The 57,671-nt window shown below is 42.3% G+C and carries 45 protein-coding genes and 1 riboswitch (1 of these 46 running past the window's edge); of the genes, 18 read left to right on the forward strand and 27 right to left on the reverse strand.

From position 1 onward, the window contains the following. Positions 1-177: 177 nt before the first annotated feature. Positions 178-1,191, forward strand: a complete 1,014-nt coding sequence (locus ABWP91_RS17750; RefSeq protein WP_353244359.1) for a sulfate ABC transporter substrate-binding protein — start codon at positions 178-180, stop codon at positions 1,189-1,191. Positions 1,192-1,734: 543 nt separating this feature from the next. Here the strand turns inward: ABWP91_RS17750 and ABWP91_RS17755 are convergent. The 5 genes from ABWP91_RS17755 to ABWP91_RS17775 all read right to left on the reverse strand — a co-directional run bounded on the left by ABWP91_RS17755 (position 1,735) and on the right by ABWP91_RS17775 (position 7,935). Beyond that, positions 1,735-2,691, reverse strand: a complete 957-nt coding sequence (locus ABWP91_RS17755; RefSeq protein ID WP_353244360.1) for an OmpG family monomeric porin — start codon at positions 2,689-2,691, stop codon at positions 1,735-1,737. Positions 2,692-2,805: 114 nt separating this feature from the next. After that, a complete protein-coding gene (locus tag ABWP91_RS17760; protein WP_353244361.1) occupies positions 2,806-4,686 on the reverse strand; it encodes a glycoside hydrolase family 3 protein in 1,881 nt (626 codons plus the stop codon). Positions 4,687-5,111: 425 nt separating this feature from the next. After that, positions 5,112-6,062, reverse strand: a complete 951-nt coding sequence (locus ABWP91_RS17765; protein WP_353244362.1) for an autotransporter outer membrane beta-barrel domain-containing protein — start codon at positions 6,060-6,062, stop codon at positions 5,112-5,114. 309 nt (positions 6,063-6,371) lie between these two features. After that, entirely contained in the window at positions 6,372-7,142 is a 771-nt protein-coding gene (gene tpiA / locus ABWP91_RS17770) for a triose-phosphate isomerase (RefSeq protein WP_219245045.1), read from the reverse strand. 178 nt (positions 7,143-7,320) lie between these two features. Continuing rightward, a complete protein-coding gene (locus ABWP91_RS17775) occupies positions 7,321-7,935 on the reverse strand; it encodes a DUF1454 family protein (RefSeq protein WP_353244363.1) in 615 nt (204 codons plus the stop codon). A gap of 51 nt (positions 7,936-7,986) precedes the next feature. Here ABWP91_RS17775 and ABWP91_RS17780 point away from each other — a divergent pair, with 51 nt between their 5' ends. After that, positions 7,987-8,406 carry a DUF805 domain-containing protein gene (locus ABWP91_RS17780; protein WP_353244364.1) on the forward strand — a complete coding sequence of 140 codons (420 nt, stop codon included), beginning with the start codon at positions 7,987-7,989 and terminating at the stop codon, positions 8,404-8,406. Between the two features lie 45 nt (positions 8,407-8,451). Here ABWP91_RS17780 and fpr read toward each other — a convergent pair whose 3' ends face one another. Beyond that, positions 8,452-9,198, reverse strand: coding sequence for a ferredoxin--NADP(+) reductase (fpr, locus tag ABWP91_RS17785; protein ID WP_219245042.1), 747 nt, complete (start codon positions 9,196-9,198; stop codon positions 8,452-8,454). A gap of 438 nt (positions 9,199-9,636) precedes the next feature. Here fpr and emrD point away from each other — a divergent pair, with 438 nt between their 5' ends. Next, the gene (emrD, locus tag ABWP91_RS17790; RefSeq protein ID WP_353244365.1) at positions 9,637-10,821 is read left to right on the forward strand and encodes a multidrug efflux MFS transporter EmrD; all 1,185 of its coding nucleotides are present in this window, start codon (positions 9,637-9,639) and stop codon (positions 10,819-10,821) included. A gap of 36 nt (positions 10,822-10,857) precedes the next feature. Here emrD and ABWP91_RS17795 read toward each other — a convergent pair whose 3' ends face one another. The 3 genes from ABWP91_RS17795 to ABWP91_RS17805 all read right to left on the reverse strand — a co-directional run bounded on the left by ABWP91_RS17795 (position 10,858) and on the right by ABWP91_RS17805 (position 17,150). After that, a complete protein-coding gene (locus tag ABWP91_RS17795) occupies positions 10,858-14,562 on the reverse strand; it encodes a hypothetical protein (protein ID WP_353244366.1) in 3,705 nt (1,234 codons plus the stop codon). A gap of 197 nt (positions 14,563-14,759) precedes the next feature. After that, a complete protein-coding gene (gene glpK, locus ABWP91_RS17800; RefSeq protein WP_353244367.1) occupies positions 14,760-16,286 on the reverse strand; it encodes a glycerol kinase GlpK in 1,527 nt (508 codons plus the stop codon). Positions 16,287-16,289: 3 nt separating this feature from the next. Beyond that, positions 16,290-17,150 (reverse strand): MIP/aquaporin family protein, encoded by an 861-nt coding sequence (locus tag ABWP91_RS17805; RefSeq protein ID WP_206085966.1) that lies wholly within the window; start codon positions 17,148-17,150, stop codon positions 16,290-16,292. A gap of 310 nt (positions 17,151-17,460) precedes the next feature. Here ABWP91_RS17805 and zapB point away from each other — a divergent pair, with 310 nt between their 5' ends. Next, a complete protein-coding gene (gene zapB / locus ABWP91_RS17810; RefSeq protein ID WP_004265299.1) occupies positions 17,461-17,700 on the forward strand; it encodes a cell division protein ZapB in 240 nt (79 codons plus the stop codon). 359 nt (positions 17,701-18,059) lie between these two features. Here the strand turns inward: zapB and rraA are convergent, their stop codons facing one another. The 7 genes from rraA to priA form a co-directional block, all read right to left on the reverse strand. Continuing rightward, positions 18,060-18,581 (reverse strand): ribonuclease E activity regulator RraA, encoded by a 522-nt coding sequence (rraA, locus tag ABWP91_RS17815; RefSeq protein ID WP_273804800.1) that lies wholly within the window; start codon positions 18,579-18,581, stop codon positions 18,060-18,062. A 120-nt stretch (positions 18,582-18,701) separates the two neighbouring features. Continuing rightward, positions 18,702-19,625 (reverse strand): 1,4-dihydroxy-2-naphthoate polyprenyltransferase, encoded by a 924-nt coding sequence (locus ABWP91_RS17820; RefSeq protein ID WP_353244368.1) that lies wholly within the window; start codon positions 19,623-19,625, stop codon positions 18,702-18,704. A gap of 186 nt (positions 19,626-19,811) precedes the next feature. Further along, positions 19,812-21,146: an ATP-dependent protease ATPase subunit HslU gene (gene hslU, locus ABWP91_RS17825; RefSeq protein ID WP_353244369.1), complete on the reverse strand. Its 1,335-nt coding sequence runs from the start codon at positions 21,144-21,146 to the stop codon at positions 19,812-19,814. Between the two features lie 11 nt (positions 21,147-21,157). Next, a complete protein-coding gene (hslV, locus tag ABWP91_RS17830) occupies positions 21,158-21,688 on the reverse strand; it encodes an ATP-dependent protease subunit HslV (RefSeq protein WP_004265304.1) in 531 nt (176 codons plus the stop codon). A 166-nt stretch (positions 21,689-21,854) separates the two neighbouring features. Next, positions 21,855-22,670: a cell division protein FtsN gene (gene ftsN, locus ABWP91_RS17835; protein WP_353244370.1), complete on the reverse strand. Its 816-nt coding sequence runs from the start codon at positions 22,668-22,670 to the stop codon at positions 21,855-21,857. Between the two features lie 73 nt (positions 22,671-22,743). Continuing rightward, positions 22,744-23,772, reverse strand: a complete 1,029-nt coding sequence (gene cytR, locus ABWP91_RS17840; RefSeq protein ID WP_219245034.1) for a DNA-binding transcriptional regulator CytR — start codon at positions 23,770-23,772, stop codon at positions 22,744-22,746. Between the two features lie 350 nt (positions 23,773-24,122). Further along, a complete protein-coding gene (priA, locus tag ABWP91_RS17845; protein WP_353244371.1) occupies positions 24,123-26,321 on the reverse strand; it encodes a primosomal protein N' in 2,199 nt (732 codons plus the stop codon). A 218-nt stretch (positions 26,322-26,539) separates the two neighbouring features. Here priA and rpmE point away from each other — a divergent pair, with 218 nt between their 5' ends. Then, positions 26,540-26,755: a 50S ribosomal protein L31 gene (gene rpmE, locus ABWP91_RS17850; RefSeq protein ID WP_004265313.1), complete on the forward strand. Its 216-nt coding sequence runs from the start codon at positions 26,540-26,542 to the stop codon at positions 26,753-26,755. An 88-nt stretch (positions 26,756-26,843) separates the two neighbouring features. Here rpmE and ABWP91_RS17855 read toward each other — a convergent pair whose 3' ends face one another. The 3 genes from ABWP91_RS17855 to metJ all read right to left on the reverse strand — a co-directional run bounded on the left by ABWP91_RS17855 (position 26,844) and on the right by metJ (position 29,088). Next, entirely contained in the window at positions 26,844-27,566 is a 723-nt protein-coding gene (locus ABWP91_RS17855; protein WP_353244372.1) for an outer membrane protein, read from the reverse strand. Positions 27,567-27,816: 250 nt separating this feature from the next. After that, complete coding sequence (locus ABWP91_RS17860; protein WP_353244373.1) at positions 27,817-28,560, reverse strand: hypothetical protein; 744 nt, start codon at positions 28,558-28,560, stop codon at positions 27,817-27,819. A gap of 210 nt (positions 28,561-28,770) precedes the next feature. Continuing rightward, positions 28,771-29,088, reverse strand: coding sequence for a met regulon transcriptional regulator MetJ (gene metJ, locus ABWP91_RS17865; protein WP_004265315.1), 318 nt, complete (start codon positions 29,086-29,088; stop codon positions 28,771-28,773). A gap of 315 nt (positions 29,089-29,403) precedes the next feature. Here metJ and metB point away from each other — a divergent pair, with 315 nt between their 5' ends. The 3 genes from metB to ppc all read left to right on the forward strand — a co-directional run bounded on the left by metB (position 29,404) and on the right by ppc (position 36,060). Beyond that, on the forward strand, positions 29,404-30,564 hold the full coding sequence (gene metB / locus ABWP91_RS17870; RefSeq protein WP_353244374.1) for a cystathionine gamma-synthase: 1,161 nt from the start codon (positions 29,404-29,406) through the stop codon (positions 30,562-30,564). Between the two features lie 11 nt (positions 30,565-30,575). Next, positions 30,576-33,017 carry a bifunctional aspartate kinase/homoserine dehydrogenase II gene (locus ABWP91_RS17875; RefSeq protein ID WP_353244375.1) on the forward strand — a complete coding sequence of 814 codons (2,442 nt, stop codon included), beginning with the start codon at positions 30,576-30,578 and terminating at the stop codon, positions 33,015-33,017. 403 nt (positions 33,018-33,420) lie between these two features. Beyond that, positions 33,421-36,060: a phosphoenolpyruvate carboxylase gene (gene ppc / locus ABWP91_RS17880; protein WP_353244376.1), complete on the forward strand. Its 2,640-nt coding sequence runs from the start codon at positions 33,421-33,423 to the stop codon at positions 36,058-36,060. Between the two features lie 86 nt (positions 36,061-36,146). Here ppc and gadC read toward each other — a convergent pair whose 3' ends face one another. Together gadC and gad are read right to left on the reverse strand one after the other, a co-directional pair. Beyond that, entirely contained in the window at positions 36,147-37,694 is a 1,548-nt protein-coding gene (gadC, locus tag ABWP91_RS17885) for a glutamate/gamma-aminobutyrate antiporter (protein WP_353244377.1), read from the reverse strand. Between the two features lie 101 nt (positions 37,695-37,795). Beyond that, the gene (gene gad / locus ABWP91_RS17890) at positions 37,796-39,196 is read right to left on the reverse strand and encodes a glutamate decarboxylase (RefSeq protein ID WP_353244378.1); all 1,401 of its coding nucleotides are present in this window, start codon (positions 39,194-39,196) and stop codon (positions 37,796-37,798) included. A 669-nt stretch (positions 39,197-39,865) separates the two neighbouring features. On the opposite strand from gad, the gene ABWP91_RS17895 reads away from it, so the two are divergent. After that, entirely contained in the window at positions 39,866-40,930 is a 1,065-nt protein-coding gene (locus tag ABWP91_RS17895; protein ID WP_353244379.1) for a linear amide C-N hydrolase, read from the forward strand. 67 nt (positions 40,931-40,997) lie between these two features. Here the strand turns inward: ABWP91_RS17895 and metF are convergent, their stop codons facing one another. After that, positions 40,998-41,882: a methylenetetrahydrofolate reductase gene (gene metF, locus ABWP91_RS17900; RefSeq protein ID WP_353244380.1), complete on the reverse strand. Its 885-nt coding sequence runs from the start codon at positions 41,880-41,882 to the stop codon at positions 40,998-41,000. Positions 41,883-42,112: 230 nt separating this feature from the next. Further along, positions 42,113-43,267: an acetylornithine deacetylase gene (argE, locus tag ABWP91_RS17905; protein WP_353244381.1), complete on the reverse strand. Its 1,155-nt coding sequence runs from the start codon at positions 43,265-43,267 to the stop codon at positions 42,113-42,115. A 102-nt stretch (positions 43,268-43,369) separates the two neighbouring features. Here argE and argC point away from each other — a divergent pair, with 102 nt between their 5' ends. The 4 genes from argC to argH all read left to right on the forward strand — a co-directional run bounded on the left by argC (position 43,370) and on the right by argH (position 47,883). Further along, positions 43,370-44,374 carry an N-acetyl-gamma-glutamyl-phosphate reductase gene (gene argC, locus ABWP91_RS17910; RefSeq protein ID WP_353244382.1) on the forward strand — a complete coding sequence of 335 codons (1,005 nt, stop codon included), beginning with the start codon at positions 43,370-43,372 and terminating at the stop codon, positions 44,372-44,374. 12 nt (positions 44,375-44,386) lie between these two features. After that, complete coding sequence (argB, locus tag ABWP91_RS17915) at positions 44,387-45,163, forward strand: acetylglutamate kinase (RefSeq protein WP_353244383.1); 777 nt, start codon at positions 44,387-44,389, stop codon at positions 45,161-45,163. A 44-nt stretch (positions 45,164-45,207) separates the two neighbouring features. After that, on the forward strand, positions 45,208-46,428 hold the full coding sequence (locus ABWP91_RS17920; protein ID WP_353244384.1) for an argininosuccinate synthase: 1,221 nt from the start codon (positions 45,208-45,210) through the stop codon (positions 46,426-46,428). Between the two features lie 78 nt (positions 46,429-46,506). Continuing rightward, positions 46,507-47,883, forward strand: coding sequence for an argininosuccinate lyase (argH, locus tag ABWP91_RS17925; protein ID WP_353244385.1), 1,377 nt, complete (start codon positions 46,507-46,509; stop codon positions 47,881-47,883). Positions 47,884-47,949: 66 nt separating this feature from the next. Here argH and ABWP91_RS17930 read toward each other — a convergent pair whose 3' ends face one another. Then, on the reverse strand, positions 47,950-48,288 hold the full coding sequence (locus ABWP91_RS17930) for a YmdA family protein (protein WP_353244386.1): 339 nt from the start codon (positions 48,286-48,288) through the stop codon (positions 47,950-47,952). Positions 48,289-48,368: 80 nt separating this feature from the next. Next, positions 48,369-48,701 carry a YmdA family protein gene (locus ABWP91_RS17935; RefSeq protein ID WP_353244387.1) on the reverse strand — a complete coding sequence of 111 codons (333 nt, stop codon included), beginning with the start codon at positions 48,699-48,701 and terminating at the stop codon, positions 48,369-48,371. Positions 48,702-49,978: 1,277 nt separating this feature from the next. On the opposite strand from ABWP91_RS17935, the gene oxyR reads away from it, so the two are divergent. Then, on the forward strand, positions 49,979-50,884 hold the full coding sequence (gene oxyR, locus ABWP91_RS17940; protein WP_353244388.1) for a DNA-binding transcriptional regulator OxyR: 906 nt from the start codon (positions 49,979-49,981) through the stop codon (positions 50,882-50,884). Positions 50,885-50,960: 76 nt separating this feature from the next. Here oxyR and sthA read toward each other — a convergent pair whose 3' ends face one another. Then, the gene (gene sthA, locus ABWP91_RS17945; protein WP_206085988.1) at positions 50,961-52,358 is read right to left on the reverse strand and encodes a Si-specific NAD(P)(+) transhydrogenase; all 1,398 of its coding nucleotides are present in this window, start codon (positions 52,356-52,358) and stop codon (positions 50,961-50,963) included. Positions 52,359-52,781: 423 nt separating this feature from the next. Between sthA and fabR the strand changes: the two genes are divergently transcribed. Together fabR and ABWP91_RS17955 are read left to right on the forward strand one after the other, a co-directional pair. Further along, positions 52,782-53,438, forward strand: a complete 657-nt coding sequence (fabR, locus tag ABWP91_RS17950) for an HTH-type transcriptional repressor FabR (protein ID WP_353244389.1) — start codon at positions 52,782-52,784, stop codon at positions 53,436-53,438. Positions 53,439-53,450: 12 nt separating this feature from the next. Then, positions 53,451-53,840 (forward strand): YijD family membrane protein, encoded by a 390-nt coding sequence (locus ABWP91_RS17955; protein WP_353244390.1) that lies wholly within the window; start codon positions 53,451-53,453, stop codon positions 53,838-53,840. A 76-nt stretch (positions 53,841-53,916) separates the two neighbouring features. On the opposite strand, the gene trmA is transcribed toward ABWP91_RS17955, so the two are convergent. Beyond that, positions 53,917-55,014 (reverse strand): tRNA (uridine(54)-C5)-methyltransferase TrmA, encoded by a 1,098-nt coding sequence (gene trmA / locus ABWP91_RS17960; protein ID WP_353244391.1) that lies wholly within the window; start codon positions 55,012-55,014, stop codon positions 53,917-53,919. 112 nt (positions 55,015-55,126) lie between these two features. Next, a riboswitch (cobalamin riboswitch) is annotated at positions 55,127-55,408 on the forward strand. A gap of 74 nt (positions 55,409-55,482) precedes the next feature. Here trmA and btuB point away from each other — a divergent pair. Both btuB and murI read left to right on the forward strand, forming a co-directional pair. Beyond that, positions 55,483-57,372 carry a TonB-dependent vitamin B12 receptor BtuB gene (btuB, locus tag ABWP91_RS17965; protein ID WP_353244392.1) on the forward strand — a complete coding sequence of 630 codons (1,890 nt, stop codon included), beginning with the start codon at positions 55,483-55,485 and terminating at the stop codon, positions 57,370-57,372. Beyond that, positions 57,317-57,671 carry the 5' end (the start) of a glutamate racemase gene (gene murI, locus ABWP91_RS17970; RefSeq protein WP_353244393.1) on the forward strand. It continues 509 nt past the right edge of the window, so 355 of the gene's 864 nt are visible here — the first part of the coding sequence; it begins with the start codon at positions 57,317-57,319; its stop codon lies off the right edge, out of view. The genes btuB and murI overlap by 56 nt, the downstream gene beginning before the upstream one ends.

Raw genomic sequence — 57,671 nt, forward strand, 5'->3', positions numbered from 1 at the left:
TCACATACTTATGTATGCTCCCCGAGCTATCCTCGTTTGCCGCCTAGTCACAACTTAAATTTCCTCCTTTCCTGTTCACATATTCCCCATAAGCATAAGTTTTTCTTTTTAATTATTTCCAGTTATTGATGCTATCTGTCAGCCTCGTCCTATCAACAATTTGGTGAGGAATCAAAAATGGCACGTTCATGGCAGGTAACAAAATCACAATTAACGACCGCATTGTTATTGGTGTTGACAACAGGGGCTTGGGCGAAAAACATTCAACTGTTGAATGTGTCTTATGATCCTACGCGTGAGTTCTATCAGCAATATAATCAGGAGTTCAGTGATTATTGGCAAAAGAAAACGGGTGATACTGTTACTGTGCGTCAATCCCACGGTGGATCGGGTAAGCAAGCTATCTCCGTCATCAATGGGTTAGAGGCAGATGTTGTTACATTAGCCTTAGCATATGACGTAGATGCGATAGCGCAAAGCGGTCGTATAGATAAAAACTGGATAGAAAAATTGCCTGATAATTCTGCACCTTATACGTCCACCATTGTTTTTTTAGTGCGTAAAGATAATCCGAAGAATATTCGAGACTGGGATGATTTAATTCGTAAAGATGTCTCTGTGGTGACACCTAATCCGAAAACATCAGGTGGCGCACGCTGGAATTATTTAGCTGCGTGGGGTTATGCATTAAATAAAAATCAGCAAGACCCTGAAAAAGCGAAGCAATTTGTGAAGCAACTTTATCAAAATGTGGAAGTGTTAGACTCGGGCGCGCGGGGAGCAACAAATAGCTTTGTTGAACGCGGCATTGGTGACGTATTGATTGCGTGGGAAAATGAAGCGCTACTTGCTATCAATGAGCTAGGGGGAAATGGCCAATTTGAAGTGGTGACGCCCAGTATTTCCATATTAGCGGAACCTACGGTGGCAGTTGTCGACAAAACCGTCGATAAACGTGATCGCAGAGAGGTTGCTGAAGCTTATCTTACTCACCTTTATTCGCCAGAAGGACAAGAAATTGCCGCTAAGAATTATTATCGACCACGAGATAGTGAAGTCGCAAAAAAATATCAGCAACAGTTTCCTGAGCTGAAGTTGCTGACAGTTGATAAAGATTTTGGGGGGTGGCAGGCCGCGCAAAAAACGCATTTTGCGAATGGGGGGGTGTTTGACGAGATAATTCAACGCTGATACTCGTCATATTTCAATTTTTAGGGGTGTTGGCTTCACTCACTCACCCTAGTCACATACTGGTGTATGCTCCTAGGAATTCGCTTAGCTCGCCGCCTACCTACAATTTGAACTATTTAGAGTATTAATATTCGCCATATTTCAATTTGTAGGGGTGTTGGCTTCACTCACTCACCCTAGTCACATACTGGTGTATGCTCTTAGGGATTCGCTTAGCTCGCCGCCTACCTACAATTTGAACTATTTAGAGTATTAATATTCGCCATATTTCGCGCCGTGGCGTTGTTGCTTGCGCTCAGCTACTCGGGTCACATACTGGAGTATGCTCCCCGAGTATCTTCCCTTAGCGCCTAGCCACAACACGAACTATCTAGAGTATTTGCATTGTGATACTTCAAGTGATGGCGTTGTTGCTTGCGTTCAGCGATTTGGGTCACATACTGGAGTAGGCTCCTAGGGGCGTTTTGTAGAGGCCTATTAACTTGAGCGAGCAGATAACCCCCTAACCAGTTAGAGGTAGGCTAGGGGGAGTGTTTTATCAGTTTACTGCCATTGGTATTTAACACCTAGTTGGCCGAGATAGAAGGTTTGACGGTTGTTGCTACCGGAAGTAATACCTGCATTTTTTTCATTTTCCCATGTACTTGGTTCAACGGCAAAGCCTCCCCATAAGGTCAGTTTCGGTGTTAAGTTATAGAAAACTTGAGTTCCAACTCGATAACCCTCTTTCACTTTTTGAGTCGTACGTTTGTTGCTGTCATAGTTATGTTCGTTTAAATAGTAACGAAAATAAGGCATGACACTCCAATCTTGATTAAGCGTAATTGGGAAATAGCCACGAATTTGGTTTTGTTCCCATGTTTTGTTGAAATCTTTATCCCATGTCCAGTCGGTATACATATAAACTTTTGCTGTCGCTGAATCATTGATTTTATAAACTAAACCGTGCTCAGATTCCCACTCGTAGCTATTTGGTGCGTGAAAATTATCATAGTGATACACCGCATCCCAGAAGTTAAAGGCCCATTTATCTGTAATATTGTAAGTACCACTCGGCATCAACCAGAACATGGTATTGGATGGTCGGGCTTGGGTTCCTGGGGCCGAGTCATTAGATTCTTTTCGATAAGTGACATTCAGATTGAATTGGCCAATATCACTGGCATACATTTTTCGAGTAGCACCAATTTGTGTACGGTTACGAATAAATGAGTCTTTAGACGTCGAAAAGTCGTGGTTATAGCTTCTTAATGATTCCTTGTGCTCAAGGAAGAAGCTCCACTTTGATTCAGGATTAACTAAAAAGAGTTGCCCCACCATGGTTGTTTTGTCATAAACTTTGCGACCACTGGTGTTATGGTGCCCTTCAAATTTCTCTAATTCCATATAAACGTTAGATGATATGCGCCAGTAATCATTTGTGGCGGGTTCTGCGGCGAAAGCGGTGACACTTAGTCCAGATAGCGTAACAAGAAGTAAACCATTCAGTGAAGTTTTCATTTTAACCCTTTAATTTTTATCTATTTTTGTTTTTTTAATGCCTTTATTAAGGCGTAAGTATCTCGCCTTTATTCCGTGGTGACATAAAGGCTAATTAATTGATTATTAAAGTCATTAATGTGCAGTGTGGTAAGTTTCACCGTAGCCATAAGGGAAGATAATTTTGTTCCCTTGTGGATTTTTGATATTGACGGGTAACAAACCTTTAGGTGGATTTAGTGGCTGAGCGTGGCTATCGGCAAACAAGGTACGCAGTCCACTACGAATGTTGGTTTCCAATGAGTTACGGTTATTATTGGTAATATCAAACCCAGTGATCCCGTAAATCGCGATATTTGCTTTGACGCCGTTTAAATACGCGATGTCGTAAGGGTTACGAGAGGAAATCACGACCAACGGTGTCTTGGTTTTATTTGCAGCATCAATGATGAGCTGGGCGTTTGTGGGGGTATCTTTTAGATTATAGGTTGTGAGTAAAATTAAATCTTGATTGGCAATGAGTTGCTCGGCATCACTTTTTGACAGTGTATTTTCATTCAGCTTCACAACGTGCTCATTACTTTTTATGCTAACGCCAGTTTCAACGGCGATATCATGTAAGTGTTTTTCGATAAGCGTATTACGCGGTTTTTCGTCAGAAATGACTAAAATACGGTTTTGGGGTTTCAATATGTAAGGCAGTACGTTGTCATTTTTGATCAATGTGATAGCTTGCTCTGAAACCATATTTTCAAGGTCTTTATGACTTTTAGACGCAACAATTTGCTCGGCTACACTGATATCAACTGGCTGTGCGGTAATTTGTTGCTGAAGTTTTTTTAAAATAACGCGCCTTGCTGACTCATCAATTCTTTTTTGCAGCTCTGGATTTTTCACAGCTTGTACCTCTAAATAACGGTACATGTTATCAAGACGTGTGACTGCTTCTGTGTCCCACATTTTGATCGGCATTAGCACAATATCGGAGCCCGCAAGCAGCGAGGTTTCTACTGCCCAATTAATATCGAAATTATCCGCAATGGCACCCATGTCCATCGCATCCGTCACTATCAGCCCCTCAAATTTGAGTTCATCACGTAAGATGCCATGTAAAATGGGTTTTGATAATGTTGCTGGTATTCCTACTTTTTTGCCTGTTAGCGTGGTGATTTTATTATCATCGAGGGCAGGAACAATAATGTGCGCGGTCATCACCGCATCAGAACCATGGGCAAGAGCATATTTAAACGGCGCTAATTCGGTAGAACGCCAAGTTTTGGCATCAGAGTTTACAATAGGTAAATCAACATGAGAATCAGAGGAAACATTACCATGACCGAGGAAATGTTTCAGCGAAGTCAATAGGTTATATTTATGGATCCCTTTGATGTAGTTAGTGGATAAGGTTTCAACTAATTCTTTGTTGTCAGAGTATGAGCGAACACCGATCACTGGATTATTTTGGTTATTATTGACATCGACAACAGGGCCAAAGTTGATATTGAACCCAAGGCTGGCGAGCTCATATCCATGGATCATTCCCGTCAGTTCAGCGAGTGCTGGGTTGCGAGTTGCGCCCAGCGCCATGTTTCCTGGCATCTCAGTACCAACTCGTAGGCGGGTGACATATCCGCCTTCTTGGTCGGTACCGATGAAAAGAGGTAAGTTGCTACGTGATGACTGCAACTGATTGATTAATTTAATGGTTTGTGGTGTATCGATAAGGTTTTCACGAAATAGAATGACAGACCCGAGGTGATATTGGGAAATAACTTTAGCAACTTCATCATTCATGGCAAGAAATGCAGCTGGTTCTCCATTGCTGTCCTTGTTCCAATATCTAAAGTCCAGCATAAATAACTGACCAATTTTTTCTGCTTCTGACATCTTATTAACGATTTCATCAGCAGATTTTTGTTTGTCTTTCCATAGCTCATTGAGCTGAGCTTGAGTTATTGGGTCAGCCACGGATAACGCGCTAAAAAGGCAAGCGGTGAGTAGGGTAAGCTTTTTCATATTATTCTCTCTAAGTTATTTTTCGAGGGATAATAAGTACCCAGATTTATTTATGATGTGAGTAGAATCACAGTTGGTGGTATTCTTGATTTGTGAGTAATAAGAATACAAGATAAATACGGGCTTATAACTACCTGATTTATTCGCATGATATTAAAGGATAATTAAAACGGAATGGTTTATTTTGAACTGGAATAATTTCACTTTGGTATTATTTGGTTATGTGATCGATTACTTAAATACAGCTAAACAATATTTTTTCTTTAAATTAATATTTTTTCTTTAATTTAATTTCACTTAATTTCATTATTGTCATATTTGATGTTGCTAAAATATAAAACGATAGCACAAAACAAAAAAATCCACACCTTTCTGAGTGTGGCTTATTTTTTTTGGAAAAATAACTAAGGCTAATCAATTAACACTTACCAAAGATATTTTACACCAATTTTTCCAATATAAAGCGTCTGCTTATTACTATTGCCAGATGTCGCACCGTTCTCTTTTGGGTTTTTCCATGTTGAAGGTTCATAGGCGACACCCCCCCATAGTGTTAATGATGGAGTCGCTTGGTATTCGATATTTGTCCCAAGACGAAAACCGTTATTAATTTTTTGAACAAGATAGAAATGTTTATCATAGGTATCTTCTTGTATCGCGTAGCGAATATAAGGCGTGATATGCCAATTGGACTTTAAGGTAAAAGGTAAATAAGCACGAATTTGTGATTGTAGGAATCGAGTACTGAAATTTTTATCCCATGCTTTGTCGTAATAAAACGTCAGCTTTGCTTTTAAATTATCTGAATGTTGATAGGTGGCGCCAAATTCTGTTTCTGCTTCATGGCTATTATTATTAAAATAATTGCTGTAATAATAATAAGAAAGCCAAAAATTAAAGGACCATTGATCATTAAAATGATAGTTACCCGCTGGTGTTAGCGCATATAAGCTACTGGAGGAGCGAACTTTTGTTTCCGGTGGAGAGTCATTGGATTCTTTTCGGTACCGCGCACCAATTTCGAGGTCAGTTTTCGGCGTTTTAATAAATTGTTTTGTGATATCTAGCTGAGTACGGCTACGAAGGTAAGAATCCCGGGAAGTACCGAAATTGCGCCCATGGTTTCTCAGTGATTCGCGGTGTTCTAAATTAAATCGCCATAGAGACTCTGGATTTGTTAGGGCTAATTTGCCCACGGTACTTAGCTTATCATAGACTTTATTTTTATATGCATCTCGCTGCCCTTGGTATTCTTCTATTTCCATATAGACATTGGTTGTAATACGCCAAAAATCATTATTTCTTTCAGAAAAGCAAATGGCCGGAAATATAATTATAATACTATATATTAAATTAATTATATATTTCATCTTCATCCTTTAGAGTGAGCTTTATTAATTTTTACTGATTTGTTAAGTAGAATGAATCTGTATTAAACCTTCCGCAGTGTCTATTGTTATTATTTGATAGGGATGCGTTAAAGATATGAGGTGCATGCACATCTAATTGAATTTAAATGTTTTTATTTCGCTTGGTTTTTTGTTTGGTTATAAGGTCTGTCAATCGTTTGATTTTATATTTAATATTAATTCTAATTACTTTAAATTCTAATTATAAAATTATCTCGCTAGGCGAAATAAAAAACCGCCAATAATTGGCGGCTAATCATTGAATGGCAAAATAAATTATTTTGCTTTTTTCGCTTCAGCTGCGGCTTTTACAATCACAGCAAATGCATCAGCTTTCAAAGATGCACCACCAACCAACGCGCCGTCGATGTCCGGCTGAGTAAACAGTTCAGCAGCGTTGCTTGCATTCACTGAACCGCCGTATTGGATGATCACTTGTTCAGCAATCGCTGCATCTTTCTTCGCAATATGGGTACGAATGAATTTATGGATAGCTTGTGCTTGTGCTGGTGTTGCAGATTTACCTGTACCGATAGCCCAAATTGGTTCGTATGCGATGACTGCACCTTGGAATGCTTGCGCACCTTGGGAATTTAACACTGCATCAATTTGACGAGCACAAACTTCTTCGGTTTTACCCGCTTCGTTTTCAGCTTCAGTTTCACCAATACACAGAACAGGAATTAAGCCTTGTTCTTTAAGTACAGCAAATTTTTGAGCAACAAATTCATCACTTTCTTTGTGATAAGTACGGCGCTCAGAGTGGCCAATAATGATGTATTTTGCACCCACATCTTTTAGCATTTCAGCTGAGGTTTCGCCGGTGAATGCGCCAGACAGATTGACGTCAACGTTTTGTGCACCTAATGCAATACGGCTGCCCGCGAGAGCATGTTTTGCTTGAGTCAGATAGATTGCTGGTGGCGCGATAGCTACATCACAGCCATCAACACTGCTCAGTTCATTACGCAGACCAGCGATCAGGTCATTGACCATATGGGTGCTGCCGTTTAATTTCCAGTTACCCATTACCAATGGATGTCGCATGTTATTTCCTCCAACCAGAGAGTTTGAATGATTAATCAATAAGTTATTCATTGCGCATTAATGTTGCAGGCGCAACGTGACAGTTTTGTCGCCATTCACCTTAAGTATTATAAGAACATTAGGGCATAATAGCTTTGCTTTTCATCATGCTTGTTCTTAGAGCGTGATCACAGTCTGTTTAGGGTGTTTGTTGCTCTAGCTTAATCGGTTCAACAGCAAAAGTAAGCACATTATTGTCACTTTTTACTAAAATATATCGCAGGCCGCCTAATCGAGCTTCTTCCGCATGAGTTGGGTTTTGATCCGCCATAAATTTATTTAAGGCAGTGGTCAGCTCAGGGGCTTTATCTAAAGAAACATCTGGAGCGAATTGATGGATAATCGCAAGGGTATAGCGCTCCATTAATTGACGATTTTCTTGGGCTTCTTGTGCGTTATCTGTTGGGAGCAAGGTGATTTGTAAGCTTTTTATTTTTTCGCTACCGCGCTCAAGCACCGCAGAAGAATAGATTTGTTGGTTGATACGTGATGCCGCACGAATATAAGGTGCGGCAATATCTTGGCTCGCAATCACTTTATACTCATGAAGATATAAATCTTTATAGTCTTGGTTAAACTGATTGCGTAATTCAGGGATGGTGAGATCAAAAGACGCCGCGTCAGGGGCTAAGTAAGCCACTTCAAAGTCAGTATCAGGCAAGGTCGGCACTTTTTGCGCGATTGCCAAAGGTGGCGCACTGAGTACAAAAATGGTTATGATGGCGGATATCGAACGAATTAAGGTTTGAGTCATTTTTTTGCCACTCATTCTTTGGGTTTTCACATTGTATCAGGATTATAGGTAATGACATTACAACAATGGGCTTTTTCCTTCAAAGGTCGAATAGGTCGTCGGCCATTTTGGGCGGGTATTGCCGCCAGCTTTATTTTAGTGACCGTGATTGTCTTGCTACAGAATACATTTTTATTACCTGAAATGGTTACCCTCTTTCTTTTTGTCCTCCTGCTTTATCCTTTAGCGGCTATCTTTTCAAAGCGCTTACACGATAGAGGAAAATCAGGTGGGTGGTTCGCATTAATTGTTTTGGCTTTTGCACTGTATTCTATGGATGTCAGTCAGTTTGATCCGGTTTGGCAATGGGGGATTGGGCGGTTTTTACCCTTATTTATTTCGATGATTATGCTGCTGGATTGTGGCGTTTTTGTCGGAATGGATAGCGCAAATAAATACGGTGAAAAAACAGAGTCTGTGAATTATTTATAAGAGTGCAAACTACCCTGAAATGACTCAGGGTAGTGTTTATCGCTATTACCAGTATTGTTCACTGGAAATATGGCCTGGTTTACGGCGTAAATGTTTAATCATGCCGTGGCTGTTTTTGAGCATATCACGTGTGTCACGTACCATTTCAGGGTTACCACATAGCATCACATGGCATGTTTCTGGTGAAAGGGATAAGCCAACGGCATTTTCGAGTGCATGGCTTTCAATGAGGGCGGGAACTCGGCCATGTAAAGATGTTTGCGTGTGTTCTCGGCTGACCACCGTGACAATTTTTACTTTCCCTTGGTATTGTTGCTCAAGTTTTTGCATTAATGGCAGGTAGCTCAAGTCTTTTTCATATCGAACAGCATGTAATAAAACGATTTTTTCAAAGCGTTCGAGGTCTTTGCCTTCTTGTAGGATAGATAAAAATGGGCCAATCGCGGTCCCAGTTGAAAGCATCCATAAATTTTTGCACTCTGGAATTTCATCTAAGACAAAGAATCCAGCGGCTTCATCGGTTATTTGCAATGTATCGTTAGGTTTCAGTTGTGCTAATTTAGGGCTAAGCTTGCCCTCTGGAACAATTACAAAATAAAACTCAAGTCGGTTATCGCTGGGGGCATTCACATAAGAATAGGCGCGTTGAACTCGTTCTCCCTCGATTTCAAGGCCAAGTTTTGCGTACTGTCCTGCGGTAAAAGGCTTAATGGGGGCGTCGATGACAAGGCTAAACAATGTATCCGTCCAAAACTTGGCTTCAATCACTTTCCCAGTTACCCAATTTGCCATAAATCCACCTCTTATTATTTCAAAATCAATCCTACTAAGTGGGTGATGTTTCACCTTAATTAGTTAGGGCATCGCTCATTAGGATTTAATACTAAATCAGTTCACTATTTATGCTTATCGATAACGTGTTTCAGTGATTTATTCTTAATAATAGTTATTTATTAATTTTAATGTACAGTTATGTTGACAGATGTGGCGAATATGGCTGCCATTGATATATAAACTAAAATGTCACGCTACTTAGAAAAAATCGTAAATTTTGTTATCTTAATCACATTAGAGCAAAACGTGCTATTTGCTGTTTATCTGAGTTAGCGCTAATACGTAAAACAACATTTAAATATTCGTCATTAAATTCCAATATTCGGTTTGTATTATTTATCTTTAATAATACAAGGTTGCTGTGCGTCTGGAATTTTTGCTGTATCCGAGAGAAAAATGAGAAAGCTGGAACATTTCAATCTGTTAATAATGCTTATTGCATTGGCGGCTGTCGGCCAAATGACACAAACTATTTATGTCCCTGTGATTGCTGAAATTGCAGTCTACTTTAATGAGCCTTCTGGAGCGGTTCAGAAGGTGATGGCGGCCTACTTATTTTCATATGGTTTTTCGCAATTATTATATGGCCCGTTATCAGACCAAATTGGTCGTAGACCCGTTATTTTAGCAGGGCTAACCATTTTCTTATTTTCGACAATAGTGGCGATTTTTGCGCCGACTTTAAATACGCTGACTATTGCTAGTGGTATGCAAGGTTTGGGTACAGGGGTTGCGGGTGTGATGGCAAGAACCATGCCCCGAGATTTATATAAAGGCACCGCATTACGTTATGCAAATAGTTTATTAAATATGGGGGTGTTAGTTAGCCCATTATTAGCGCCGATGTTCGGTGGAATATTGGCTCACTTTTTTGGCTGGCATGCTTGTTATATTTTCCTGTTTATCCTAGGTGGGAGTGTGTTATTTAGCATGTATCGCTGGCTACCAGAAACACGCCCAGTATCACCAGAAAAACGTAAGATGCTGGCGTCATACCGTGAATTACTCTCTAATGGGGCTTTTTTATCATACTTAGCTATGTTAATTGGTGCGCTGGCGGGGATTGCCGTTTTTGAAGCGAGTAGCGGTGTTTTAATGGGCGGCGTATTAGGCCTCAGTAGTATTACCGTCAGTATCTTATTTATATTACCAATTCCTGCGGCTTTTTTCGGGGCGTGGTATGCAGGGCGTGAAGGAAAAACGTTTTACAACTTGATGTGGCAATCTGTATTAATTTGTTTGCTGGCAGGTTTAATGATGTGGATGCCGAGTTGGTTTGGCATCATGAATACGTGGACGCTATTAGTCCCTGCGGCAGTGTTTTTCTTTGGCGCAGGCATGCTATTTCCCCTTGCCACCACAGGGGCAATGGAGCCATTCCCGTATTTAGCGGGTGCGGCTGGCGCGTTGGTGGGGGGCTTACAAAATGTGGGTTCTGGTGTGGCTACATGGGTTTCCTCATTAATGCCACAGCATGGGCAATTTAGTCTTGGTTTGCTGATGTTTTTGATGTCGGCCCTAGTGCTTTTATGTTGGCTGCCGTTGGCTCGCCGTATGGGGCACTCAGAAAGAACGGTTTGATATTGAAAAATTAGGCGGAATTCTCCGCCTAATGGGTTATCGAATAGGCGCACTGATTAAGCGTGATTCGGGTGTGGAGATATAGGATGGTGAAACTGCCATATGTGTTTCTTGTTCTGGGAACGCAGATATAAGCTCTGCTTGATTGGCAGGTGAGTTAAAAACAACAGGGCGGTCATAGTTTAAAAATGTTTTATCTTCTACCCGTGGTGAGTTTTTATCTTGTACAAGCCAGACTTCCCTTGCTTGGATACCATCTTGTAAATGTTGATCAACATGGATAACAATATCAGTGCATTCTAATTCAGGCGTGCTGTCAATGGTTCCCCTTACGGTTAATGCCGTTTCTTCACGTGAAAAATACCAATTCTCCAGCGGCATATTTTCTTGTTGTTCGCCATTCTGATCAACCATTCGCAGTGTTACCCAATAGTGATATTCCCCGTCTGGCAATGATAAGTTCGTAATATCAATCTTCTGGTGAATATTCACGTCAGCAATTAGTGGTTGTTCAGCCTGAGCGGCAATGCGCTCAATTTCCTGTGATGTTTCTATTTGCTTATCGAGGTGATTTATCGGGGTGAATAGTTGAGAGGTATGAACGCTATCTTGTTGGCCAAATGGGTCGGATAAAGAAAAATAGTGTTGATGAAGTTTGCCATCCGCTACCCAAGTCGCTTTTAGTGCGCTCAGGGGCGTGATTTCTTGCGTATTGATTTTCCCTGTTGAAAAATCGACTACGTTTTCCTCTGTGCTTGCCCAAAAGAGTGCATTGCCTTGCCAATAGTCATCAAGAATGAGTGTATCTGGTAATTCATCGGTATAGCTATTGGCAAACAGGCGATTTGCTAATGATTCTGGGTTGGTATATTGGGCGATTTTTTGTCCCAGTTCTTTGCGTGGATTAAGTTGGTATAGCGCAAATTTAACCAGCTCACCTTTATCTGCAATATTTAAGCTAATATCATTTTCGTGCACTTTTACTTGGAATTTTTCTGTGATTAAGCCGTTCGGTGTTGCATAAGTCACCACAATTGCATGGCTATGATGGGGGAAATAAACACGACCTGTGCTGGTTTCTAAATTATGATAATCAGCGGGTAAATTGCCTACTGTGCGGTCAACCATCAGCGTATTATAAGGATGAGGAATACCTTCATTGGTCGCGAATTGACCTCGCAGCCAGTATATAGGTACATCGCGCTGGTGAGGACATTCATCGATATTTTCGTGTGGGTAATATTGAGTGAAATTATCGTGTGTTAAGGTTTCCCACTGTTTTTCTGATTCATTCCAGCGTTGGTAAAAATCGTCTCCCGCAAAACCGCCATCCTCAGTATCTTTCCCTTTCATATTATTCGGCTGCCAGCGTGTTTTTTGGCTTAAAAACTGCTGAATGCGCTGATTAAAATAATCGGAGTGCGGCAAAAAGGCATCATATTGATTGCTAGTAAAATAGGTATGGTTGGCGTACATCGTTGGGTAAAGGTTGGGAATATCACCTGAGGATTTATAAGTAACATAGTGCTGACGGTGTTGGTTATAGGCGGGGTTTGGGCCATGCGTTGCGGGGTCATAGGGGTATGTAGAGTTTTCAATATTGGTATGGGGCAAACCAAACCCATGGCCAAAAATTTCATGCCACAGTGTCGTAGGCTCATGTATTCCACCGCCTGCATGCCGTACAGCCAAACCGAGAGTATGATAATCGAGCGAAGCGGTTAACGGTTGAATGGCCGTATAGTGATAAATTGAATCGATGCGATTGGTATTGTGAAATTGCGAACTGTTTAAGTATGCCCAGTTTATTTGTGAGTCGAGGTGATGAGGGGTTTTTTCTGGGGCATCGTATTTCGGGTGAATTAAGCTTGATGCATCATAATAGCAGTTTTGATAAGGATGCACGCTGGGGTTTCGTGTCGTTGCAGGGAAGCTATACAGGGTGAGTTGCTTAATTGGCAATATCGCCACTGCTTCTTGCCCCCAGCTCAGTGGTGAATAGGCATAAATGCCATGCCCCTGTTGATATAGGCTGTGATTATCAATGTAAGCTGTAATATGACTATCCAATGTGACGTTAGGTGAGATAAAACCATCTAAGCTGGTTTCTTGAGTCGTAATAGGTTGATTGTTTGTGACTATCTGAATAGAAAAGCCAGGCTGCACCCATTCTCCCTTTATTGGTGCCGTAAAATGTTGGGCGTGCTGGTGGTAGGCTAATGGGGTTGTTGTATGAGGTAACGGGGTTAATCTAGAGGGTAAAGTTTCAGGTCCCGTTAATTGTATGTTTCCTAATTGGCTACCCTGTTTATCATAGATAACGGCAATAAAATCAGAGGATTTTGCAGAAGACGGACTCGTGACCCCCACTTTGAGCAGTGCCCAACGGTTAGCCGTAAGGCTAAAATAAGGGTCATTCGGTGACTGTAAGTGAGTTTGTGCCAGTTGAATACCATGAACCTGCATATCATCAGGTGTAGGGTGATACCGTCGTTTAGGGTTCTCGTAAATTGGGTCTGAAATGGTAAAAGTTCGTTTCCCAGGAATAACAACTTGGGGTGCTTCATCCGTTTGTAGATGAATGGAAATCGACTCAGATTGATGGCCATTATGGCTAATGGCGACAATATCGAACTGATCTGCATTTGATCTCAATAGGGCTTCATGGGGGGTGTAGATCCATTCCCCAGTTTGTGGATCGATGATCACATCACCAAATTTAGCCTGCTCAAGAATTTGATATCGCAAAACATTATCATGTTGAGCCAATTTCCCTGTTACGGCGCCAATAATCAGCTGATTGGAAAGCTGGTGGGGGTTTTCAGTCACTAAAATCGGCAGTACTTGCTCCCCTTGTTGCTGTTTCAACTGAAATTGTGAAAAAACAATCTGCGTTCCCCCCATCTTCAGCGTGTTATTCTGATATTTTACTTCGATAGGATTCTGCTGTAACGCCGCGATCTCTTGATTCACATTGAATTCAATCGCTTGAGCTATAGAACCCCATGATGTGTGGTGTTCAAGGGCAATATCATGTTGAGAGATAAGCGGATTACCATCAACATCATGAATGATGATTGAAAAATATTGCGTATTTTCCAATAGTTCATCGGTTAATTTCAGTGAGTTGAGTGAGTTAGGGGCAAGCGTGATAGTTTGTTGAAAACCAAGATGTTTTGTTGATGATGGCTGAATGTGATTTTGGTCAACAGGGGTTAATTCAGCGATTAATTGCTGGATCGGTAGCGATGTTTCTTTATGGCTATCTCGAATAATTAACAGGCTACCTCCTGTTAATTGCAGGTAGTGGCGAACAAGTTCAACTTGTTTGTCATTGGCACTTTCTGACAGAACGACGGTATCATAATGGCGATGCCATTGGCCGCTGGGTAGCAGCAAGTCGGCAATTTGCTCTTGAGCGCGAGGTTCCCCTTCACGCCATTCATGGGGGGAATTAAAACTCTCAACAAACAGGCCTTGTTGTGGGTGAAAATTAAAACCAGAGAACGATTCATCGGATAGGGCGCTAAGTATAAAGTGGCGTTTAGTTTCCCCAATGGTTCGAGGCTTGTCGATAAGCCAGCTGAATAATTCATGTGATGCTTTTGCCCCTTGAGAAGACGCGAGATTTTTTTGTAATGAGGCCAACCATGGTGAGTTCGTATCGAGTACTGCGACTCTGCCTATATTCCGATACAGTCCTAACTGTAATACATCCTGTTGTTTTTGTTGGTTATCCATAACCTTTCCTATTGTTAACATTCGTCACTCCATGAGTGTATAGCGCAACGATTTTAAACAAGGTAATGGCGCCTTTCTAATTTATTATTAGTCTGATTATTGTGCATCTATTTATTAGCTAATTGATTTTACGGAAATAAAAAAGGCGGTACCGAAGCACCACCTTTGAGACAACGAGATAAATTTTCAATCAATAGTTACGCTTTATCTTCCCACTCTTGAGCACGTGCGACCGCTTTTTTCCAGCCTTCGTATTTGAAATTACGCTCAGTGGTTTCAATACCTGGTTTAAAGACGCGTTCAATTGTTGCTTTGCTTTGCAGTTCATCAAGGTTATTCCAGAAACCCACGGCTAAACCAGCAAGGTAGGCCGCACCCAGCGCGGTACTTTCACGCACTTCAGGGCGTTCAACTGGTGTGCCTAGAATGTCAGATTGGAACTGCATCAAGAAATTGTTTGCTACGGCGCCACCATCAACACGCAGTGCTTTTAAGCGCTCGCCAGAGTCAGCTTGCATCGCATCGAGCACATCACGAGTTTGGTAAGCGATAGACTCCAATGTTGCGCGGATGATGTGGTTACGGTTAGCGCCGCGTGTTAATCCGAAAATCGCACCACGTGCGTACGGGTCCCAATATGGTGCCCCTAAACCGGTGAAAGCAGGCACAACATACACGCCGTTACTGTCTTTGACTTTGGTAGCGAAATATTCAGAGTCTGTGGCTTCATCAACCAGTTTTAATTCATCACGCAGCCACTGGATAGATGCACCGCCAACGAACACCGCGCCTTCTAGGGCATAGTTCACTTCCCCTTTTGGCCCGCAAGCGATAGTGGTTAACAGACCATGATTAGAACGAACCGCAGTTTCCCCTGTATTTAACAGTAAGAAGCAGCCCGTTCCATAGGTATTTTTCGCCATACCCGGTTTCACGCACAGCTGGCCATACAGTGCTGCTTGTTGGTCACCTGCCATGCCCGAAATGGGAATACGTGTACCACCTTTCCCCCCAATATTGGTTTGGCCATATACTTCAGAAGATGGGCGAACTTCAGGTAACATGGCTCGTGGGATATTCAGCGCTTTGAGGATTTTATCATCCCACTCTAAATTGCGAATATTAAACAACATAGTACGAGACGCGTTAGTGTAGTCGGTTACATGTACGCGGCCTTGGGTCATTTTCCAGACTAGCCATGTATCGACGGTACCAAACAGTAATTCGCCTTTTTCAGCTCGTTCGCGAGCACCTTCGACGTGGTCTAAAATCCACTTAACTTTTGTTCCTGAAAAATAGGGGTCAACCACAAGGCCAGTATTTTGGCGAATATATTCTTCTAAATCTTTTTCATTTTGTTTGAGGTGAGTACAAAAATCCGCGGTACGACGGCACTGCCACACAATCGCATTATAAATCGGTTTACCTGTCGCTTTTTCCCAAACAATGGTCGTTTCGCGTTGGTTAGTGATACCAATCCCTGCAACTTCGTCGGTACGAATATCCGCTTTGGCTAACACTTCAACCAGTGTCGAACTTTGTGATGCCCAGATTTCCATTGGGTCGTGCTCTACCCAGCCCGGCTTAGGGTAAATTTGGGTGAATTCACGCTGTGAAATGCTCACAATGTTCGCATCGTGGTCGAGTACGACAGCTCGAGAACTGGTTGTGCCTTGATCAAGTGCAACGATATATTTTTTTTCAATGGTGGTTTCAGTTGTCATAATTTAAGCCTGTTCCGAGGATTTTGGGTTTTTAACGGATAATTTTTCTGCTTTGGTCTCTTCTTCACATACCATGCACGGTAAGTGGCGACCGATTAATTTGCGATAACCGAAGGCCCCTAGCAGACCACCGACAATCGGTGCTGTCAATGGGACAAGGAAATAAGGAATATCGCGCCCGCCCGTAAAGGCGATGTCACCCCATCCTGCGAGATAAGCAACAACTTTAGGGCCGAAATCACGCGCTGGGTTGAGGGCGAAGCCTGTCAATGGGCCGAATGAACCGCCAATAACGGCGATTAAGATACCAATTAATAGCGGGGCGAGAGGGCCACGGGGTACACCATTGCCATCGTCAGTTAAGCCTAAGATTAAGCAAACGAGAATGGCAGCGATGACGACTTCAATAAAGAATGCGTGGAAGACACTAATTTGCGGAGCAGGGTAAGTTGAAAAGACCCCTGCGGTGAATAAACTTTCTTGCGTACCACGGATAATGTGGTGAACTTGTTCGTAATCGAAAAAAACAGGGGAATACATAGCGTAAACCAATGCAGCAGCACAAAAACCACCTAGCATTTGCGCAATGATATATGGCACAACTTTGCGTTTATCAAAGCAAGCAAATAGCCATAGGGCGAGAGTAACTGCGGGGTTAAGGTGTGCGCCTGAGATACCTGCGGTGAGGTAAACGGCTAAAGCGACGCCAAATCCCCAGATAACACTAATTTCCCAGAGGCCAAGCTGCGCCCCTGCTATTCTTACGGCGGCAACACAACCTAAACCAAAAAATACAAGCAGTGCAGTCCCTAAAAACTCTGAGATGCACTGACCAGTGAGTGATGTTGAGGTCATTTGGCTCATATGTTCTATCCTACGAAAATGAAAATGAAAATTATTGTAATGTTTTTTTAAGTTAAGATTTTCTAATCGAAAACCCTTAGCTGTAAATTTATCGTTAAAGAACATAAACGAGAAATATCGAAATTGAAAAATGCGTGTTACATCACTAAAGCGAACAAAAACAAACAAAAATAGTGATGGAATCGACCTTTGTGATGTGATCCGACCAGTGTTTTTGCAACAACAATATGCGGAATCAGATGGATGGCGCTGGACACAGAGGATCATGCTACTTACAATCGTGTTAAAGCTGATAAGGGAGACCAGAAACATGTCATTTGAAGTATTTGAGAAACTCGAATCCAAAGTTCAACAAGCGATTGATACAATCACCCTGTTACAAATGGAAATCGATGAATTAAAAGATAAAAACGGTGCATTAAGCCAAGAATTAGAAACTGCAAAATCAGGGACCGATTCATTAGTACGTGAAAATGAGCAACTGAAACAAGAGCAACAAGCTTGGCAGGAGAGGTTGCGGACTCTGCTAGGTAAGATGGAAGAAGTATAATTTCTCGTCATACTTCGCGTTGTAGGGGTGTTGGCTTCGTCTCTTCGCCCTAGTCACATACTTATGTATGCTCCTAGGGTCTTATCGACTTGCCGCCTACCTACAACACGAATTATTTAGAGAAATGTTTGTTATACCTCACGTTGTAGAGCGCTGGCTTCGTTTGGATACCCGAATCACATACTTGTGTATGCTCATCGGGATATCCTTCACTTGCCGCCTACCTGTGACTCGAATTATTTTGGAGTAAGTTTTCTGAGAGATGTGAAAAGTGAGTGAAAAAACAGAAAGCGGAAGACAGAACAAAAAAGAAAAAGGCAGATGTTGGAATCTGCCTTTTTTATTGAATTTGATGGGGCTTATTCGTCAATCTCTTCGTCGAATTCACTCTCTGTCGTTTCTTGGGTGAGCGGTTCTTCAGACAAAATCATACCGGTATTATCCGCATACAGATAATCACCCGAGAAGAACGTAACACCGCCAAAGTTAACGCGGATATCGCTTTCGCCGATACCTTCATCAGGGCAGCCCGCAGGCATCGCAGCGATGGCTTGAATGCCAAGGTCGAGTTCCATCAGGGCATCAACCTGACGCACGGCACCATAAACCACAATGCCTTCCCAGTGGTTATCAACAGCTAACCTTGCCACTTCGGCATCGATTAACGCTTTACGGACAGAACCGCCACCATCAACGAGCAGAATACGGCCAGCGCCTTCTTCTTCCAGCAAATCATACAGGAGGCCGTTATCTTCAAAGCACTTCACTGTAATGATTTGACCGCCAAATGAAGTACGTCCACCAAAGTTGGAGAAAAGAGGTTCTACCACGTTAACGCTTTCTTGGTATATATCGCAGAGTTCGGAAGTATCATATTTCATAGGATTTAGGTCTTTTTTTGCTGCAAGAGAATACCAGTATATCCCTTTTGATCCGCACTTGGCAAAATTCCCCGCCTAAAAATAGGCGGAAAAAGTCAAAAAATGGTCAAATAACGCAGGTTATTTACTCATTACCACGCCAATAGCGAATAAAACGTTCGTCACAAGGGCGGCTTTAACCATGTTCTCAAGAAGAGGGCGCATCCCTTCTGGGGTCGGATCGGTTAGAACGCGACGGAGGTGATTGAGCAGTACTGGAACTGCCAATAAGAATAGCCAACCACTCCAGCCGGATAAGTAAATCAGCTTAAACAGCACTAAACACAAAATGGCAGCGATGATAATAATTGCGTGGTAAATACGTGCACCTTGTGGCCCCAAACGAACCGCTAAGGTATTTTTCCCTGCTTTGATATCATTTTCAATATCACGCATATTGTTGATATTTAACACGGCGACAGAAAGCAGCCCACATGCTGTTGCAGGTAGTACGGTGATGATGTTGAATGTATTGGCTTGCAGATAATAGGTACCAATCACACTCAGCCAACCAAAGAAAATTAAAACAGAGATGTCGCCTAACCCTAGATAACCATAGGGTTTTTTGCCTACGGTATAGGTAATCGCGGCAACAATCGCCACGAGGCCTAGCGCAAGAAAGCCAAAGGCATCTTCGGGCTTTTCGCAGGCGACAATAATTAACAATAAACCAGATAAGCAAGCGGCGGTGATATTGAGTTTCAGCGCTTTTTTCATATCCGCTTGGGTAATCACCCCTTTTTGCATTCCGCGCAGTGGCCCAATGCGCTCAGCAGTATCTGACCCTTTCACAGCATCGCCGTAATCATTCGCAAGGTTCGATAAAATTTGCAGTAAGCCTGCAGTAATCAGCGCAAGCAAGGCGACTGGCCATTTAAAGTTACCTGTTAGATAGGTGAGTGCAGAGCCAGTGACAATGGCGATAACCCCGAGAGGTAGGGTTTTAGGGCGAAGACTTTCAATCCAAGCTTGTTTACGACTTATTGTTGTGGATGTCGGCTGCATGCAGTTACCTATAATTCAAACTCTTTGAGATGCGTTCTTAACAATGTAATAACCCACCGCATGAAGAAATACCTAAGTATATTCAATGCAATGGGTTGAATATTTCATAGAAAAAAGTGCAGCGATAAAAGCTGCACTTTAGTCGATGTATATTAAGGATACATGAAAACCTGATAATTAATAAGATTATAAAATAAATCTGCTCAAGTCTTCGTCCGCAACCAGCTCATCTAAGTGCTGTTTCACGTATTGCGCATCAATTTGGATGGTTTGGCCATTACGGTCGCTCGCATCAAAAGAGATGTCTTCCATTAAACGCTCAAGCACCGTATGCAGGCGGCGTGCACCGATGTTTTCGGTAGACTCATTGACCTGCCATGCCGATTCCGCAATTTTACGGATACCGTCAGTGGTGAACTCAATATTCACGCCTTCGGTCGCCATCAACGCTTTATATTGCTCTGTTAGGGAGGCATTTGGCTCCGTTAAGATACGCACAAAATCTTCAGTGGTCAGCGCTTGTAGCTCAACACGAATTGGCAAACGGCCTTGTAATTCAGGAATTAAATCTGATGGGCTAGAGACTTGGAACGCACCCGAAGCAATAAACAGGATGTGGTCAGTTTTTACCATGCCGTGTTTAGTGGAAATAGTACAACCCTCGATAAGTGGCAGTAAGTCACGTTGTACCCCTTCACGAGAAACATCAGGGCCTGAACTTTGCCCACCGCGTTTACAGATTTTGTCGAACTCATCAATAAACACGATACCGTTTTGCTCAACGGCTTCGATGGCTTGCTCTTTTAACTCTTCTGGGTTAACGAGCTTAGCGGCTTCTTCTTCCACCAGCAGTTTGAATGCCTCTTTGATTTTCATCTTACGAGGTTTCTGTTTTTGCCCTGCAAGATTTTGGAACATCGATTGCAGCTGGTTGGTCATTTCTTCCATACCAGGAGGTGCCATAATCTCAACGCCCATTGGCGATGCAGCAACTTCAATCTCAATTTCTTTATCGTCTAACTGACCTTCACGTAATTTTTTACGGAAAGTTTGGCGTGCTGGTGAATGCTCATCTGTTGGCTCAGATTGGCCCCAGTTGTTTTTTGCGGGTGGAATTAATACATCCAGAATACGTTCTTCTGCCATTTCTTCCGCTCGATAGCGGTTTTTTTCAATGGATTGCAAACGTACCATTTTCACCGCAGAGTCGGTTAAATCACGGATGATGGAGTCGACTTCTTTACCCACATAACCGACTTCAGTAAATTTGGTCGCTTCAACTTTGATAAATGGTGCATTGGCTAATTTTGCAAGGCGGCGGGCAATTTCAGTTTTACCAACCCCTGTTGGGCCAATCATCAGAATATTTTTCGGTGTAACTTCATGGCGTAACACTTCGTTTAACTGCATACGGCGCCAGCGGTTACGCAGGGCTATCGCAACAGAACGTTTAGCTTTGTTTTGGCCAATAATATGATTGTCGAGTTCGCTGACAATTTCGCGTGGAGTCATTTCGGACATGCTAACAATCCTTATGATTTTGAAGAAATTTCTTCAAAGTTGACATTATGGTTGGTGTAAATACAGATATCACCTGCAATGGCGAGCGCTTTTTCCGCGATTTCTTTCGCGCTTAAATCTGTATTTTCTAATAGTGCACGTGCGGCAGATTGTGCATAAGGACCACCTGAACCGATAGCGATCAAATCGTTTTCTGGTTGAACGACGTCACCATTACCAGTAATGATGAGGGAAGTATGCTCATCCGCTACGGCAAGCAGCGCTTCCAGCTTGCGCAGCATACGGTCTGTACGCCAATCTTTAGCGAGTTCTACGGCCGCTTTAGTTAAATGGCCTTGGTGCAGTTCGAGTTTGCGTTCGAACAGTTCAAAAAGCGTGAATGCGTCTGCGGTGCCACCGGCAAATCCGGCAATGACTTTGTCATTATAGAGACGGCGAACTTTGCGGACATTGCCTTTCATGACGGTATTACCCATCGTCGCCTGTCCATCACCACCAATTACGACCTGGCCATTACGGCGAACACTTACGATTGTTGTCATGAGTTAGCCCCTGGTTTTATTACAAAAAAATGCAGTTGAGTTTTGTTTTCAAGAGACAAAACCCAAGTGATAGTTGTTGATTAGCTATCACTTGGACTAGGTTGAAGACAAAAACAACCGCTCATGAGTGCGTTAAAACAGTAGATGGGGTGGGGGATGGGGTTTTTCAACCCCCTGATGCACGAAGAATACAACCGGAAACGCCAACACCTGCTGCGCGGTCGCGCATTTTCTCTGCGGTTGACTTGGAATAAGGACCAAGAACAATTCTATGCCAGCCACCACCCGCAGTTACTCGGCTTTCAATTCCTGCAAACGCTAAAGTTGCACGAACAGACTCTGCTTGGTCGGCAGTACGGAATGAGCCACATTGTACCAACATATTTTGCATGTTATTGGCAGGTTTTGGCTCCGCAGGTGTTGCAGGCTGTACCGGGGCAATTGGCGCAGTAGGGCGAGTTTCTGGTTTCGGTTCAGTATTCACAACGGGTTTGCGTTGAACGGGCTCAACAGGTTGAGCAGGCTCATTGATGATCACTTGAGAGCGAGGAACAGGCTTGCCATTGGACGGAACCTCTTGCAGGTTTGTCACGGGTTGGCGTCTATCGGAGTCCATTTGCTCTAATAACTGGCGTTGCTCAGGGGTTAAATCTGAAGGACGCAGAATATTATTACCCGAGCTAGGTTGCTGGGTACTTGGCAAATCAACACCGCGGCGTTCTAATTCTTTAATATAGCGCCAGCGTTCTTCAGGTTTAGGAGGAAGCGTACTACCCGCAGGTGCTGAAGGCGTGGCAACTTGCGGCTGCGGCGCATCCTTTTTATTGTGGGTGATATAAAACAGGCCGCCAACAAATAGCACAACGATCGCTACGGCAACAACCAACGTGGTCATTGGTAGCCCTTGTGCTTTTTTTGATTTCCCTTTGCCTTTTTTACGGGCGGCTGACCGCCCTCGAGCTACATAATCTTTTTGTGCCACGCTATTAATTCACTAGTTATCAATTGTTAGTCATCATTTGGGTTAACATGTTACTTAACCTGAACAATTTTGACTAGCTTTTAGGCGCTTTTGTGCTCTCTCTGATGATTAAATCAGAATCTAGGAGACGCGAACCTGGTGTTACGTTGTTGCCATGAATTTGTTCGAGCAATAATTGCATCGCATGATGACCAATTTCTGCGCGAGGTTGGTTCACGGTTGTTAATGCAGGTAACGTATATTTTGCTTGCTCTAGATTATCGAAGCCGACAAACGATAAATCATCCGGTAGGGTTAAGCCCATTTTTTTGGCTTGCCACATTGCGCCAATCGCCATGATATCACTTTGGCAAAAAATCGCCGTAGGGGGTTCAGGGAGTGATAAAAGCGACTTCACCGCTTCAGCGCCGCCCTCATGGGTAAAATCACCGCGAATAATATATTCTTCCCGCAGTTTTTCCCCTGTTCTTAGCATCGCTTTTTTGTAGCCTTCTAGACGGTATTGGCTCAGTGGCATATGAGATGGGCCAGCAATACAGGCGATCAGCTTGTGGCCTTGTTTTTGCAGGTAATGAGTCGCATTAAATGCCGCGGTTAAGTTGTCGATATGCACCGTAGGCAGTTTTAATTCAGGGGCAAATTCATTCGCCATCACAATTGGTGGTAAGTTTTTTTGCTCTTCCGTTGAAATATCGAACGGGATATTTGAACCGAGCAACACCATGCCATCAATTTGTTTAGTAATAATCAGATTAATAAAGGCATTTTCTTGTTTTTCTTGGTGCTTGCAGTCACCAATCAACACAAAGTAACCTTCTTGAGCGGCAATTTCTTCAATGCCACAGACCACATCACTAAAAAATGGGTCACGGATATTGGGAACGAGTACAAGAATCGTTTTTGATTCATTGCGCTTATAGCTTCTTGCTAGGTTGTGAGGATAGTAGCCAACATCCATAACCGCTTGTTCGACTTTCTGGCGGGTCTGTAGGGAGACCTTTTCAGGGTTCATTAATGTTCTGGAGACCGTCGCTGTCGAAACGCCCGCGGCACTAGCAACATCTTTCATTGTTGCTGTGTTATTGTGTTTTTTACTTTCCACAACGCCTTCCTTAGATTGATTTAATCGTTTGCTTTTTTTTGAATGGCGCAAGCACGTCATTATTTATGATTAGAAGTTATTCTAATTAGATTCTCAATAATATCTGTTACCTAGTTTGCATAAAAAGTGTGACACGCATCATTTTTTAGAGCTGCTTCGCAAATTTCAAAAATAATTTAGGGGATTAAAAGATAAGAGGATCTCAAGTTGGTCGGAATTCACACAAAACATGATGTTTTATGCAAAAAAAGATAGTTCACAATATCAACAAACTGGACGCGAAAAAGTGAAAGATTACTTATCGGATAATAAGGGTAAAGTAAAAATTACCCTTTAAATTCGGTAATACGTTAGCCATCTGTTGGGTCGACATCCACATTCCATTTTACTTTGCGGCTTGCTGGCTGTTTGATGATTTCAGGTAATAATTGCGCCATAAAGTGTTGCAAGTAAGGGCGAGAAGGGTGTTGTAACAGGAGCTGCCAGCGGAAACGGCCGCCTCGTTTTGCTTGAATCGACGGAGATGGCCCTAAAATCCACAGTTTTGCATCACTTTGTGGGTGCTCAGTAATGTACTGACGGACATTTTGTAAGAATTGGCGCGAGTCTTGGTTGTTGTGATCTTCAGAGCGGATCAAAATATGGTTGGTGTAAGGCGGGAGCATCGCCACATGGCGTTCTTCCATTGCTTCTTGGGTAAATGCATCATAACCGTTTTCCAATAAGGTCAGCAGCAAAGGGTGCTCGGGGTGATGTGTTTGTAAAAAAACTTCCCCTTGCTTACCTGCACGCCCTGCACGCCCTGAAACCTGTACATACAGTTGAGCAAAACGTTCTGCGGCACGAAAATCACTGGAAAACAGCGCACCATCGACATCCAGTAATGCCACTAAGGTGACATCGGGGAAATGGTGCCCTTTGGCTAACATCTGCGTGCCAATCAAAATACGCGCGCCGCCCTCGTGCACTTGGTTTAAGTGCTGCTCGAGTTCCCCTTTGCGGCTAGTTGTGTCACGGTCAATACGTGTGACAGGGGTATCTGGGAACAGCTCGGATATTCCTTCTTCAAGCTGTTCTGTTCCCATCCCAACAGGTACTAAATGTGTTGAACCACATTGCGGGCATTGGCGAGGCACTGGGCGCTGGCTATCACAATGGTGGCAGCGTAGCTGGTGGAAGTTTTGGTGCAACGTATAGTAGTGGTCGCAGCGTTGGCACTCGGCAATCCAGCCGCATTCATGGCAAATTAAAGCAGGGGAGTAACCGCGGCGATTTAAAAACAAAATCACCTGATTATTTTGTGCTAGATGCTCTTTAATGTGCTGGATAAGTAAGTGTGAAAGGCCAAATTTTAGGGGCTGGCCTTTTAAATCAATTAAATGCTGCGTTGCGGGGCGTGCATTCCCCGCACGAATGGTCAGATTAAGTTGGCGGTATTTTTGCTGCTTCACATTGAGCAAGGTTTCGAGTGAAGGGGTTGCGGTACCCATCACAATGGGGATATTATTTTTTTTCGCGCGAAAAACGGCTAAGTCCCGTGCGTGATAGCGCCAGCCATCTTGCTGTTTATATGAAGTGTCGTGCTCTTCATCGATAATAATAATGCCAAGGTTGGCAAAGGGGGTAAAAAGGGCGGAGCGTGTACCAATGATGATGGCGGTTTGGCCTAGCTTGGCACGCAACCAGACGGCTAAACGCTCGCTATCATTAAGTGCAGAGTGCAACACATCCACTGGGGCGTTATACCGTTCGCGGAAGCGGTTAATGGTTTGTGGCGTTAAACCAATTTCAGGTACCAAAACAAGCGCTTGTTTTCCTTGCGCCAGCACATTTTCGAGCACACTCAAATAAACTTCCGTTTTCCCTGAGCCGGTGATCCCCGCCAGTAGCCAAGGGGAAAACTCATCGTCTTGAGCACGTATTGCCCCGACAGCCGTGGCTTGTTCGCTATTCAGACGTAACCGTTCACCACACACTTCAAAAGTTGGCTGCCATTTTTCGACGCTTGGCTGCACAGGGTGTAATTCGATATAGTCTTTCTTTTTAAGGGATTGTAGTGCGCTTTCACTGATTTCAAGCTCACTGACTTGATGGCGATAAACTGCGCTGCGCTTGAGCAATGCTAACGCTTGTTGCTGTTTGGGCGATCGCTTAAATTCATTGAGATCGGCTGCGATCCCCTCTTCAGTCGCTTGCCATTGCCAGATTGGCGTAAACTCAGCCGCTTTCCCTTGGCGCAGTAAAGTCGGTAAGGCATGAAAGAGCACTTCGCCTATCGGGTAATGGTAATATTGAGAAGACCATAACAAGAGTTGCCACACATCATCAGGAAACAGCGTTTGCGTGTCGAGAACCAGCTCGATGGTTTTAAGCTGGTCTTCTGCAAATTCGCTTTTATCACTATGTTTGACCACAATCCCAAGGGCTTGGCGTTTACCAAACGGCACCATCACGCGGCTCCCCACAACAGGAAGTGGCATGTTATCTGGTAGTCGATAATCAAAAGTGCGGTTCAAAGGAACAGGTAAAGCCACCTGAACGACGATCATAACTGGATTTCCGTCTGTTTTTTGTTCGATATTAAGCGCGATAGCCAACTAGAATATCACAAAATTTACGCGTTTTTCATTGCGTGGCAAATAGAATTTCTGTATGATCCGCCGCCTTTGGTACTTAATTTTACCAATACATTAAATTCAATCAACACGACGTGTGGTGTCCGGCGTTAGGGCTGGAATGGCGACACGGCCTTATTAGAGGTTCTCCCATGAAAAAAGGTATTCACCCTAAATACGAAGAAGTTACTGCAACTTGTTCTTGCGGTAATGTAATGAAAATTAATTCAACTGCTGGTCACTCGCTGAACCTGGACGTTTGTGGTAACTGCCACCCGTTCTATACTGGTAAACAGCGTGATGTTGCGACTGGTGGTCGTGTTGATCGCTTCAACCAACGTTTCAGCATCCCAGGTTCTAAGAAATAATCGAACTTGTGAAATGCGAAAAAAAGGGAAACTGAGTTTCCCTTTTTTAATGCCTAAAATACGCGTTTTTTGTTTTTAACCGAATAAATTAGAAACGGTAAAGCACACCAAACATGAAGTCATTACTACGGACTTTTACTTTAGACTTGAGCGTATCGCCATCGTCGTTATAACTGACATCGGATTTGCCTGCATCTAAGAAGCGATAGCTCAAGTCCAATGAAAGGTTATCATTAATCGCATATTGCGAACCTAAACCTAAACTCCAAGCAAAATTGCTGTTGGTTTTTGATTTCGAGAATGCATCGTATTCACTGCCGCCTGAATTGGTTTCAGTATAGATATACTGTGCTTTATGCTTAATGCTCGCTAAACCTAAACCCACAGACACATACGGTGTGAAATTGGTTTGGTTTTTAAAATCATAATATGTATTAATCATAAAGGTATTTAATGTAATATCATTTTTAGCATCTTCACTATCTGAATAGAAAGAGCCGTTACCATTATCCCATGAGCTCGTTGCTAAGTTGTGTTTAGATGAGGCTTTACCGCGCAGAGTAACATCTAATTCTGTGCGTAGAGGTAAAGAGGTTGCATCATACAGGTCATAACCAAGAGCAATACCCCCACCAAATACGCCTTTTGTTTTGCTACCCCCGCCAACGCTACCATCTTCATCAGACCATTTTTGGTCAGACAGTTTAATGATAGAGGTTCCCATCTTACCAGAAACGTAAAAACCGCTGCCAGATGCCATCGCCATACTTGAAATTAAACTCAGAAGAGACACTGCAATTATTTTTTTCATTGTGAAATACCATCTTGTTGGTTTGTTAATAACTGGTATTTATTATATGTTAAAATAATTTTATGGATTAAGGTAAATTGTCGATATTTGTTTAAACGATAGAAATTGCCAATTCGCATGAGAAAATGTCATGAGCTTAGAATTAAAATATAAGAAAAATTGATAATTTTGACTTTTGTCTGGCAAATTTATGTGTCATAAAATAAAAAAGCGCTACCGCGGGGTACGCGCTTTTACCCCTTTTTATTATCTATCGCTTACGGCACGGTGCTGGTGCGTATTGCGTATCTGCTGGGAACGGATTGGCTTCACAATCAGGTAATTCTTCGCGGACTTCAAAGAGTGCAAAACCAATAACACCAATATTTCGTTCATCGCCTTGGGCATTTTGGTTCACATAGGATCCTTCAGGGGCGGCAAAGCGGAATGCAGCAACTTGGTCTTGGCTTTTACGAAAACCTTCAATGGTGACTTCACTTCTTGGGCGAATTAAATATCCACTATTTTGATAAGAACCCGCACGGCCATTTAATACATCAACCCCATCGACGCTTGTTACGACTTCATAAATGCGATTTCTATCGGTATTTTTGATGGTTAATTGATACCGTTGGCCTTCTTGTGCAGGCAAAATATATTGACCTTGGTTATTACGGTACATTGGCATCTTACGGCCACGTTCATTCGTCACCTGAATTTCGACAGGGGATAACGCGATATAATTCATGGTTTGAATATTATTCGGAACTCGTTCGCCACGGTAATAGATAGCGGCAGTATCAAAAGGGGTATTGGTTAAGCGTGTGGCATTAACGGTGGTGACTGCAGAATTGACATCCTCCCCCCATTTTGTCCCAAGCTTTTTCGCTGAAGTTTGAGGTTCTGCAACATCTTTATAGTTTTGGGACTCTACATATGGGCGATTTCCACACCCTGCGGTGACCATCAATACACCGCTTAGTAGTCCAATCAAAGCCAGATTGTATTTATTCATTGCACTATCCTTCGTGATTTTAATTATTAGCTGTAGCTATGGATTAATAGCCAAAAGTGTAGAGTGTGCGAATGAATAAAGCCTGAGGGGGATTCTGAATTAAATATAATTCAGAGGAATCTAGCGCATTTTTTGTCTCGATAGAGACACTACACCACGGAGATTGTGGCGTAGTAAGGATTTTGGAATGCGTAAGTCTCGTCGTAAGAATTAATATTCCCACGTTTCTGGGTCGATACCCAATTCGCGCATAATTTCTTTTGCGGCTTCAGGGATCTCGTCATTGCGCTCTTTACGCAGATCTTCATCATTTGGCAGTGGTTGGCCGGTGAACGCATGTAAAAATGCTTCACACAGTAATTCACTGTTAGTGGCATGACGTAAGTTATTAATCTGACGGCGAGTACGTTCGTCAGTTAAAATTTTGAGTACCTTTAACGGAATAGATACTGTAATTTTTTTTACTTGCTCACTCTTTTTGCCATGTTCAGCATACGGACTGACATATTCACCATTCCATTCAGCCATGAGATACCTTGGATATTTTCAATAATAATAAAAAATAATATGCATATTCTTTTTAATAGAAACTTATTCTAAGCTCTAAATCGAGAAGGCCTGCATATATGTTAGGCGCGACTTAACGTAGTTTATCACAAAATATTGTATAAAATTAACGAACTAAGTCCACTTATGCGATTGACTATCAATTAACACATAATTATTAAGGCTGATTATTCCATTACTTGATATAAACGTAAAGAGGTTTAGACGTCTAGGTATGTTGACGTCTAAACATCTGGTGGGTATGATTTGGTCTATCACTGTTCAGGAGAAGCGTTTATGACTTACAAGCCGTCAACCATCGCAATTCATAATGGATTAAATGAAGACCAACAATTTGGTTGCGTAGTGCCTCCCATTTATTTATCCAGTACCTATAATTTTACGGACTTTAATGAGCCTCGCGCCCATGATTATTCACGTCGTGGTAACCCTGGTCGTGATATTGTGCAAAAAACATTGGCGCAACTGGAAGGCGGCAGCGGTGCGGTGATGACAAACAGTGGTATGTCGGCGCTTCACCTAATATGTACTGTGTTTTTACGTCCGGGGGATTTATTAGTTGCTCCCCATGATTGTTATGGTGGCAGCTACCGTTTATTTAACAGCCAGCACGAGCGTGGGGCATATCAAGTTCAGTTTGTCGATCAAAGTAATGAAACGGCGTTAAAAGCGGCGCTGGCGAAAAAACCAAAATTAGTGCTTATCGAAACGCCAAGTAACCCGTTATTAAGAATTTTTGATATCCAGCAGATTGCTCAGTTAGCCCATGAAGCTGGTGCATTAGTCGTGGTGGATAACACATTTTTGAGCCCAATACTTCAGCAACCTATTTCACTTGGGGCTGATTTTGTCGTGCATTCGTGTACAAAATACCTTAATGGCCACTCAGATATTGTGGCAGGTGTGGTTATTGCAAAAGAAGAGAAATGGGCAATCGACTTAGCCTGGTGGGCCAATAATATTGGTGTAACAGGTGGGGCGTTTGATAGCTATTTATTGTTAAGGGGCATTCGAACCCTGTCCCCGCGTATTTTACAGCAACAACAAAATGCGCATGAAATCGTAAAATATCTTAAAGCTCAGCCTTTGGTCAAAAAATTGTATTATCCTGCATTGGAAGATCATCCAGGGCATGAAATTGCGCTCAAACAACAAAAAGGGTTTGGGGCGATGTTAAGCTTTGAATTTGCAGGTGATGAGGCTCAATTACGCCATTTTTTGTGTGCACTAAAGCTGTTTACATTAGCGGAATCATTAGGTGGGGTCGAAACATTGATTTCACACACAGCAACAATGACCCATGCAGGGATGTCAGCACAGGCACGTTTTGAAGCGGGCATCACAGACAGTTTATTGCGTATTTCAGTTGGGATTGAAGATGTGCAGGATTTAATTGCAGATTTAGACCAAGCATTTAAGGCTGCGGCACAACGTTAGCGGAGTTTTTGATGAGTGTACTAACAGCGGTTGAGGTGGCTCCTTGTCACCGTCAGTTACATAAGTTTGGGGGAAGTAGTCTCGCGGATGCAAAGTGTTACCAGCGAGTCGCGACTATTATGGCAAATTATAGCCAACCCGGTGATTTAATGGTGGTTTCCGCAGCTGGCAGTACAACTAATCAACTGATTAATTGGCTAAAGCTGAGCCAAAGTGATCGCATATCAGCACATCAGGCACAGCAGTCTTTGCGTCGATATCAACTGGATTTAATTGATAGCCTTCTGCCTGAAAAAAAAGCGGAAGTATTGAGCCAGTTATTTATTGAAGATTTAGAGCGCTTAAGCGCATTACTTGACAAACCTATTAACGATGCAACGTATGCCGAAGTTGTCGGGCATGGTGAAATTTGGTCAGCGCGTTTGATGTCAGAAGTGTTAGCACAAACCGAGATGCCAAGTGCATGGTTGGATGCACGTTTATTTCTACGTGCCGAGCGTGCCGCGCAGCCACAAGTTGATGAAATACAGTCACGTTATTTATTACAGCAACAGTTAACGCAATTGCCTAATCGCCGTATTGTTGTGACTGGGTTTATCTCGCGTAATCAACAAGGTGAAACCGTTTTATTGGGGCGCAATGGGAGTGACTACTCTGCGACTCAAGTGGGTGCATTGGCCGATGTGGCGAAAGTAACCATTTGGAGTGATGTTGCTGGGGTGTACAGTGCGGATCCCCGTAAAGTAAAAGACGCGTGTTTGCTGCCTTTATTGCGTCTTGATGAAGCGAGTGAATTAGCGCGACTCGCGGCTCCTGTTCTGCATACGCGCACGTTACAGCCAGTATCGGTAAGCAATATCGATTTACAACTCAGATGCAGCTACCAGCCAGAACAAGGCTCTACCAAAATTGAGCGTGTTTTGGCGTCTGGTGCAGGGGCAAAAATTGTCACCAGTCACGATGACGTGTGCTTAATTGAGCTGCGTATTGCAACAGGTCGCGATTTCAAGCAAATCTGCAAAGATGTGGATTTACTGCTAAAACGTGTTCAGTTACGCCCACTTGCACGGGGAATTCATGATGATCGTGCATTAATTCAGCTGTGCTATACCTCTGAACTTGTTGAAAGTGCACTAAATGTTCTCGAAGAAGCAGTTTTACCGGGGTCATTATCCTTACGGGAAGGCTTTTCATTAGTTGCTTTAGTTGGTGCAGGTGTGTGTAAAAAGCCGCTACATAGTCATCGTTTCTATGAAGAGCTTAAAGGCCAACCTGTCGAATTTATTTGGCACTCTGAAGATGCCATTAGTCTAGTTGCCGTGCTGCGTACTAACCAAACTGAGCACCTGATCCAAGGTATGCACCAAAGCTTGTTCCGCGCAGAAAAGCGTATTGGTTTAGTGTTATTTGGTAAAGGGAATATTGGGGCGCGTTGGTTAGAGCTTTTTGCCGCAGAACAACACAATATCTCTGCCCGTAGTGACTTTGATTTTGTGTTGGCAGGTGTGGTGGATAGTCGCCGTAGTTTATTGAATTATCAAGGTATCGACCCTAGTCGTGCATTGGCGTTCTTCGATGATGAAGCTGTTGAACATGAAGATGATAATTTATTCCTTTGGATGCGTTCTCATCCTTATGATGACCTCGTGGTTCTTGATGTTACTGCCAGTGAAGCATTGGCGGAGAACTATGTGGATTTCGCCAGTTACGGTTTCCATGTGATCAGCGCCAATAAAATCGCTGGGGCGGCACAAACAGAGCAGTACCGCCAAATTCGCGATGCCTTCTCAAAAACAGGTCGTCACTGGTTGTATAATGCAACGGTGGGGGCAGGGTTACCCATCAACTACACCGTGCGTGATTTAAAAGAAAGCGGTGATGGAATATTAGCAATTAGCGGTATTTTTTCGGGAACATTATCTTGGTTATTTTTGCAATTTGATGGTTCTGTACCGTTTAGTGAGCTTGTCGAGCAGGCATGGCAACAGGGCTTAACGGAGCCTGACCCACGCATTGACCTTTCAGGGCAAGACGTGATGCGCAAACTGATTATTCTAGCGCGTGAGGCCGGTTATGATATCGAGCCAGATGAAGTGCGTGTTGAATCATTAGTGCCGAAACAAGCACAGACAGGCTCTTTAGATGAGTTTTTCGAAAATAGCGCCGTTATCAATGAGCAAATGCAGCAACGCTTAGAAGCAGCGCAAGAACTCGGCTTAGTGCTGCGTTATGTTGCGCGGTTTGATGCGGTGAAAGGGAAAGCAAAAGTAGGCGTGGAAGCAGTAAAACCCGACCACCCACTGGCTTCATTATTACCAGGGGATAACGTTTTTGCTATCGAAAGTCGCTGGTACCGTGATAACCCATTAGTGATCCGTGGGCCCGGTGCTGGGCGCGATGTCACCGCTGGGGCAATTCAGTCAGATTTAAACCGACTTTCCCAATTGTTGTAGTGATTTTTTGCGTGTATTGGTGCTCTTATTTTTATACAGAGCGCCAATACATCATGAAATTTTTTAATTCTCACCCTTTTTTCCCTCTTTTTATTCTGATGATTTAATTCTTCAACATTATTCATGTCTTAAAAGTGCTGAATCGACGATATATTGCGCTGAAACAATACTTAAATAAGAAAAATTAATAAAAATAAGGCTGTAATTAAATTTCAGAAAAATCCCCCAAAGCCATTTTTTTCTGATATGAATATACACTCAAGGGTAAATTTAGCGGGCTGCATCACAAAACGACAACTCTAACGCAGCCGACTGAAATTTTGTTACAGGAAACAGGTCGCAGTCTGTTAACCGTGCTTAGTGCGGGGATGCATTCTGCCAGAAGCACAAGGTCAGGAGTCTCATGAATCAGCAATATTCCGCAATGCGCAGTAATGTCAGTATGCTGGGTAAGCTACTCGGCGATACCATCAAGGAAGCACTAGGCGAGGACATACTTGATAAAGTTGAATCCATTCGTAAGCTTTCCAAATCCTCCCGTGCAGGTAATGAAGTTCAGCGCCAAAAGTTGCTGATGACATTGCAAAACCTCTCGAATGATGAATTGCTTCCCGTTGCAAGGGCATTTAATCAATTTTTAAACCTGACTAACGTGGCTGAGCAATACCACAGTATTTCTCCACATGGTGAAGCCGCAAGTAACCCTGTGGCATTGAAAAAATTATTCAGCCGCTTAAAAGACAAAAGCTTTACGGACAATGATATCCAAAAAGCGGTGGAGCAGTTATCCATTGAGCTGGTTTTAACCGCGCATCCCACTGAAATTGCGCGTCGTACACTGATCCACAAATTGGTTGAGGTAAATAATTGTTTATCGCAACTCGACCACGACGATATTGCTGATTATGAACGCAATAATATTATGCGCCGTCTGCGCCAATTAGTGGCTCAATCATGGCATACGGATGAAATCCGTAAAATTCGCCCAACGCCGATTGATGAAGCAAAATGGGGCTTCGCTGTCGTTGAAAATTCGTTGTGGGAAGGTGTCCCAGCATTTTTACGTGAGTTTAATGAGCAACTGGAAGAGTCTATTGGGGCTGTTCTTCCTGTCGAAGCCAACCCAATCCGCTTTACATCATGGATGGGCGGCGACCGTGACGGTAACCCAAATGTGACGGCAGAGGTCACTCGTCACGTTTTGTTATTAAGCCGTTGGAAAGCGGCCGATTTATTCCTGAAAGATATTCAGGTGCTGGTATCTGAGCTGTCCATGACGGAAGCCACGCCTGAATTACGTGCTTTAGCGGGCGGGGATGATGTTGACGAACCGTATCGCCAAATTGCAAAAAACCTGCGCAGCCAATTGTTCTCCACATTGGAATATTTAGAGCGCCGCGTGAAAGGTGAACAAGTTTTGCCGCCAGCAGACCTGTTAACGGATAATGCTCAGTTATGGGATCCGCTATACGCTTGTTATCAATCATTAATTGCCTGCAATATGAAAATTATTGCAAATGGCCAGTTGCTGGATACCTTGCGCCGAATTCGCAGTTTTGGTTTGCAACTGGTGCGCATTGATGTGCGCCAAGAAAGTACGCGCCATACGGATGCAATTGCAGAGCTCACCCAGTATTTAGGGCTGGGCGATTATGCGCAGTGGTCTGAAGAGGAAAAACAACAATTCCTGTTAACGGAATTGCAGTCCCGTCGTCCATTGATCCCACAAGATTGGCAGCCAAGCGCAGAAACCCAAGAAGTATTTGAAACCTGCCGCGTGATCGCGAAAGCGAAGAATGATTCTATCGCAGCCTACGTCATTTCAATGGCAAAAGTGCCTTCAGATGTTTTAGCAGTAAAATTATTGCTCAAAGAAGCGGGTGCTTCTATTCGCCTGCCTGTCGCGCCGTTATTTGAAACCCTTGAGGATTTAAATAACGCTGAAAGCGTCATGACAAAACTGTTAAGCATTGACTGGTATCGTGAGCTTATCGACGACCGTCAAATGGTGATGATTGGCTACTCAGACTCCGCGAAAGATGCGGGTGTGATGGCGGCATCGTGGGCGCAATATCGTGCACAAGATGCATTAATCAAACTGTGTGAAAAAGAAGGCGTGACGCTAACGTTATTCCACGGCCGTGGTGGTACCATTGGGCGCGGCGGTGCGCCAGCACATTCTGCGTTACTGTCCCAACCACCAGGAAGCTTAAAAGGTGGTTTACGTGTGACTGAGCAAGGGGAAATGATCCGCTTTAAGTTCGGTCTACCACAAGTCACTATTAGCAGCCTTGCGCTGTATGCGAGTGCGATTTTAGAAGCGAACCTATTACCACCACCAGAGCCAAAAAATGAGTGGAAGTCCGTTATGGATTCGCTGTCTGATGTGTCTTGCGCGATGTACCGTGATTATGTGCGTGAGCAGCCAGATTTTGTCCCGTATTTTCGCGCTGCAACGCCAGAGCAAGAGCTCGGCAAATTACCATTAGGTTCACGCCCAGCAAAACGTCGCCCGACGGGCGGTGTGGAAACCTTGCGTGCCATTCCATGGATTTTTGCATGGACACAAAACCGCTTAATGTTGCCTGCATGGTTAGGTGCTGGAGCTGCGCTAAAACATGTTATTGAGCAAGAAGGCAAGCAATCTGTGCTTGATGAAATGTGGCAGCAATGGCCGTTCTTTAATACGCGCATCGCGATGTTAGAGATGGTGTATGCCAAGGCTGACCTGTGGCTGGCGGAATATTATGATCACCGTTTAGTGGAAGAGCGTTTATGGCCATTAGGTCAAAAACTGCGTGACCAGTTATCGGATGATATTAAAAGCGTGCTGGCGGTGTCGAAAGATGAAGCGTTAATGGCGGATTTGCCATGGATTGCGGAATCTATCGCTCTGCGTAACGTATATACCGACCCACTTAACGTGTTGCAGGCAGAATTACTGCACCGTTCTCGCCAACAGGAGCACCCAGACCCGCGTGTTGAACAAGCACTGATGGTGACTATTGCGGGTGTGGCGGCAGGGATGCGTAATACGGGTTAGTTTCTTATTGAATTATAAGCAGTGACATGGTTTTATCAGGCCAAAGTAAACCACCCGCAAGCGGGTGGTTTTTTTATATCAGCCTATTATTTCGGAGTGTTCTCTTGGCTATCATGGTGAATTAAATGATAGGTAGAGCGAGCTCTAGGGTGGATAAAAAAGTGATTTTTTGGGGCGTTATGCGCTTTAATATGCACCAGCGAGACAGGGATGGCTTTACCTTGTTTGCTGTGGAATGCGTAAATAACAAACGGCAACAAGAAAATAATCACAAAGCTCACTGCAAGTAGCGTGACATACGTATTATTACTTGTTCCACTCGGGAGCGAGCTAGGCGGGAAGAATGAAACGACGAATGCCAAGATGGAAATAATTAAGCCAATGACAGCCACAAGGACTTTAAAGCTTTTCCCACCTGGAATATTGAATGCACGTTTTTTCTCAGGTTGTTTACACACTAAATGGATATAACCTAAGAACAGCATAAAATAGCTACATAAGTAGATAACAACGGTTAAGGCCAAGGCAATTAAGAAAGACATATTACCGCCGCCACCCGTATTAGTGAGTACAACGATGGCAATCGTGGTAATAAGTAATTGAGAAATCACCAAGGTGACAGGTACCCCATTTTTATTCACTTTTGCAAAACTTTGCGGCAGGATGCCTTTTTGAGCAGCCACATACATCCCTCTTGAAGGCCCAACAATCCATGACGCGATTTCAGCCAATACTCCAAGTAACAGCAATGCTGCGATGATCCGTACTGCCCACTCAAGTGTTGAGTTAAAGTGAGTCACCAAAACGTTAAAGGTTTGTACAACACCTGCGGAGAGGTTGATTTCACTATTTGGGATCACCGCTGCGACAGATAAGCCCCCTATCGAACTTAAACAAATGGCGGCAATCATCAGTAGAAACATCGCTGCGGGATAGTCTCTACCCGGGTTTTTCATTTCATTAACGTGGGTTGCTGATGCCTCTACTCCCATATAACTTAAGATAAAGGCGACAAAAACAACCAATGTTCCTATTTTAGTAAAATCAGGGAAAAAGGTGGAGGTACTGATTTCAATCGCAAGCGGTGCTCCACTAGCTAAATAGCTAACAGCTAAAAACACTAAAATGAGCGCAGGGAGTAAAATACCGGCGAAAAAACCGACTTTTGCAATTGTGGCAGTATATTTTGTCCCACCGAATTGTGTGAAGGCCAAAACCCATAGAATAACCAGTGCACCTATTGTTTTAGTCACAGGATCGGTGTTGAGTTCAGGCCAATTAAGAATGTATGACAGTGCCCCCAACACAAAATACAGCATGGGAATAAAGCCGATTGCAATTTGCAGGTAGCCAAAGGAAATAGCCGCAAATCCCCAGCGTTCACCGAGGGTGTTTGAAACCCAAGCAAAAACGCCACCTTCCTCCCAACCTTCAACTGTCGCCATCTCAGCCGCACAAAGTGCGACAGGAATAAACCACAGCAATCCACCTAATAATAAGAAAAATACCAAACTAAAGCCTGAGGTTGCGAATGTTGGGTATTCGTAGACTGCCATTACCATAGAGGCAGTAATTGCAAAGAAGCCTAACAATGTCAGCTGTTTTGCGGCTGGAGCTGTCGTTGTTGTTGCCATACGAGTTCTCCTTAAATCCAAACATAATCTGCCTGTTTAGCGCAGACCCGAATAGAAGCCAAAGAATATGAATTTCTTTGGCTTAATAGACAAAAAATACATTAACTGTGGTTGAAGCCACCGCCTTCTTCTTCGGTTAGCGGTTTATTAACAGGGTGTTTATCGAAATAATCGAGGGTTCGTTTAAAGTCATCGATAAGCAGCGCCGCTAAGTCTAGGCTCACACCATGACGTACTAAAATACGTTGAACGACTAAGTCTTCACGATTTGCAGGCATTGAATAGGCGGGAACTTGCCAACCACGGCTACGCAGTTTATCTGCAATGTCGTATAAGGAATAGTTGCTGGTGGCTGCACCTTTTTTGAGTTTCCAAGCAAGTGCGGGGATCCCCTGCTGGCTGTCACCATCAAAAATCATTTCAAATGGCCCTAATTTCTCTATTTCACGTGCGAGGAATTGTGCGGTTGCATAACAGGCATTATGAATTTTTGCGTAACCTTCGCGACCCAGCCTGAGGAAATTATAGTATTGCGCAATAATTTGCCCGCCAGGGCGAGAGAAGTTAAGTGCGAAGGTTGGCATGTTGCCACCTAAGTAGTTCACGTTAAAAATCAATTCTTCAGGTAAGTCTTTTGCTTCACGCCAGATTACCCAGCCAGCACCAAGTGGTGCTAAGCCAAATTTATGCCCTGAAGAGTTAATGGATTTTACGCGAGGTAAACGAAAATCCCATTCTAAATCTGGCGCACAAAATGGCGCTAAGAAACCACCACTTGCACCGTCAACGTGAATAGGAATATCAAGCCCCGTTTCTTTTTGTAGTTTATCTAGTGCGTCATGAACGGCTTTTACTGGCTCATATTGGCAGGTAAATGTGACACCTAGCGTTGGCACAACCCCAATAGTATTTTCATCAACCCGTTTTAAGACCTCTTCAGGGCTCATAATGAGGCGATCACCTTCCAATGGTATCTCTCGGAGTTCCACATCGAAGTAGCGAGCAAATTTATGCCAACATACTTGAACGGGTCCGCAAATCATATTTGGTTTATCGGTTGGTTTACCTTGTGCAGCACGTTTTTTACGCCATTGCCATTTTAGTGCCAAGCCGCCCAACATTGCGGCTTCTGAAGAACCAATCGTTGAGCATCCAAGGGTATTTTCTGCATCAGGTGAATGCCAAAGGTCAGCTAACATATGCACACAACGGTTTTCTATTTCAGCTGTTTGAGGGTATTCATCTTTATCTATCATGTTTTTATCAATAGATAAGTCCATGAGATCTCGAATCTCATCATCCACCCATGTTTGGCAAAACGTGGCGAGGTTTTGACGCGAATTACCGTCTAACATTAATTCATCACGCACTGCACTAAATACATTACGCGGGTCTTGTTCTTTTAATGGAAACTTATTCTTCGGTAAAGATTTGGATAATTCGAGTGATGCATAAATATCATCTATTCCACTATGTTTTGAATTTGAAACGTTATTACTCATATCTAAAACCCCTCAATAACTATGTGGTGATTATTTTATGTTGATTTTTGAGCTCAATATTAAATATACGCCAATTTTTGGTTATACCCAAAGCTATAAATTTAAAAAAATAAAATAAATTTGAATTCTAACTTAAAGAGTAATTAGGTGGTGATTGTTTAATATAAGTTTTTAATTAATGTGAAGATTATTAAATATCATTTTCTTTACTTCGTTAATAGGCACTTTGTAAAATTTAATGCTGTTATGTTTATAAAATTAAGCTTTGTTATCCATTTATTTACCTATTTTGTGATTTTTGTTTTATTTGTGTTGGTGCCGTGGATCTGGGAGATTATCCGCTATAGTTTATCTGTATATAAAATTTCATTCATGTTAAAGGTTGTAATAATATTTAAATGATGGTTTTCATGATATTAAAGGTTATTTAAGTTTATTTAAAATAATAACTATAAAATATGATGCTCTAAATGAGATGCCATTTTTAATTATGAGTCGAATATTTCATTATTATTATGTTTGTTCAACCTGATGGAATTTATCGCTTATCGTTGATATGGTTTATTCTCTATTTTGAAAAATGTAGGCTGTGTATAAATTGATAATGATTTTTTATAACACAATGTTATTATAACTAACAAAAATAGATGGTTTATTAAGGAGGGTTGAATGTTAACAAGTGAAGCCCATTATCATGCTTTTGCTTGTACTTCATTGGCAATCACAGATCAAAACAAAAATGTTTATCATGGAAGGACATTAGAGTTTTCATCAGATGAGCCTGAATCAATTTTGACTTATTACCCCAAATCACATGTCTTTCAGAGAAAAGCACCGGATGGTTCGTTGGGTTTAAAATACCGAGTTAAGTATCCTTTTTTGGCAATCACTGCACCGGTGAGTATTATTGGTGCAAGGGATGTGCTTGAAGGCGTAAACTCAGCGGGACTCGCATTTAGCTTAAATATGATAACCGATTCAGAGCTTGCGCCTTTAAGCCCTAAAAAATACGCTAAAGCGGTACCAATAGCATCGATTGGGGAGTGGGCTTTGTCACAATACGCAACGGTGGCAGAGTTAAAAAAAGCAATTCCTAAAACCGCATTTTGGTCGCAAAAGCTCTTATTACTACGCAATATGCCAAGTCCTTTTCATTATGCTTTTTATGATAAAACAGGGGCATGTATTGTGGTTGAGGTCTCGGGTGGTGTTTTACATATCTATGATAACCCAACGCGTTGCATGACTAACGGCCCTGAGTTTCCTTGGCATTTAACGAATCTTAATAATTATACTCAACTATCGAATGTTGATGTGTCATCCAGTACATTGGGTAATATGAAGGTATCACAGCCAGATAGCGGTATTGCACTTGCCGCGGTACCCAATGCGGATACCTCGGTAGGCCGGTTTGTGCGAGCGGTCTATTATTCAACGTATTATCATAAAGTCTCGGACCCTAATGTACAGATGGTTGAGCTAGGGCATGTTATGAACAAGTTTGATCGCCCTAAAAATGCATCAGTGGATCCGTTATTGGGGGAGGATGACATCTTCAAACTGTATTTAACGGAGTTCTCTGTCTGGACGGTACTGACCGACCTTCAAAGGGGAATATTGTTATTTCGGGGTTATAACAACCTTAACTATCAAAAGTTCACGTTAGAGCAGTTTGTTAATGAAAAAGAGCCTGTATTCATTCAGGTAAATATCCCAGACCCAGCTCTGGTTTAACGCTTTCATTATTTAAAAGTAATTCGGTGATAAAACAGCAGTTATATGTTTTATCACCGTGAATTGACTAAGGCCTAACCCCTAAAGTATGGCAGATGGCATAGGTCAGCTCAGAGCGGTTCAGTGTGTAAAAATGGAAATCTTTCACACCTTCGCGGCTGAGGATCTTCACCATATCCATAGCAATGGATGCGCCGACAAGGTTGCGGCTTTCTGGGTCATCATCTAACCCTTCATACATTTTACTCATCCACGCAGGGATGCGCACGTTAGTGAGTTTGGCAAAACGCTCTAATTGGCGGAAGTTGGAAACAGGCAAGATCCCCGGCACAATTTCCACATCAATACCTGTGGCCACACAGCGGTCACGAAAGCGCAAATAGCTTTCAACATCAAAGAAAAATTGGGTAATCGCACGGTTAGCGCCTGCTTCAATTTTCTTTCTTAGGTTAATTAAGTCAGCCTGCGCACTTTTGGCTTCAGGATGAACTTCAGGGTAAGCCGCCACGGAAATATCAAAATCGGCTTCACCTTTTAATAATTCAACCAAATCTGTCGCATACATATCGGGCTTATGGCTGTTATCAGGAAAATCACCCCGTAAGGCAACAATATGGCGAATACCATTATTCCAATAATCACGAGCGATAGATTTTAATTCATCTTTGCTGGCATCAATGCAGGTCAAGTGTGGTGCCGCAATTAAGCCTGTTTTGTCTTTGATATCTTTAATAATGCTATGGGTTCTATCCCGTTCGCCTGAGTTAGCGCCGTAGGTGACAGAGACAAATTTCGGTTTCAGGTTTTTGAGCCGATCGATGGATTTCCAAAGCGTCTGCTCCATCTCTTCACTGCGAGGTGGGAAAAATTCAAATGAAACATTAATTTGTCCATCTAATTCAGCTAAATTTTGATTTAGCGCTTCGCGCTGATTTGCGTGAAAAAAACTCATACCCTGTAACCTCGCAATTTGCAGACTAACTATTATCTTTGTTAATTATTATATCCATGTATGCATCTATACGTTTAGACGTCTAAATAGAAATTACCAGATCGGTATCAATAGTCAATACTTAAATTAAATTATCGCGCTGATGTTTTTTCAGTCAGAACAAGAAAAAAATTCATGATAAAAAACGCGACCCTTTTCAGCGTCGCGTTGATGTGAGTAGATAGTTTGATTTATTCTGTGAAGCAGAAATGCTCAATCATTTGGCTAATTAGCTGGCGGGTAGGCTCAATAAAGCGCATATCGATAAACTCATCGGGTTGATGGGCTTGTTCAATAGAGCCGGGGCCCAGAACTAAAGTTGGGCAAAGCTCTTGAATAAACGGGGCTTCAGTACAGTAGTTTACCGTATCGGCTTTTTGACCCAGCAACTGTTCTATCACCGCCACCATTTTGTGGTCTGTTGGGCATTCATAACCCGGTATCGGTGGATGCATTGACTCAATGGCCAAGCGACCCGGCCATTTAGCCCGAACAGGTTCGAGGGCATCATTTAGTAGCTCATCCAAATCTTGCAATGTCAGCCCCGGTAGTGGGCGAATATCCATATGTAATTCACAGCAACCACAAATACGGTTTGCCGCATCACCGCCATGAATATGACCAAAGTTCATGGTGGGATAGGGGATCACGAAAGCGGGGTTATTAAAACGTTCTTTCAATGTGTTGCGTAGTGTCATTAAATGAGAAATGGATTCATGCATCAGCTCAATGGCATTGACGCCACGTTCAGGGTCACTTGAATGTCCTGATTGCCCCGTAATACGGATAGCGTTAGATAAATGGCCTTTGTGCGCGCGTATCGGTTGTAACGAGGTTGGCTCACCGATGATGGCAAAATCAGGGCGCAGTGCTGTATTCGCCGCAAAGTAACGGGCTCCCGCCATCGAGGTTTCTTCATCAGCGGTAGCAAGAATATGCAGTGGGCGCTTGAGCTTTGCAAGGTCCATGTCGCGTAGCGCATCGACAATAAAAGCAAAGAAGCCTTTCATATCTGCGGTGCCGAGGCCATAAAGTTTGCCATCGTGCTCAGTCAGTTCAAAGGGGTTTTTGCTCCAGCGACCATCATCAAAAGGCACCGTATCGGTATGGCCACATAGCATCAGGCCACCATTACCCTCGCCAATGGAAGCTAGCAAGTTATATTTATCACGTGTTTCCGGTACCGGTTGAATATTGACCGAAAATCCCAGCGTCTCTAACCATCCACCAAGGAGTTCCACAAGGTCTTTATTGCTCTGATCCAAATGAGAATCAGTCGCACTAATCGATGGAGTGGCAATTAATTGACGATAAATCTCAATAAATGCAGGTAATTTAATATTCACTGTTGACAGCCTTAATCCATAATAGTATCAATATTCATGCACTTTATTTGAATAAAAATACACATTAAACTGTTTGGGTCACGAGTACAAGGTAGAAAGCATATGTTGAACACACTCATTATCGGGGCCAGTGGCTATACTGGAGCAGAATTAGCCGCTTATTTGCAACGTCACCCTGAAATTAATCTTCAAGGATTGATGGTATCGAAGCAAAGTGCCGATGCAAATAAACGTTTTTCTGATTTATATCCCCAGTATAAAGGCATCATTGACCTTCCTGTCCAGCCACTCACTGACGTGGCAGAGGCAGCAAAAGGCATTGATGTTGTTTTCCTCGCCACGGCACACGAAGTGAGCCACGACATCGCCCCGCAATTTCTTGAGGCGGGTTGTGTGGTATTCGACTTATCGGGTGCTTACCGGGTTCAAGATCCCGCGTTCTATACCCAATACTATGGCTTTGAACATACAAATACCGAATGGTTAATGCAAGCGGTTTACGGTTTAGCAGAGTGGCAAGCGGATAAAATTCGCCAAGCTCAGTTAATTGCAGTACCAGGCTGCTACCCAACCGTTTCACAACTTGCGTTAAAACCGTTAATTGAAGCCAAGTTATTGGATAGCAGCATGTGGCCAGTTATCAATGCAACCAGTGGTGTGTCAGGGGCAGGACGCAAGGCTTCAATGACAAATAGCTTCTGTGAAGTGAGCTTGCAGCCATACGGTATTTTCACCCATCGCCATCAGCCTGAAATCTCAACACATTTAGGGCAAGAAGTCATTTTCACGCCGCATCTGGGCAATTTTTCAAGAGGGATCCTCGCCACTATCACATGCAAGGTGAACGCGGGTGTCACGGCAGAGAAAATTGGTGAAACGTTTAAAGAAGCGTATCAAAACAAACCATTGGTGCGTTTATATGATAAAGGCGTTCCTGCATTGAAATCTGTCGTCGGTACGCCATTTTGTGATATCGGTTATGTATTGAAAGGGGAACACCTGATTTTAGTCGGTACAGAAGATAACCTACTAAAAGGTGCCGCGGCGCAAGCTGTACAGTGCATGAATATTCGTTTTGGTTTCAATGAAACCCTGTCATTACTTTAATAAGGACAAACCATGCAACCCTTAGTGATTAAATTGGGCGGTGTGTTACTGGATAGTACTGAAGCGTTAGAAAAACTCTTTACCGCCATTCAAACATACCGCCAAGCGCATCAACGTGAGCTGGTGATTGTCCATGGTGGTGGCTGCTTAGTTGATGAATTAATGCAGAAATTGCAACTTCCCGTTGTAAAGAAGCAGGGGCTACGGGTAACACCTGCGGATCAAATCGACATTATTACGGGGGCTTTAGCGGGGACGGCAAATAAAACCTTACTGGCATGGAGCATTAAACACCAATTACCCGCAGTGGGGTTATCACTTGGTGATGGGCAAAGTGCGGTTGTTACACAGTTGAATGACGAGCTCGGTCATGTTGGGAATGCAAAACCGGGTGATGCCAAGCTCTTGAAATTGCTTCTTGGCGCGGGGTATTTGCCAATCATCAGTTCTATTGGTATCACCACAGAAGGTGAGCTAATGAATGTGAACGCAGACCAAGCCGCAACTGCGGTAGCCCAAGCACTCAATGCCGATCTGGTTTTATTGTCGGATGTGAGTGGCATTTTAGATGGCAAAGGCCAAAAAATTGATGAAATGACGACGCAAAAAGCGCAGAAACTCATCGACCAAGGAATTATTACAGATGGAATGATTGTGAAGGTGAATGCTGCGTTAGACGCGGCTAACGCACTGCAACGCTCCGTCGATATTGCAAGTTGGCGTCACGCTGAACAACTTCCTGAGCTGTTTAATGGAACAGCAATCGGAACTCGGATCTTGGCATCGTAATCGAGCCATATACATAAAAAATTAATTGAGCGGATAGGTACGTTATGAAAAAGGGCATTAAAAAGATTGTATTAGCATACTCAGGCGGTCTGGATACATCGGCAATTATTCCATGGTTGAAAGAAAACTATGACGGTTGTGAAGTGGTCGCATTCGTTGCCGATGTGGGGCAAGACAGAGAAGATCTAGTCGGTGTTGAGAAAAAAGCACTGCAATCTGGCGCATCAGAGTGCTACGTCGTTGATTTACGTGAAGAGTTTATCAAGGAATACATCTATCCAGTACTAAAAACGGGTGCATTATATGAAGGCAGCTATTTATTAGGTACATCAATGGCTCGCCCAATTATTGCGAAGGCACAAGTTGAAATCGCATTAAAAGTCGGTGCGGATGCCGTTGCTCACGGCGCAACAGGTAAAGGAAACGACCAAGTACGTTTCGAAAGCACCTATACGGCGTTAGCACCACAACTGCAAGTGGTTGCACCATGGCGTGAGTGGGATTTGCGTTCTCGTGAAGCACTGCTTGATTACCTGAAAGAACGTAATATTCCAACAACCGCTAGCCTTGAAAAAATTTACAGCCGTGATGAAAACGCATGGCACATTTCCACTGAAGGTGGTGTATTAGAAAGCACATGGAATGCAGCTAACCAAGATTGCTGGGTATGGACTGTTGATCCGCAAGATGCGCCAGATGAAGCAGAACTGGTGACTGTTGGTGTGAAACAAGGTGAAGTGGTTTCTGTTAATGGTAAAACATTGTCTCCATTGGGTTGTTTAGAAACACTGAACACATTAGGTGCGAAACACGGGGTGGGTCGTATTGATATCGTTGAAAACCGTTTAGTGGGGATGAAATCTCGCGGCTGCTATGAAACCCCGGGAGGCACCATCATGATGGCTGCGCTGCGTGGGATTGAGCAATTAGTGTTAGACCGTGATAGCTACAAATGGCGTGAACAATTAGGCTTAGAAATGTCATACGTTGTTTATGACGGTCGTTGGTTCGCTCCATTACGTCATTCATTACAAGCGGCGGCGGAATCCTTAGCACAGGATGTCACGGGTGAAGTGGTACTGAAACTGTATAAAGGCCAAGTCACCGCTATCCAGAAAAAAGCGGATAAGAGCTTGTACTCTGAAGAGTTCGCGACATTTGGTGAAGATGAAGTTTATGACCACAGCCATGCTGGTGGGTTTATCCGTCTTTATTCCCTGTCTTCTCGTATTCGTGCGTTGAAAGAACAAAACAAAGCAAAATAAAGTCAATCGTAGTAACCCGACAGCCATATTGCTGTCGGGTGTTAAAAACTTATTTTATCAATCAGGTAGGGACTTGTTATGGCACTTTGGGGTGGACGTTTTAGTCAGCAGGCCGATCAGCGGTTTAAGCAGTTTAATGATTCATTGCGTTTCGATTATCGCTTGGCGCAACAAGATATTATCGGTTCAGTCGCATGGTCAAAATCATTGGTCACGGTAGGTGTGCTGACAGATAGCGAACAACAATCTTTAGAGCAGGCGCTAAATGCACTGTTAAAAGAAGTCCAAGACAACCCTGATATTATTTTGCAAAGCGATGCGGAAGATATTCACAGTTGGGTTGAAGGCAAACTGATTGATAAAGTTGGTGATTTAGGTAAAAAACTACACACAGGCCGTAGCCGTAATGACCAAGTGGCAACAGACTTAAAATTGTGGTGTAAAGACCAAGTTGCGTTATTGCTTGAAGCGGTCACTGAGCTACAAAAAGCGTTAGTGGCTACCGCAGAAAATAACCAAGATGCGGTGATGCCAGGTTATACCCATTTACAACGTGCCCAACCAGTGACATTTGCCCATTGGTGTTTAGCGTACAGTGAAATGTTATCACGTGATGAAAGCCGCTTAAAAGATACATTAAAACGTTTGGATATCAGCCCGTTAGGTTGTGGGGCATTGGCGGGAACCGCGTATGATATCGACCGTGAACAACTTGCCTCTTGGCTTGGTTTTGCCTCTGCGACACGTAACAGCTTAGATACTGTTTCTGATAGAGACCACGTACTGGAATTATTATCTGATGCCAGTATTGGTATGGTGCATTTATCGCGTTTTGCAGAAGACTTAATTTTCTTCAATAGCGGTGAAGCTGGTTTCGTTGAGTTATCTGATAAAGTCACGTCGGGTTCTTCATTAATGCCACAAAAGAAAAACCCTGATGCATTAGAATTGATCCGTGGTAAGTGCGGGCGAGTTCAAGGTGCATTAACGGGCATGATGATGACTCTAAAAGGGTTACCGCTTGCCTATAACAAAGATATGCAAGAAGACAAAGAAGGCCTGTTTGACGCGCTGGATACATGGTTAGATTGTATGCATATGGCCGTGTTAGTCCTTGATGGTATTCAAATTCGTCGCCCACGTTGTGAAGAAGCTGCAAAACAAGGTTATGCCAATGCAACCGAGCTGGCGGATTATTTAGTGGCGAAAGGCGTTCCATTCCGTGAAGCGCACCATATTGTGGGTGAAGCTGTTGTCGCTGCAATAGCGCAAGGAAAGGCACTAGAGGAAATGGCATTAAGTGATCTGCAAAAATTTAGTGATACTATTCAGTTGGATGTGTATGAAATTCTCTCGCTGCAATCATGTTTAGATAAGCGATTAGCAAAAGGTGGAGTGTCTCAGAAGCAGGTGGAGAGTGCCATTGGGGAAGCAAAAATTCGGTTAGGTTTCTAAGCGATAATCTGTGGACGAAAAATGGGGGGTAGCATGACTACCCCAATTCCCATAACACGGTTTCTATTAAATATATTTAACGGTCAGCATTCTTAATTGCTTCTCCTCATTAATCCAATTATATGAATATTCATTTCTGCCATCGTTAATAACATTCCAGCTACCTTTTTTAGTCATACTATTTAAATCGATATTTGAAATGCTTGACTCTGTATTATCATTCATACAGTGCAGTTTAATTTCTCTGTCAGTAATATCATTTGTACAAGTCGGATGAACCACTGCGCCATAAAAATTAATGGTGCCAGAGTCTTGGTTCTGAGTCGCATAAGTACTGAATGTTGATACTAGTAACAAAGCTGCGAATGAACAATTAAATACTTTTTTCGTTATTGACTTTTGCATAATAGAATCCCACAACTGAATTTTATGAAAATCAGCTAGTTATATTAAGTTTATTATTTAAAGAAAAGGTTGTTTAATGATTATGCATGCTGTACTGATAATAATGCATGGCCTTTTTCTTTATTAGTCCATTTAAATTGATAGATACTATTGTTGTTATCTAATTTTTTCCATTCTGTTGATTTTTTCTCTTTAGAAAAATCAATTTTACTCGCTTCCATTTTATTATTTTCTTTATTAAAACAATTTAAGTTTGTTTTGTTTTCATTAATGTTATAAGTACATGGTGAAGCAACAATAGCAGCTTTAAAATTAATGGTTGTTTGATTTCCTTTAGCTTGAACATTTGCAGTGAATAATGAAGTAGCAATTAAAGTTAATGCTAATACTGAGGTGATTTTTTTAATAGTCATGATATTTATTCCTAATCTAAAGTTTATATAATTTGGTTGATTTCAATTTTTTCATGTCTTTCTATGGGATGAATTATAAAACAAAAAACTCCTCAAGGGTGTAAATCTCAAAACTCAAATGTGTGAAAATATAATGAAAATATAGGTTATATTGAATCTCTGTGATTTACTGTAAAATTGCCATTTTTTTATCATATTCTGTAAATTTGCGTTTTTTGGTATTAAATGTTTTGCATTTAATGTTTTAAGTTGCTTTTTGATGGTTTAATCTGCTGTTTGATTTTCGATAGTTACAGTTATTGAGCCCATGCTTATATATAAATCAGCAAGGTAATATTGAGATTTTTAATTAACTTTCAAACAGAAACTTACAAAGTTTAATAATAAATGAAAATAAATATAACAAAATGTTTCAAAAAAAGGGCTAAGCAATCTCATTTTTAAACTTTTAGAGAGTAAAGTTGCCTTATTTATCGAGTTAATCCGCTAAAAATCATATTATGAGTAATATAAATGTTTCAGTATGGTGCCTAATTATATTGAAGTTACCCAAATAGCTGTTTGACGCCTTTCTTTTTTCTTGCAACCCCGATGAATTGTTGTTTATGTTAGGAAGCGTTCCTATTGTTTTCTTCTTATATAGAAGAAAGCTAAGTGGATCATTTCGTTAACTACGCTATATTGCCTATATCTATTACACTTTTTTGTCGTTATTGGTTTTCAGCAATACGATTTGAATGCTTTGCTAATTTAGCACTCTTCAATACTCTCATTTTGTCGTCATTAGCATGTTGTATAAGGTATCGACAGTATGGCGGCATTCTTTAACCACCTAATGGAATACTTTTAACTTGGGAGGGGTAAAGTGTAGTAATAGAATCCATAGTATTTAGCCCTCCGTATCATCATCACTGATGAAAACTCTCCAGAAGTCACGAAACTACATCTCACTATTATTCTAGTTTGGTTTGTATATATCTTTCTTATCATAAATATAGGATGGTATTTTAGCTATTTTCACCTTAAAAATATGTATAAATATTTATAAAATTTCAAAGAACTGATTATTTTTGTTTTGTGAGAAAGGCGGTGGGTTTTATTTGATATGTTTTGTTTCTAAATGTTACTTTTTGTTTCAGTTTGAGGTTTATTTATGCAGATATGGGATGAAATACGGTGTTTTGCAATATATCAATAGATAAAACAAACTAATATCGATATAGTGATTGGTATTATCTATCTTTGGTTTGACAAAGAATTCACGAAAGGAAAAGAATATGAATATTCGAGACTTAGAGTACCTCGTTGCACTCGCCGAACATAAACACTTTAGACGCGCCGCGGATTCTTGTCATGTCAGCCAACCAACACTGAGCGGTCAAATTCGTAAATTAGAAGAAGAGCTCGGTGTTATGTTATTAGAAAGAACGAGTCGTAAAGTTCTTTTTACCCAGCAAGGGTTATTACTTGTTGAACAGGCTAGAACTATTTTGCGGGAAATAAAGGTACTGCAAGAAATGGCTGCCCTCCAAGGGGAGAGCATGTCTGGTCCATTACATATTGGTTTAATACCGACAGTCGCCCCTTATTTATTACCTCATATCATTCCACAACTACACCAAGCTCATCCAAAGTTAGAAATCTATTTACATGAAGCGCAAACTCAGCAGCTATTAGCACAATTGGATAGCGGTAAATTAGATTGTGCAATTTTGGCCGATGTAAAAGAAACAGCCCCGTTTATTGTTGTGCCTTTATTTGAAGAACCAATGAAACTGGCCATTTATGAAAGCCATCCATGGCATGACCGAGACACTATTGAAATGGGTGAGCTATCGGGTGAAAAACTACTCATGCTAGAAGATGGCCATTGCTTACGCGACCAAGCAATGGGCTTTTGTTTTCAAGCAGGGGCAAAAGAAGATACACATTTTAGAGCGACAAGCTTAGAGACATTAAGAAATATGGTTGCGGCGGGAAGTGGCATTACACTTTTACCTGATTTAGCCGTTCCGAATGAAGTGTGTCGTGATGGTGTATGTTATTTAAATTGCATTGAGCCTGAACCTAAACGGACAATTGTTTTAGTCTATCGCCCTGGTTCGCCTTTACGTGGCCGTTATGAGCAATTAGCTGAAACCATCTATAACTCTATGGATAATTACTATAAAAGTAAAGTTTAGGAATAAAGCGTTAAAATAGCGGATATTAGACTGGAATGATGGTTGCCAGAAAAGAGGCAACCATCAAAACTGGCAATTAAAATAGTCGATTTAAACCATTTAATGCCGCAACGCGGAAAGCTTCTGCCATCGTTGGGTAATTGAACGTCGTATTCACAAAATATTCAATAGTATTGCCTTCACCTTTTTGTTCCATAATGGCTTGGCCGATATGAATAATTTCAGCCGCCCTTTCACCGAAACAGTGAATACCTAATATTTGCAACGTTTCACGATGGAATAAGATTTTTAAACTACCCACATTCATCCCTGCAATTTGCGCACGTGCTAAATGTTTGAATTGCGCGCGGCCTACTTCATAAGGCACTTTCATTGCGGTAAGCTCTTGTTCTGTTTTACCGACAGAGCTTATTTCAGGAATGGTATAAATACCTGTTGGAATATCTTCCACTAAATGTGCATCGCCAAGACTACCACCGATTGCACGTGCAGCAATTCGGCCTTGGTCATAAGCCGCAGACGCGAGGCTTGGGTAACCAATCACATCACCGACAGCATAAATATGCTCATTTGTTGTGCGGTAAGCTTTATTCACCTTCACAAGGCCACGACCATCGGCATCAATGCCAACATTTGCAAGGCCTAAGCCATCCGTGTTACCGGTCCTTCCGTTGGCATATAATAGACAATCAGCTTTGACCTTTTTACCTGATTTCAGGTGAACAATAACACCATCATCAACGCCTTCGATTTTTTCATATTCTTCATTATGGCGAATGACAACGCCACTATTCCAGAAATGGTAAGACAACGCGTCAGACATTTCTTGGTCGAGGAAGGCTAATAAGTGGTCACGCGTATTTATTAAGTCAACTTTTACCCCTAATCCACGAAAAATAGAGGCATATTCACAACCAATAACGCCCGCACCATAAATAATGACATGGCGAGGTTCATGGGTAAGGTTGAGGATTGTATCGCTGTTATAAATTCGCGAATGATTGAAATCGACATCTGAAGGGCAATAAGGACGTGAACCTGTTGCTATCACTATCTTATCGGCACTTAAAACATCGCAGCTTCCATCAGCGTAACGCACGCTCACATGCTGATCATCAATAAAAGTGGCTTCACCCGAAAACATCTGGCAACCATTTCGCTCATAAAACCCTTGGCGCATGCGTGTTTGTTGGCTAATGACCGTTTCAGCATGCTGTAGAATTTCAGAGAAAGAGGAGCTCAAGCTACGGGAGTTATCACTATAAAGCGGGTTTTGATTGAATTCGATAATACGGCTAACAGCATGACGGAGGGCTTTTGAGGGAATGGTTCCCCAGTGGGTACAGCCTCCGCCGACATTATTATAACGCTCTATAACAGCAACGTTTTTTCCTTGTTTCACTAGCCCCATCGCGGCGCCTTCGCCACCAGGACCAGAACCAATAACTATTGCATCAAAATGGGTAAGTTGCATGAGGTAAGACCTGCTCTAAAACAAAATGACAACAAGATGTTATCATTAGTTGGTTATTTCGCCTAATTTCCCTTTTCCTATTTGTTTTTCTCATTAAGACATCGTGAGTTTCTTTCGCTACCTGATTTCAGCCTGAAACGCTAGAAGAATACGCTTTTAAGAAAAGAGAAAAGTGGAGTGCATTTTTGGTGAATCTATTTTTTAGGGTTCAGGTAGGGTAGAGGGAAAAGTGAGAAAGTTTCTATATTTAAGAAAGCCATGTCGGTGATATGTGAAATTCTGAAAATTGCTAATTTGCAGTAAGAGTCGATTTTTCTCTAAACCAGATTAAGAAATTTCAGGTATGCTAGAAGGCGAGCTCGTGCTTATTATTAACCTTCAATGCGTTTATTAATGTTTAATGACATAGAAATTAGGATCACCGTGAGTAACACTATTGGCGTTAGAGCAAAACAAAAAGAAAAAACTCGGCGTTCACTCGTCGAAGCCGCATTTAGCCAATTGAGCGCTGAACGGAGTTTCACAAGCTTAAGTTTGCGTGAAGTTGCTCGAGAAGCTGGCATTGCACCAACGTCATTTTATCGTCATTTCAAAGACGTTGATGAACTCGGCCTAACGATGGTCGACGAAAGTGGCTTGATGTTACGTCAACTGATGCGACAAGCAAGACAGCGTATCGCAAAAGGTGGGAGTGTGATCCGCACATCAGTCTCCACTTTTATGGAGTTTATTGGTAATAACCCCAATGCCTTTAGGTTATTATTGCGTGAGCGTTCAGGCACATCAGCTGAGTTTCGTGCTGCCGTTGCAAGGGAAATTCAACATTTTATTGCAGAGCTAGCGGATTACCTTGAACTTGAAAGTCGGATGCCTCGCCATTTTACTGAGATGCAAGCAGAAGCGATGGTAACGATAGTCTTTAGTGCGGGCGCTGAAGCCCTTGATATTGATGAAGAAAAACGCAGGTATCTTGAAGAACGGTTGGTATTACAGTTAAGAATGATTGCTAAAGGCGCCTACTATTGGTACCGCCGTGAACAGGAAAAACAAAATCAATCTGACCCAGACCTTACCAAATAATAAGGAGAATCAATGACGGATCAAAAAAGCTATGAAAGAAGCACATTATTGCTAGCCTTTGTGATTGGCCTTGCAACCCATGGAACCTTTTCAACACTGTTTAACTCGTTAGTCGACTTTTCATTTTTCCCAATTTTGACCTTAGTATTGGCCGCGTATTGTTTACACCAACGTTATTTGCACCAAGCGATGCCAATGGGCTTGCCTAAATTTGTAGCGGGTAGTTTCTTTATTGGGATTTTTGGTTATGCCGCGATTTTACGCGTTCAAAACCCTGAAATTGGTTCTAACTTTATTCCAGCGACATTTATCGTGATTTTAGCGTTATGGATGTATGCAAGCTGGAAAGCACGTAAAAAAGAAAAAGCGGAATTAGCCCTTGAGCAAGAAGCTGAAAACTAAGTTTAAAGAACCTATTTAGACTAGAACGCCGCATGATTTTGCGGCGTTCTTGTTTGATTATAAATACATTGAAAAATTAGCGGCGCGTTAATAAAACACCACTTTCCATATGATGGGTATAGGGGAATTGGTCAAACAAGGCTAACTTCTCAATTTTATGCGTTTTTGTCAGTTCAACCAAATTATCGCAAAGGGTTTCTGGGTTACAGGAAATATACAAAATATGGTCATACCCTTGGACGAGCTCAACAGTTTTATCATCTAAACCGCTGCGTGGCGGGTCAACAAAAATCGTATTGCAGTGGTAATCTGTTAGTGTAATCCCTTCTAATCGCCTAAATTCACGAGTCCCTTGCATCGCTTGGGTAAAATCTTCAGCGGACATTCGGATAATCTGCACATTATTAATGTTGTTTGCTTCTATATTATATTGTGCTGCGGCAACGGACGGTTTTGCGATTTCAGTGGCTAATACACGTTCAAAGTTTTGCGCTAATGCCAATGAAAAGTTCCCATTTCCACAATACAATTCTAATAAATCGCCCGTTGAATTTTGTGTCGCCGCAATCGCCCACTCCAACATTTTAATATTGACCTGCGCATTAGGCTGCGTGAAGCTATTTTCGACTTGGCGATAAACCATATCCTTGCCATTTACAGGCAGTACTTCATCCACATAATCATTATCAAGCATGATTTTGGTTTTTGAGGCGCGACCGATTAATTGCAAATCAAAGCCTTGTTCCACCAATGCCGCTTTTAACGTTTTTGCCTCGGCAGTCCATTCTTCACCTAGCTTTTTATGGTAAAGCAGCGAAACAATCAGCTTATTGCTCAGTGTCGATAAATAATCGATTTGGAATAATTTATGGCGTAGCAATTCACTTTGCTTAATGAGAGGCAGCAATGTAGCCATCATGTCATTAATTAATTGGCTTGCCACGGGGAATTGATCAACACGAATACGTTCTTTGGTCTCTTTATCAAACATGATATGAAATAAATCATCATTATCATGCCAAATCCGAAATTCTGCGCGCATCCGGTAATGTGACGCTGGAGATGAAAAAATTTCAGGTTCAGGTGCGTTAAACGGGGCCATCATACCCTTTAAACGGTCAGTTTTCTCTGCGAGTTGCAGTTCGTAGTCTTTGGTGTGCAACGTGTTTGGCATACTTGGCCCCATAAAACAGTAAAAAATTCGTATCAGGGGCGAAATTGTAGGGAATGCGGCGAAGATGTCCAGTTTTCATTATGCATCCATAGACACTAAATGCTATTCCACTTAGGATAATAGGCTGTGGTTAAGGGAACTTGGTGTGATTCCAAGACTGACGCGCAACGGTAATTAAGGGGTTATCCGTCATTCTTCAAGCTACATGGGTGTTGGCTGCTCTCAGCTACCCTAGTCACATACTCTAGTATGCTCCTAGGGATATCTTCGCTTGCCGCCTACATGTAACTTGAATTATTTAGGGTGTATACAAGCTTCTTTTCTGTTTCTTTTATTATAGAAATGACGCTTTTGAACTTATGAGTCCGATACCTGCCACACGTCTTATCGCTTTGTTGAATATCAGCGCGAACCTTTTATTCAACTTCGCGGAATTTTAATTTTATTGATTTTCCGAGTGTAATCATAATGAATAATAAAAAGTTGCTGCCGTTATCGGCCGCTGCTGTGGCAGTGTTATGCAGTATTTCTTCTCTGGCAAGTGCAAATAATAAGGCTGACGAAGTTGTCGTATCCGCCAATCGTTTCGAACAACCGATTTCTTCTATATTAGCGCCTGTTACGGTGGTAACCCGTGAAGATATTGATCATTGGCAGTCAAATACCGTGATTGATGTATTACGGCGTTTACCGGGTGTGGATATTGCGCAAAATGGGGGAATGGGGCAGCAAAGTTCCCTTTTTATTCGAGGAACTGAGTCTCGTCATGTTCTAGTGCTAATTGATGGTGTTCGTTTAAATCAAGCAGGTATTTCGGGTTCATCAGATATGAGCCAAATTCCAATCTCATTAGTTCAACGTATCGAATACATCCGTGGTGCGCGTTCAGCTGTTTATGGTTCTGATGCGATTGGTGGCGTAGTGAATATTATTACTCGCCGTGATAACGATGGGACAACATTAAATGCAGGTATAGGTTCGCATGGCTATCAAAACTATAACGGCTCGACCCAGCAAAAAATTGGTGAAAATACCACAGTAACCGCCGCGGGAGCTTATACCTATACCAAAGGGTTTGATGTGGAAGCGAAAGGGTTTAGTGGTGATAGGAAGCAGCCAGACAAAGATGGTTTTTTGAGTAAGGCATTATGGTTAGGTGTTGAGCATCAGTTTTCATCAGATATTACCGCTTATGCGAGAGCATATGGCTATGACAATAGAACTGATTATGACGCTTATTATGATAAATATGCTGATTCTCAAGTAGATACTCGAAAATTATATAGTCGCACCTATGAAACAGGCTTGAAATATCATAATGATAAATATTCAACGATACTGATGGGTAGTTACGGTACAACAAAAGATTATAACTATGATCCAAAATATGGGCAGTATGGGAAATTTTCTAATTTAGATGAATCGAAACAATACAATCTTCAATGGGGCAACAGCTACCATCTAGAGAAAGGTAATATTAGTGCTGGTATTGACTATCAACGTCAGAGTGTCGAGCCAAGTAGCTATACAATGATCAGCGAGAAACAAACGTTAAATAACACCGGAATTTATTTAACTGGTCAATACGCACTCATCAACTCTGTTGTAGCTGAAGGTGCGATTCGCTCAGATCACCATTCAGAATTTAATTGGCATACAACGTGGCAATCAGGACTAAGTTGGGAATTCTACGAAGGCTATAAACTGGTTGGTTCATATGCAACAGCCTATAAAGCACCAAATCTGAGCCAATTGTATGCACACGTGGTTTCTCCTAACTGGTCTACTATTGGTAATCCAAATTTGAAACCTGAAGAGAGCAAGCAATGGGAAATCGGGGTTGAAGGTAAAACTGGCCCATTATTTTGGCAGTTAAACACATATCATAATGATATTAACAACTTGATTTTATATGATAATGGTTATCCAATCGCGAGTTATGAAAATATTGGAAAGGCTGAAATTAAAGGACTTGAATGGGTTGGTGAACTAGATACGGGAGTTTTCCATCATCAAGTTACCTATCAATATATCGACCCTAGAGATAAAAAAACAGATGAGGTTTTACTGAGAAGGGCTAAGCAACAAATCAAATATCAACTTGATTGGGATATTTATGACGTTGATATGGGGGTCACTTACCAGTATATAGGCTCGCGTTATGACAAAATGGGTAATGGCCAACGCACCAAAGTAGGTGGCGTTAGCCTTTGGGATCTCACGGCTGCATATCCAATCACTTCACATCTCACAATTCGTGGTAAAATAGTTAATATGTTCGATAAAGACTATGAGACCGCATATGGTTATCGCACCGCTGGAAGAGAATATTTCCTTACCGGAAGCTACAACTTCTGATAACAACCTATCTGTTCGCCCGACCATTCTTGTATTTGACTCAGGAGTGGGCGGGTTATCTGTCTATCGCGAAGTCAAAAAACTGATCCCAAATGCGCACTATATATATGCATTCGATAACGAAGCTTTTCCTTATGGTGAAAAAAGCGAAGAGTTCATTATTGATAGGGTCTATCAAATCGTTAATGCAATAGCTGCAAAGCATCCTTTAACCATTGCGATCATTGCCTGCAATACCGCAAGTACTGTTAGTTTACCTAATCTAAGGGCGCACTTTAGTTTCCCTGTTGTCGGTGTGG

The organism is Providencia sp. (assembly GCF_040396775.1).
Classification (GTDB): Bacteria; Pseudomonadota; Gammaproteobacteria; order Enterobacterales; family Enterobacteriaceae; genus Providencia.

Excerpts from the sequence above, each read along its gene's own strand:
- ABWP91_RS17750 (WP_353244359.1), top strand. The coding sequence starts at position 178 with ATGGCACGTTCATGGCAGGTAACAAAATCACAATTAACGACCGCATTG.
- ABWP91_RS17755 (WP_353244360.1), bottom strand. The coding sequence starts at position 2,691 with ATGAAAACTTCACTGAATGGTTTACTTCTTGTTACGCTATCTGGACTA.
- ABWP91_RS17760 (WP_353244361.1), bottom strand. The coding sequence starts at position 4,686 with ATGAAAAAGCTTACCCTACTCACCGCTTGCCTTTTTAGCGCGTTATCC.
- ABWP91_RS17765 (WP_353244362.1), bottom strand. The coding sequence starts at position 6,062 with ATGAAGATGAAATATATAATTAATTTAATATATAGTATTATAATTATA.
- tpiA (WP_219245045.1), bottom strand. The coding sequence starts at position 7,142 with ATGCGACATCCATTGGTAATGGGTAACTGGAAATTAAACGGCAGCACC.
- ABWP91_RS17775 (WP_353244363.1), bottom strand. The coding sequence starts at position 7,935 with ATGACTCAAACCTTAATTCGTTCGATATCCGCCATCATAACCATTTTT.
- ABWP91_RS17780 (WP_353244364.1), top strand. The coding sequence starts at position 7,987 with ATGACATTACAACAATGGGCTTTTTCCTTCAAAGGTCGAATAGGTCGT.
- fpr (WP_219245042.1), bottom strand. The coding sequence starts at position 9,198 with ATGGCAAATTGGGTAACTGGGAAAGTGATTGAAGCCAAGTTTTGGACG.
- emrD (WP_353244365.1), top strand. The coding sequence starts at position 9,637 with ATGAGAAAGCTGGAACATTTCAATCTGTTAATAATGCTTATTGCATTG.
- ABWP91_RS17795 (WP_353244366.1), bottom strand. The coding sequence starts at position 14,562 with ATGGATAACCAACAAAAACAACAGGATGTATTACAGTTAGGACTGTAT.
- glpK (WP_353244367.1), bottom strand. The coding sequence starts at position 16,286 with ATGACAACTGAAACCACCATTGAAAAAAAATATATCGTTGCACTTGAT.
- ABWP91_RS17805 (WP_206085966.1), bottom strand. The coding sequence starts at position 17,150 with ATGAGCCAAATGACCTCAACATCACTCACTGGTCAGTGCATCTCAGAG.
- zapB (WP_004265299.1), top strand. The coding sequence starts at position 17,461 with ATGTCATTTGAAGTATTTGAGAAACTCGAATCCAAAGTTCAACAAGCG.
- rraA (WP_273804800.1), bottom strand. The coding sequence starts at position 18,581 with ATGAAATATGATACTTCCGAACTCTGCGATATATACCAAGAAAGCGTT.
- ABWP91_RS17820 (WP_353244368.1), bottom strand. The coding sequence starts at position 19,625 with ATGCAGCCGACATCCACAACAATAAGTCGTAAACAAGCTTGGATTGAA.
- hslU (WP_353244369.1), bottom strand. The coding sequence starts at position 21,146 with ATGTCCGAAATGACTCCACGCGAAATTGTCAGCGAACTCGACAATCAT.
- hslV (WP_004265304.1), bottom strand. The coding sequence starts at position 21,688 with ATGACAACAATCGTAAGTGTTCGCCGTAATGGCCAGGTCGTAATTGGT.
- priA (WP_353244371.1), bottom strand. The coding sequence starts at position 26,321 with ATGATCGTCGTTCAGGTGGCTTTACCTGTTCCTTTGAACCGCACTTTT.
- rpmE (WP_004265313.1), top strand. The coding sequence starts at position 26,540 with ATGAAAAAAGGTATTCACCCTAAATACGAAGAAGTTACTGCAACTTGT.
- ABWP91_RS17855 (WP_353244372.1), bottom strand. The coding sequence starts at position 27,566 with ATGAAAAAAATAATTGCAGTGTCTCTTCTGAGTTTAATTTCAAGTATG.
- ABWP91_RS17860 (WP_353244373.1), bottom strand. The coding sequence starts at position 28,560 with ATGAATAAATACAATCTGGCTTTGATTGGACTACTAAGCGGTGTATTG.
- metJ (WP_004265315.1), bottom strand. The coding sequence starts at position 29,088 with ATGGCTGAATGGAATGGTGAATATGTCAGTCCGTATGCTGAACATGGC.
- metB (WP_353244374.1), top strand. The coding sequence starts at position 29,404 with ATGACTTACAAGCCGTCAACCATCGCAATTCATAATGGATTAAATGAA.
- ABWP91_RS17875 (WP_353244375.1), top strand. The coding sequence starts at position 30,576 with ATGAGTGTACTAACAGCGGTTGAGGTGGCTCCTTGTCACCGTCAGTTA.
- ppc (WP_353244376.1), top strand. The coding sequence starts at position 33,421 with ATGAATCAGCAATATTCCGCAATGCGCAGTAATGTCAGTATGCTGGGT.
- gadC (WP_353244377.1), bottom strand. The coding sequence starts at position 37,694 with ATGGCAACAACAACGACAGCTCCAGCCGCAAAACAGCTGACATTGTTA.
- gad (WP_353244378.1), bottom strand. The coding sequence starts at position 39,196 with ATGAGTAATAACGTTTCAAATTCAAAACATAGTGGAATAGATGATATT.
- ABWP91_RS17895 (WP_353244379.1), top strand. The coding sequence starts at position 39,866 with ATGTTAACAAGTGAAGCCCATTATCATGCTTTTGCTTGTACTTCATTG.
- metF (WP_353244380.1), bottom strand. The coding sequence starts at position 41,882 with ATGAGTTTTTTTCACGCAAATCAGCGCGAAGCGCTAAATCAAAATTTA.
- argC (WP_353244382.1), top strand. The coding sequence starts at position 43,370 with ATGTTGAACACACTCATTATCGGGGCCAGTGGCTATACTGGAGCAGAA.
- argB (WP_353244383.1), top strand. The coding sequence starts at position 44,387 with ATGCAACCCTTAGTGATTAAATTGGGCGGTGTGTTACTGGATAGTACT.
- ABWP91_RS17920 (WP_353244384.1), top strand. The coding sequence starts at position 45,208 with ATGAAAAAGGGCATTAAAAAGATTGTATTAGCATACTCAGGCGGTCTG.
- argH (WP_353244385.1), top strand. The coding sequence starts at position 46,507 with ATGGCACTTTGGGGTGGACGTTTTAGTCAGCAGGCCGATCAGCGGTTT.
- ABWP91_RS17930 (WP_353244386.1), bottom strand. The coding sequence starts at position 48,288 with ATGCAAAAGTCAATAACGAAAAAAGTATTTAATTGTTCATTCGCAGCT.
- ABWP91_RS17935 (WP_353244387.1), bottom strand. The coding sequence starts at position 48,701 with ATGACTATTAAAAAAATCACCTCAGTATTAGCATTAACTTTAATTGCT.
- oxyR (WP_353244388.1), top strand. The coding sequence starts at position 49,979 with ATGAATATTCGAGACTTAGAGTACCTCGTTGCACTCGCCGAACATAAA.
- sthA (WP_206085988.1), bottom strand. The coding sequence starts at position 52,358 with ATGCAACTTACCCATTTTGATGCAATAGTTATTGGTTCTGGTCCTGGT.
- ABWP91_RS17955 (WP_353244390.1), top strand. The coding sequence starts at position 53,451 with ATGACGGATCAAAAAAGCTATGAAAGAAGCACATTATTGCTAGCCTTT.
- trmA (WP_353244391.1), bottom strand. The coding sequence starts at position 55,014 with ATGCCAAACACGTTGCACACCAAAGACTACGAACTGCAACTCGCAGAG.
- btuB (WP_353244392.1), top strand. The coding sequence starts at position 55,483 with ATGAATAATAAAAAGTTGCTGCCGTTATCGGCCGCTGCTGTGGCAGTG.